Genomic DNA, 52,331 nt, shown 5'->3' on the forward strand with positions numbered 1-52,331 from the left:
CCCCCCCCCCCCCCCCCCCCCCCCCCCCCCCCCCCCCCCCCCCCCCCCCCCCCCCCCCCCCCCCCCCCCCCCCACAACGTAGTGCGGCGTCTAGTCCAACGCTTTCCAGATTTCGGTGGCGTATTCGCGGATGGTCCGGTCGGAACTGAACCAGCCCATCCGCGCCGTATTGAGCACCGCCGAGCGCCACCACGCCTTGGAATCGTGCCAATGCGCTTCGACCCGCGCCTGGGCGTCCCAGTAGGAATCGAAGTCGGCACACACCAGGAAACGGTCGTAGTCGATCAACCCGTCGATCAGGCCCACATAACGCCCCGGATCATCCGGCGAGAACACCCCGCCGCGGATCGCTTGCAGCACATCGTTGAGGCGATGGGAGGCGGCAACATCGGGGCCGGCATTGAACTCCCCGGCATGTTTGCGCGCTTCCACCTGCTGCGCACTGAGGCCGAAGATGAACATGTGTTCGGCGCCGACGCGTTCGTGCATTTCCACGTTGGCGCCGTCCATGGTGCCGATAGTCAGCGCGCCGTTGAGGCCGAACTTCATGTTGCTGGTGCCCGAGGCCTCGAAGCCGGCGGTGGAGATTTGCTCCGACAAGTCCGCCGCCGGAATGATGCTTTCGGCCAGGCTGACGTTGTAGTTGGGCAGGAACACCACCTTGAGCAGCCCGCGCACGGTGGGGTCGTTGTTGACCGTGCGGGCGATGTCGTTGGTCAGCTTGATGATCAGCTTGGCCTGGTGATAACTGGCCGCCGCCTTGCCCGAGAAAATCTTCACCCGCGGCACCCAGTCGGTGCCCGGCTCGGCGCGGATCGCCTGGTACAGCGCCACGGTGTGCAGCAGGTTGAGCAGTTGGCGCTTGTACTCGTGGATGCGCTTGACCTGTACATCGAACATTGCCGCCGGGTTGACCGAAATGCCCAGGCGCTCGTGGATGATTTGCGCCAGCGCCCGCTTACTGTGCAAGCGCTGCTCGGCGAAGGCTTTGCGGAACGTCTGCTTTTCGGCAAAGGTTTCCAATTCGCCCAGGCGGGTTTCCATGTTGTCGAGAATGTCCGGGCCCAATGCCTCCACCAACATTTCGGTGAGCTTGGGGTTGGCCTGGTACAGCCAGCGGCGGAAGGTGATGCCGTTGGTTTTGTTGTTGATGCGTTCGGGGTAGAGCTTGTGCAGCTCTGAGAACACCGTGCTGCGCATCAATTGGGTATGTAAACCAGACACGCCGTTGACGCTGTGGGAGCCGAGGAACGCCAGGTTACCCATGCGCACGCGGCGGCCGTTGTCTTCTTCGATCAGCGATACGGCGCGCAGTACGTCGAAGTCGTGGATGCCCTTGGCGCGCAGCGAATCGATGTGCTGGGCGTTGATCAGGTAGATGATCTGCATGTGCCGGGGCAGCATGCGCTCCATCAAACCCACAGGCCAGGTTTCCAGTGCCTCGGGCAGCAGGGTGTGGTTGGTGTAGGAAAGGGTTTCAACCGTCACATCCCACGCGGCGTCCCACGGAATGTCATGCAGGTCGACCAGTTGGCGCATCAACTCGGCCACGGCGATGGACGGGTGGGTGTCGTTGAGCTGGATCGCGGCGTGTTCGCCCAGGCTGAGCACCGAGCCGTGCATGTTCTTGTGGCGGCGCAACAGGTCTTGCAGGGACGCGGCGACGAAGAAATATTCCTGGCGCAAGCGCAGTTCCTGCCCCGCTTCGGTGCTGTCGGCCGGGTAAAGCACCCGGGAGATGCTTTCGGCACGGGCGACCTCGGCGACGGCGCCAAGGTGATCACCGGCGTTGAAGCGCTCCAGGTGCAGGTCTTCCACCGCACGGGCACGCCACAGACGCAGGGTGTTGACGCTGGCGCCGCGCCAGCCGACAACCGGGGTGTCGTAGGCAATGGCGCGGACGGTTTCGTTGGGGGTCCAGATCTGGATCGACTTGCCCGCGCCGTCTACCGTGGTTTCGACGCTGCCGCCAAAGCCGATCGGGTAAACCACCTCAGGGCGCTCGAACTCCCAGGGGTTGCCGAAATCCAGCCAGTGTTCGGTCTGTTCCTGCTGCCAGCCATCGACAATCGCCTGGCGGAACAGGCCGTGTTCATAACGGATGCCATAACCATGGCCGGCAATGCCGAGAGTCGACATGCTTTCCATGAAGCACGCGGCCAGACGGCCCAGGCCGCCGTTGCCAAGCGCCGCGTCGGGCTCCAGCAGACGGATGCGCTCAAGGTCCACGCCCAACTCGGCCAGGGCTTCGCGGGCAATCTCCAGCACGCCGAGGTTGCTCAGGCTGTCGTAGAGCAAACGGCCGATGAGGAACTCCAGGGAAAGGTAATACACGCGTTTCTGACCTTTGCGGTAAATGCGCCGCGTGTGGTCCATCCAGTGGTCGACCATCTGGTCGCGGGCGGCCAGGGCAATGGCTTCGAACCAGTCATGGTCGAAGGCGTGATCCGGGTCCTTGCCCACCGCGTAAGTGAGTTTGGTCAAGACAGCATCGCGAAATGCGGCTACCTCTGCTTCTCGTGCAAGTGGTTCCTGAGACATCAGATGCGACCTCGGGCGAGATAGAAGGAGTTGCTAGAGCCTAGACGGTCTGACAGACGGTGACCGCTCTGGTTCGGCACTTTTTTAACGCATTTACCTTTGGCGGTTTTTGATGCATTGGCCGTGCCTGCTTTGGCCCAGACACGCCTTCCGGCCGAAACCGGCAAAATATTGTTCAAAAAACCACCAATCCCGGTATGATCGCGCGCCCGGATACCGCCCCACCTTTTGGAACCCTGATGAAGCCTCAACTGATCGCCGCCGCGGAACTCGACCGTCTTGAAACATGGCAGAAATACTCCGCACACATGTGCGGTGGCTGCGTGTCCAGCTGCTGTACGCTGCCGGTCGAAGTGAAGGTCAAGGACCTGATCCGCATTGGTCTGGTCGATGAGTTCGAGCTGGGCGACCCGGCGAAGAACATCGCCAAGCGCTTGCAGAAGGAAGGCATCGTCGAGCGCTTCAATTCCAAGTCCGAGATTTTTACCCTGCAGCGCATGAGCAACAACGACTGCCTGTTCCTGGATCGTAAGACGCGCTTCTGCACTATTTATGACAAGCGCCCGGATACTTGCCGCAACCACCCTAAGATCGGGCCGCGGCCGGGGTATTGCGCGTACAAGCCCAAGGAAGTGGTGCGCGAGACCAAGTTCAAGACGCTCGATAAGTTCTGATCCGCATTTTGTATTGCTTGGGCTACCGCTTTCGCGAGCAAGCCCGCTCCCACATTTGACCGAGTTCCAACTTTGGAATGCATTCAAATGTGGGAGCGGGCTTGCTCGCGAAGGGGCCGACACAGTCATCACATATTTTGCAGGCACAAAAAAACGCCCCCGGCCTTTCGACCGGGGGCGTTTTTCATTCAGCCTGAGTTAACTCAGTTCTTGGCTTTCTTGGCAGCGCGGGTACGCTCGCCTTCGTCCAGGATCTTCTTACGCAGGCGGATCGACTTAGGCGTGACTTCGCACAGCTCGTCGTCCTGGATGAATTCCAGGGCCTGTTCCAGGGTGAAGCGAACAGGTGGAACCAGAGCGATGGTTTCGTCTTTGCCCGAAGCACGCATGTTGTCGAGCTTCTTGCCTTTGGTTGGGTTGACGCCCATGTCGTTGTCACGGCTGTTCAGACCAACGATCTGACCGTTGTAGATCTCTTGACCGTGTTCAACGAACAGCTTGCCACGTGCCTGGAGGGTTTCCAGGGAGTAGGTCAGCGCCTTGCCGGTTTCAACCGATACCAGAACACCGTTCTGACGGCCGGACATGTCGCCGGACTTCATGGTGTCGTAGCGATCAAAGATCGAGGTCAGGATGCCAGCACCGTTGGTCAGGGTCAGGAACTGGTTACGGAAACCGATCAGACCACGAGCAGGGATGTTGTATTCCAGACGCACACGGCCTTTGCCATCCGGCACCATGTTGGTCAGGTCGCCTTTACGCAGACCCATCTCTTCCATCACCTTGCCCTGGGATTCTTCCGGGGTGTCGATGGTGACGTTTTCGAACGGTTCCTGCTTCACGCCGTCAACCTGACGGATGATCACTTCCGGACGACCAACGCCCATTTCGAAGCCTTCGCGACGCATGGTTTCGATCAGTACCGAGAGGTGCAGCTCACCACGGCCGGAAACCTTGAACTTGTCAGCCGAGTCGCCTTCTTCAACACGCAGTGCAACGTTGTACAGCAGCTCTTTGTCCAGACGTTCCTTGATGTTACGGGAAGTCACGAACTTGCCTTCTTTACCGCAGAAAGGCGAGTCGTTTACCTGGAAGGTCATGGAAACGGTTGGCTCGTCAACGGTCAGAGGCTTCATCGCCTCAACGTTGTCCGGCTGACACAGGGTGTCGGAGATGAACAGGGAGTCCATACCGCTCACGCATACGATGTCGCCTGCGAAAGCTTCTTCAACGTCGATACGGTGCAGACCGTGGTGACCCATCAGCTTCAGGATACGACCGTTACGCTTCTTGCCGTCAGCGCCGATAGCAACAACCGGGGTGTTCGGCTTGACGCTACCACGAGCGATACGGCCAACGCCGATAACACCCAGGAAGCTGTTGTAGTCCAGTGCCGAGATTTGCATCTGGAACGGGCCGTCACGGTCAACTTTTGGCGCCGGTACGTTGTCGACGATCGACTGGTACAGCGGGGTCATGTCTTCAGCCATGTCGTTGTGGTCCAGACCGGCAATGCCGTTCAGGGCCGAGGCGTAGACGACTTTGAAGTCCAGCTGTTCTTCGGTGGCACCCAGGTTGTCGAACAGGTCGAAGATCTGGTCCAGAACCCAGTCCGGACGCGCGCCTGGACGGTCAACCTTGTTGATGCACACGATCGGACGCAGGCCGGCTTCGAAAGCCTTCTTGGTCACGAAACGGGTTTGCGGCATAGGGCCGTCCTGGGCATCAACCAGCAGCAGAACGGAGTCAACCATCGACATTACGCGTTCAACTTCGCCGCCGAAGTCGGCGTGGCCCGGGGTATCCACGATGTTGATGTGGTAGCCGTTCCAGTTGATGGCGGTGTTTTTCGCCAGGATGGTAATACCGCGCTCTTTTTCCTGGTCGTTGGAGTCCATCACGCGCTCGTCATTGAGCTCGTTGCGCTCCAGGGTGCCGGACTGACGCAGGAGTTTGTCTACCAGGGTGGTTTTACCATGGTCAACGTGAGCAATGATGGCGATGTTACGTAGATTTTCGATCACTTGTGTATCTCGATCAGAGGATTCGGTGTGCTGACAGGTCGTGGCAGCGATTAACAGTAGAGTCAGGCCTTGCCGTTACAGCTTGACGGCAGAGTCGGGGGGCCGGTGACGCAGGCCACAGGCAAACAGCCCCGGGCTCTTAGCTCGGTCGATAAACGCGCACATTGGCATGCCCCTCACTGAGCAAATGGTGGGCATGCAGGCGACTCATCACGCCTTTGTCGCAATACAGCAGGTACTGACGGCTGTTATCCAGTTCCTTGAAACGCGCGTTCAATGCATAAAACGGCAGCGTTTGTACGTCGATGCCAGGAATCTCCAGCGGCTCATCTTCAGCGGCATCCGGGTGACGGATGTCGATGACGATCTGGCCGGCCAGGGCTTCGCTGACTTCTTCGATCTTCACGTCCTGGCCCAGTTCGTCGATGACACGATCGATAGGGACCAGCTTGGCGTTCTCGAGCGCACGCTCCAGAACCGCCATGTCGAACTGTTGTTCTTCGTACTCCACGCGGTTGCGCTTGGCGTGGGTCTTGGGGTTCACCGAGATGACCCCGCAATATTCAGGCATGTGCTTGGCAAAATCCGCCGTGCCGATTTCTTCGGCCAGGTCGATGATGTCCTGCTTGTGACTGGCGATCAGCGGGCGCAAGACCAGCTTTTCGGTGACGCAATCGATCAGCGACAGGTTCGGCAGCGTTTGGCTGGACACCTGGGAGATTGCTTCACCCGTCACCAGGGCGTCGATCTGCAACTGATCGGCGATCCGGGACGCAGCGCGCAACATCATACGCTTCAATACCACGCCCATATGACTGTTATCGACTTTGCCGAGAATTTCGCCCAGCACTTCTTCGAACGGTACGCTTACAAATAGCACGCGTTGGGAGCTGCCGTACTTCTTCCAGATAAAGTGCGCAACTTCCATCACGCCCAATTCGTGTGCACGCCCGCCCAGGTTAAAGAAGCAGAAATGGCTCATAAGGCCGCGGCGCATGATCTGGTAGGCGGCAACCGTGGAATCGAAACCGCCGGACATCAGGACCAGGGTCTGTTCCAGGGCGCCCAGCGGGTAACCGCCGATGCTGTTGTGCTGGCTGTGGATGACAAACAACCGTTGGTCGCGAATTTCCATGCGCACTTCAATTTGCGGCGCTTTCAGGGAAATTCCGGCAGCGCCGCACTCGCGACGCAGCTTGCTGCCGACATATTTCTCGACATCCATGGAGCTGAAGGTGTGCTTGCCGGCGCGCTTGCAACGCACCGAAAAGATCTTGCCTTCAAGCTCGCTGCCGTAGTGCTGCTTGCACTTCTCGGTGATGTCGTCGAAGTCGCCCAGCGGGTACTCATCCACCTGCAGGAAATGCGCGATGCCCGGCATGCAGCTCAGGCGTTCGGTCATGTCCTTCAAGGCTTTGGCGTCGGTAATGCGGGTTTCCAGCTCGAGATTGTCCCACACGCCGTTCACCACCACAGCCGGGTCCAGGTCACGGAGCACGGCACGGATGTTCTTGGCCAATTGACGGATGAAACGCGTCCGTACCGGTCGGCTTTTGATGGTGATCTCGGGGAAGACTTTAACGATTAATTTCATGGAAACAGCGCGCGCCGGGCCTGCTGAAAAAGGGGGGCGCGGATTATAGCGGAAATCGCTCAAGGTTTAACCAGTTAATATGCATCGGACTGCAAGCGCACTAAAGCAGTGCATTTTCCAGTGCGTGCGCTACATTGCGGTGCGCCATTTTCGGGCTTTTGTCGCAATGCACCTTTATAGGGGCGTTTTTGGACCAGAAAACCCATGTTGGCGCACTGGCATGCAATTTGCTCTCTTGTGAGGCAGGTTGCCATGGCGGACTATCCGCGCCGGCATCACCCACATTCTAAGGGCTAACTCCACTACCCCAGCCCGAAGCCACCCGGAGGACACTATGTCGAAGTCGGTTCAACTCATCAAAGATCATGACGTTAAATGGATTGATCTGCGCTTCACGGACACCAAAGGCACTCAGCACCACGTGACCATGCCGGCTCGCGACGCGCTGGAAGACGACTTCTTCGAAGTTGGCAAGATGTTCGACGGTTCCTCCATCGCTGGCTGGAAAGGCATCGAAGCCTCCGACATGATCCTGCTGCCGGACGACGACTCTGCCGTACTGGACCCGTTCACCGAAGAGCCGACCCTGATCCTGGTCTGCGACATCATCGAACCTTCGACCATGCAAGGCTACGATCGCGACCCGCGCGCCATCGCCCACCGCGCCGAGGAATACCTGAAGACCACCGGTATCGGTGACACCGTCTTCTGCGGTCCTGAGCCTGAGTTCTTCATCTTCGACGAAGTGAAGTTCAAGTCCGACATCTCCGGCTCCATGTTCAAAATCTTCTCCGAGCAAGGCTCGTGGATGTCCGACCAAGACATCGAAGGCGGCAACAAAGGCCACCGTCCAGGTATCAAAGGCGGCTACTTCCCGGTTCCTCCGTTCGACCACGACCACGAAATCCGTACCTCCATGTGCAACGCACTGGAAGAAATGGGCCAGGTCGTTGAAGTTCACCACCACGAAGTGGCAACTGCCGGCCAGAACGAAATCGGCGTCAAGTTCAACACCCTGGTGAAGAAAGCTGACGAAGTTCAAACCCTGAAATACGTTGTACACAACGTTGCCGATGCATACGGCCGCACCGCGACCTTCATGCCTAAGCCTCTGTACGGCGATAACGGTTCGGGTATGCACGTTCACATGTCCATCGCTAAAGATGGCAAGAACACCTTCGCTGGCGAAGGTTATGCCGGCCTGTCGGAAATTGCCCTGTTCTTCATCGGCGGTATCATCAAGCACGGTAAGGCCCTGAACGGCTTCACCAACCCGGCGACCAACTCCTACAAGCGTCTGGTTCCAGGCTTCGAAGCACCGGTAATGCTGGCCTACTCGGCGCGCAACCGTTCCGCTTCGATCCGTATTCCTTACGTCAACAGCCCACGCGGCCGTCGTATCGAAGCACGTTTCCCGGACCCGGCTGCCAACCCATACCTGGCTTTCGCAGCCCTGCTGATGGCTGGCCTGGACGGTATCCAGAACAAGATCCACCCTGGCGACGCCGCCGACAAAAACTTGTACGACCTGCCGCCTGAAGAGGCCAAAGAGATCCCACAAGTGTGCGGTAGCCTGAAAGAAGCCCTGGAAGAGCTGGACAAGGGCCGTGCGTTCCTGACCAAAGGCGGCGTGTTCAGCGACGACTTTATCGATGCCTACATCGCCCTGAAAAGCGAAGAAGAAATCAAGGTTCGCACCTTCGTACACCCACTGGAATACGAGCTGTACTACAGCTGCTGATCCGGTAGCGCTGCTTAAAGTAGCGTGATGAAAAAGACCTCCTTCGGGAGGTCTTTTTTTGCCCCGGATTCAGTCGCCCGGGGTATCGCGGCCGAGCATCTGCACGCCCGGCGCACTCGGTTGGTGGATGCCCGGACGGCATCGTGAGCCTTGCCTTCCGTCGCTTCAGATACGCTGAACAAAAGGGTGCTGACAATTGTGTACGCGGCCTACTTGATTTGAAGCACCGTCCTGCATCTTCACTTGGATAAGTCGCCATAGCCTGACCGTTCACTTACAGAACAGGATGGACCATGGACACTCTCAAGCTCTTGATTGCAGCAGCGTCGGGCTTATCGTTGCTGGGATGCAACAGCCAGCCAAAGGGCGCCGTACAGATCGAAAAGGAGGTGCTGCTTGAGCGCAGCGAGTCGTGGGACGGCGAGCCTTACAGAGTCTACCCCTCCGGGCCGCCGCAGCTCACGCTGATAAGGCTCAGGATTCCTGCGCACACGCAATTGCCATGGCACACCCACCCAATGCCTAACGCCGCCTATATCGTCTCCGGAGAATTGACCGTTGAAACCCGCCAGAGCGGGGTTACTCGCACATTGAGACAAGGGCAAACCCTCGCCGAGATGGTGGGCACCGAACATCGTGGAGTCACCGGCGACACCCCCGTCGAACTTCTGGTCTTTTACGCCGGCACCGCGGGCATGCCGCTTTCCGAGCAACGTTGACCCACCGGCTATCGAGGATCGTTTTCACCACACACAGAAAGCGATCCGCCCACCACTTCCTGAACAACAGGCACAAAACCGCACTATATTGGTGCAACTGGCTGCACCCGTCACACCTGCCAGCCCATTTTGGTTCGAAACTACCCGAGCAAGCTGGCAGAACGCCACAGATTCGCGCCTTAAACCCCTATTCCAGGGCATTTACGCTTCTTTTCGGAGCCTTGGTTTGGTTTTTGCATTTTCCTTGTATCAGCGTGTGCCTCAAGCCCGCGCCTTGCTCCAAAAGAGGTCCTGATGACCATCAGTGATGCACTGCACCGTTTGTTACTCGACAACCTGACCACCGCGACCATCCTGCTCAATGACGACCTGCGCCTTGAGTACATGAACCCGGCGGCGGAGATGCTCCTGGCCATCAGTGGTCAGCGCAGCCATGGGCAGTTCATCAGCGAATTGTTCACCGAGTCGGCCGAAGCCTTGAGCTCGCTGCGCCAGGCGGTGGAGCAGGCACACCCGTTCACCAAGCGCGAGGCGATGCTCACCGCACTCACCGGCCAGACGCTGACCGTCGACTACGCCGTAACCCCGATCCTCAGCAATGGCGCCACCCTGCTGCTGCTCGAAGTTCACCCCCGCGACCGCCTGCTGCGTATCACCAAGGAAGAAGCGCAACTGTCCAAGCAGGAGACCAGCAAGATGCTGGTGCGCGGCCTGGCCCACGAGATCAAGAACCCCCTGGGTGGCATCCGTGGCGCCGCGCAATTGCTCGCCCGCGAATTGCCGGACGACAACCTCAAGGACTACACCAACGTCATCATCGAGGAAGCCGACCGCTTGCGTAACCTGGTGGACCGCATGCTCGGCTCCAACAAGCTGCCCTCCCTGGCGATGACCAACGTGCACGAGGTCCTGGAGCGCGTTTGCCAGCTGGTCGAGGCCGAAAGCCAGGGCTGCATCACCTTGGTGCGCGACTACGACCCAAGCATTCCCGACGTATTGATCGACCGCGAACAGATGATCCAGGCGGTGCTCAATATCGTGCGCAACGCCATGCAGGCCATCAGCAGCCAGAACGAGCTGCGCCTGGGCCGCATCAGCCTGCGCACCCGCGCCCTGCGCCAGTTCACCATCGGCCACGTGCGCCATCGCCTGGTGACCAAGGTCGAGATCATCGACAACGGCCCCGGCATTCCTGCGGAACTCCAGGAAACCATCTTCTTTCCCATGGTCAGCGGCCGCCCGGACGGTACCGGGCTGGGCCTGGCCATTACCCAGAACATCATCAGCCAGCACCAGGGTCTGATCGAATGTGAGAGCCATCCTGGCCACACCACGTTCTCGATCTTTCTGCCTCTGGAACAAGGAGCCCCATCGACATGAGCCGTAGTGAAACTGTCTGGATCGTCGATGACGACCGTTCTATCCGCTGGGTCCTCGAGAAAGCCTTGCAACAGGAAGGCATGACCACCCAGAGCTTCGACAGCGCCGACGGCGTGATGAGCCGCCTGGCACGCCAGCAGCCCGACGTGATTATCTCCGACATCCGCATGCCCGGCGCCAGTGGCCTGGACCTGCTGGCGCGCATCCGTGAGCAACACCCGCGCCTGCCGGTGATCATCATGACCGCGCACTCGGACCTGGACAGCGCTGTGGCGTCCTACCAGGGCGGCGCCTTTGAATACCTGCCCAAACCGTTCGACGTGGACGAGGCGGTGGCGCTGGTCAAGCGCGCCAACCAGCACGCCCAGGAACAGCAAAGCCAGGAAGCCCCACCCGCCCTGGCCCGCACCCCGGAAATCATCGGCGAAGCGCCGGCGATGCAGGAAGTGTTTCGCGCCATCGGGCGCTTGAGCCACTCCAACATCACCGTGCTGATCAACGGTGAGTCGGGCACTGGTAAAGAGTTGGTGGCCCACGCCCTGCACCGTCACAGCCCACGGGCGGCCTCGCCGTTCATCGCGCTGAACATGGCGGCGATTCCCAAGGACCTGATGGAGTCCGAGCTGTTCGGCCACGAAAAAGGCGCGTTCACCGGCGCAGCCAACCTGCGCCGCGGGCGTTTTGAACAGGCCGACGGCGGCACGTTGTTCCTCGATGAAATCGGCGACATGCCGGCCGACACCCAGACACGCTTGCTGCGCGTACTGGCCGATGGCGAGTTTTATCGCGTGGGCGGGCACACGCCGGTCAAGGTCGACGTGCGCATCATCGCGGCGACGCACCAGAACCTGGAAACCCTGGTGCATGCGGGCAAATTCCGTGAGGACCTGTTCCACCGTCTCAACGTGATCCGTATCCACATCCCGCGCATGTCGGACCGTCGGGAAGACATCCCGACCCTGGCCCGCCACTTCCTCAGCCGCGCCGCCCAGGAACTGGCCGTCGAGCCGAAGCTGCTGAAAAGCGAGACCGAGGAATACCTGAAGAACCTGCCGTGGCCCGGCAACGTGCGCCAACTGGAAAACACCTGCCGCTGGATCACCGTAATGGCGTCCGGCCGCGAAGTGCACATCAGCGACCTGCCGCCGGAGCTGTTGAGCCTGCCGCAGGACTCGGCGCCGGTGACCAACTGGGAGCAGGCATTGCGCCAATGGGCCGACCAGGCCCTGGCACGCGGCCAGTCGAACCTGCTGGACAGCGCCGTGCCGGCGTTCGAGCGCATCATGATCGAAACCGCCTTGAAGCACACCGCCGGTCGCCGTCGCGATGCCGCGGTGTTGCTGGGTTGGGGGCGTAATACCCTGACGCGCAAGATCAAGGAATTGGGAATGAAGGTTGACGGTGGAGATGATGACGAGGGCGATGACGCCTGATTCTCAGCTCCACTGAAAATCCAATTTGCTAGCGGGCTTGCGTGGGAGCGGGCTTGCTCGCGAATACGGTGTAACAGGCACACATGTTCTGTCTGACCCACCGCTTTCGCGAGCAAGCCCGCTCCCACATTTGGATCGCCATCAACTTCGGGGATGTGCACCGCTTGAATGCACCATGAACCGGCATCGGGCACAGGTTTAGCGCTTCAAATCCTGGCCGCGCTGAAAAAAACAGCAGCCAGAAACCACCAAAGCCCCGTATTCCGGGGCTTTGCGCTTTCTGTAGTAATTTTTTGGCACAACTCGGCCACTCTGGCACGCACCCTGCAATAACCCCTGTACAACCCGGTTTCGGGGACCTTGGTACAGGCAGGCCGAGAATCCCCTCTTTACACCCTGGGGTGCTTGATGCGAACCGCGTCGCGCCCCGCACCCGTTTCGGGAACCTCGGTACAGGCAGGCCGGGGCTTCCCTCTTTAACACCGAAGTCGTTGCGGCTTCAGCCCGTTTTGGGAGCCCTGGTACAGGCAGGCCGGGAACTCCCTCTTTTATTGCTCCTGGAGATGGATCTCCAACCGCCAACGGCCGTCGGCCTTCTCGCCCTTCCACTCCCCGCGCAACGGCCGAGCCGCCACCAGGTTCAGCAGCAAGCCGCCATCGGTCTTGCGCACGCGCCAGTTCACATCCTTGTCATTGACCTTGAGTTGCCCGCCGGCGGCCTTGCCCTTGGCGTCGAACAGCAGCGCCACGGTGCCATCGATCAGCTCGCCATGCAGCTTGGGTTCGCTGTTGAACCACACCACCACACCGTCCGCGGCGGTCTCGACCTGTTGCAGTTCAACCGGGTCCGGCGTGGTCAGGCGGCCAATCATCAGCCCGACCATCATGCCGACAATCGCCAAAGAGCCCATGACCCTCGGCATTAGCTTCGGCCTTGGGTCGTCTTCGGGGGTAGAATGCAGCGCATCTTTACCTTCGGAGCCGTGCATGTTTCACGTCATCCTTTTTCAACCAGAAATTCCGCCGAATACCGGCAACGTTATCAGGCTGTGCGCCAACAGCGGCTGCCACCTGCATTTGATCGAGCCCCTGGGCTTCGACATGGACGATAAACGCCTGCGCCGTGCCGGGCTGGACTACCACGAGTACGCCACGCTCAAGCGCCACGCCGACCTGGCCAGCTGCCTGGAAAGCCTGGGCCACCCACGGTTGTTCGCGTTCACCACCAAGGGCTCGCGGCCGTTCCATGATGCCAGCTTTGCCGAAGGCGACGCCTTCCTGTTCGGCCCGGAAAGCCGTGGCCTGCCGGCCGAGGTGCTGGATGCCTTGCCTGACGGGCATCGCTTGCGTTTGCCGATGCGTGAAGGGTGCCGCAGCCTGAACCTGTCCAACACCGTGGCCGTCGCTGTTTACGAAGGCTGGCGCCAGCTGGGCTTTAGATAGCACCGCATAACAAATGTGGGAGCGGGCTTGCTCGCGAAAGCGGTGTGTCAGTCACTGAAAATATCGACTGATGGACCGCATTCGCGAGCAAGCCCGCTCCCACATTTAGTTCTGCGTCAGGTTCAGGATTACTGAACCGTCGAAGAACCTTCCTGTTGCATGCGCTGCAGCTCTTGCGCGTACAGGGCATCGAAGTTCACCGGAGCCAGCATCAGCGCCGGGAACGAGCCACGGGTGACCAGGCTGTCCAGGGTCTCACGGGCATACGGGAACAGGATGTTCGGGCAGAACGCGCCCAGGGTGTGGCTCATGGAGGCTTCGTCCAGGCCCTGGATCAGGAAGATACCGGCCTGTTGCACTTCAGCGATGAAGGCAACTTCTTCGCCGTTCTTGACGGTGACCGACAGGGTCAGCACGACTTCGTGGAAGTCGCCTTCCAGTGCCTTTTGACGGGTGTTCAGGTCCAGCGCGACGCTTGGGGTCCATTCCTGACGGAAGATGGCCGGGCTTTTCGGCGCTTCGAACGACAGGTCACGCACGTAGATGCGCTGCAGCGAGAACTGTGGGCTTTGGTCTTGCGCAGCTTCGGTGTTCTGTTGGTCAGTCATCGCAGATCCTTGTGATCTTGGGGTCTTTTAGGGGTTAGGCGAGCAGCGCATCAAGCTTGCCGGCGCGCTCCAGGGCAAACAGGTCGTCGCAACCACCGATATGCCGGGTGCCGATCCAGATCTGCGGCACGGATGTGCGCCCCGCTTTCTGGGCCATCTCGGCACGCACCTGGGGTTTGCCGTCGACCTTGATCTCTTCGAAGGCAACGCCCTTCTGCTCCAGCAAGGCCTTGGCCCGCATGCAGTAAGGGCACCAATCGCTGGAATATACGACAACCTGGCTCATATCACTTCACCAGCGGAAGGTTGTCGGCTTTCCAGCTGCCGATACCGCCGGACAGTTTGGCGGCAGTGAAACCGGCCTTGAGCATTTCGCGGGCGTGGGTGCCGGCGTGTTGGCCCTGGGCGTCGACCAGGATAATGGTCTTGGCCTTGTGCTTTTCCAGCTCGGCCATGCGCGCGACCAGCTTGTCCTGTGGAATGTTCAGGGCACCGACGATATGGCCGGCGGCAAATTCCTTGACCGGGCGGATGTCCACGACAACGGCCTCATCCTTGTTGACCAGCGCGGTCAGCTCCGATGTGCTCAGGCTGCGGCCACCACGGCTCATCTCGTGAGCGATCAGCAGCGCCAGCAGGATGACGAAGGCACCCACGAGCAGATAATGGGCAGTGGCAAATGCAATCAGGTGATCAACCATCAAGGAGGTTCCAGGGCGTTAAAATGGCGGTAAGTATACACAGCCGTCAGGGGGGGCCAACCCCCGTAAAGCGGTGACGCGGTTGGAACTTCGCTTTAAACTGCCACTCCCTTTTCAATCGCCTTCCTTTATTACCGCCACGAGAGGATCTATGACTACTACGCCTAAACCTTTGGTCCTGATAATTCTCGATGGCTTCGGACACAGCGAAAGCCACCACGACAACGCGGTGTACGCGGCCGACAAGCCGGTCCTCGACCGCTTGACCGCCAGCATGCCCAACGGCCTGATCTCGGGTTCCGGCATGGATGTCGGCCTGCCGGACGGCCAGATGGGCAACTCGGAAGTCGGCCACATGAATCTCGGCGCCGGACGAGTGGTCTATCAGGACTTCACCCGCGTCACCAAAGCGATCCGCGACGGCGAGTTCTTCGAGAACCCAACCCTCTGCGCCGCCGTCGATAAAGCTGTCGCTGCCGGCAAGGCCGTGCACTTCATGGGCCTGCTGTCCGATGGCGGCGTGCACAGCCACCAGGACCACCTGGTCGCCATGGCCGAGCTGGCCTTCAAGCGCGGTGCCGACAAGATCTACCTGCACGCCTTCCTCGACGGCCGCGACACCCCGCCGAAAAGCGCGCAATCGTCCATCGAACTGCTCGACGCCGCTTTCGCCGCCCTGGGCAAGGGCCGCATCGCCAGCCTCATCGGCCGCTACTTCGCCATGGACCGCGACAACCGCTGGGACCGCGTGTCCCAGGCCTACAACCTGATCGTCGACGGCCAGGCCGAGTTCAACGCCGCCACCGCCCAGCAAGGCCTGGAAGCCGCCTACGCCCGTGGCGAAAGCGACGAGTTCGTCAAAGCCACCACCATCGGTGAGCCGGTCAAAGTCGAAGACGGCGACGCCGTGGTGTTCATGAACTTCCGCGCCGACCGTGCCCGCGAACTGAGCCGCGTGTTTGTCGAGGATGACTTCAAAGAGTTCGCGCGCGCGCGCCAGCCGAAAGTGCACTACGTCGGCCTGACCCAATACGCCGCCAGCATCCCGGCCCCCGCCGCGTTTGCACCGGGCAGCCTGGAAAACGTGCTGGGCGACTACCTGGCGAAAAACGGCAAGACCCAGCTGCGCATTGCCGAAACCGAAAAATACGCCCACGTGACCTTCTTCTTCTCCGGCGGCCGTGAAGAACCGTTCCCGGGCGAAGAGCGCATCCTGATCCCGTCGCCAAAAGTCGCCACCTACGACCTGCAGCCGGAAATGAGCGCACCGGAAGTCACAGACAAGATCGTCGACGCCATCGACAACCAGCGTTACGACGTGATCGTGGTCAACTACGCCAACGGTGACATGGTCGGCCACAGCGGCAACCTCGCCGCCGCGATCAAGGCCGTGGAATGCCTGGACACCTGCGTCGGCCGTATCGTCGAGGCTCTGGAGAAAGTCGGTGGCGAAGCGCTGATCACCGCCGACCATGGCAACTGCGAGCAGATGTCCGACGAATCCACCGGCCAGGCCCACACCGCCCACACCACCGAGCCGGTGCCGTTCATCTATGTGGGCAAGCGCGACCTGAAAGTGCGCGAAGGCGGCGTGCTGGCGGATGTGGCGCCGACCATGCTGAAGCTGATGGGGCTGGAGAAGCCGGTTGAAATGACCGGCACTTCGATTCTGGTCTGATCCACAGCACACCACCAACCCCTTGTGGAAGCGGGCTTGCCCGCGAATGCGTTCGTTCAGTCGACAGCTTCAGTGACTGACACACCGTATTCGCGGGCAAGCCCGCTCCCACATTGGTTTTGCGTCGCTTGGAAGATGTCCTTTTGCCATCTCCCCACCGCTCGGCACCTATCTTGCCCACCAGCCCGAATTGGGCGTTTTTTTTGCAGCGCTTGCCGGGCATACTAGGCCGTCCATTTCCCTGGTGTCGCCCGCCTCTATGCTTCGCGCCCTGATTACCCTTGCCCTTGCCTGCCTGCTCCAACCGGCGTTTGCCGATGAGCGCGCACAAACCCAACAACAGTTGGACGCCACGCGTCAGGACATTACCGAGCTGAAAAAGCTGCTCGGCAAGCTCCAGGAAGAAAAATCCGGGGTGCAGAAAGACCTGCGCGGCACAGAGACCGAGATGGGCAAGCTGGAGAAGCAAGTCCAGGAGCTGCAAAAAGAACTAAAGAAGAGCGAGTCGGAACTGGAGCGACTCGACGCTGAGAAAAAAAAACTCCAGGGCGCCCGCGTTGAACAGCAACGCCTGATCGCGATCCAGGCCCGTGCCGCCTACCAAAGCGGCCGCCAGGAATACCTCAAGCTGCTGCTCAACCAGCAGAATCCGGAAAAATTTGCGCGCACCCTCACCTATTACGACTACCTGAGCCAGGCGCGCCTCGCGCAATTGAAGGGTTTCAACGAAACCCTGCGCCAACTGGCCAACGTCGAACAGGAAATTGCCGACCAGCAATCGCAGCTGCTTGACCAGAAAACCGCCCTGGACACCCAGCGCGACCAACTGGAGCAGGTGCGCAAGGAACGCCAGCTGGCCTTGGCCAAGCTCAATGACGACGTAAAAGCCCGCGACGCCAAGCTGCAGGCCCGCGAGCAGGACCAGGCCGACCTGGCCAAAGTGCTCAAGACCATTGAAGAAACCCTAGCGCGCCAGGCACGCGAGGCTGAAGAAGCGCGGCAAAAAGCGCTGATCGCCCAGCAGGAAGCCGAAAAAAAGCGCCAGCGTGAGGCCGAGCTGGCCGCCAGCTCGGACGCCCCAGCGCCGCGTAAACCGGCGCATGCAGCCCCTGGCCCACTGGTTTCCAGCGCCGGCGAGAACTTCGGCGGTCCTTTTGCTTCAGCCCGCGGCAAACTTCCATGGCCTGTTGATGGTCGATTACTGGCACGCTTTGGGGAAACCCGTGGTGATGACACCCGTGCCAAGTGGGACGGCGTGATGATCAGCGCCTCCGCCGGTAGCCAGGTGCATGCCGTTCACGGTGGGCGCGTGGTGTTTGCCGATTGGCTGCGGGGCGCCGGTTTGTTGGTGATTTTGGATCACGGTAATGGCTATTTGAGCCTTTATGGCCACAATCAGACATTACTCAAGTCGGCAGGTGATGTTGTAAAAGCCGGTGAATCCATCTCCACTGTCGGTAACAGTGGTGGCCAGGACACCCCGGCGCTGTACTTCGCTATTCGTCAGCAGGGTCGCCCGAGCGATCCTGCACAATGGTGCCGTTCCCAAGGATAGGGCCGCACCTACATTAGGAGTTCGTTCGACATGCTGCATTTGTCCCGCCTCACTTCGCTGGCTCTGACGATCGCCCTGGTGATCGGCGCGCCTCTGGCTTTCGCCGACCAGGCCGCACCGGCTGCACCTGCCGCCTCGGCCGCGACCACCAAGGCGCCGTTGCCGCTGGACGAGCTGCGCACCTTCGCCGAGGTCATGGACCGGATCAAGGCAGCCTATGTCGACCCCGTAGACGACAAGACCCTGCTGGAGAATGCCATCAAGGGCATGCTCAGCAACCTCGACCCGCACTCCGCCTACCTGGGCCCGGAAGATTTCGCCGAGCTGCAGGAAAGCACCAGCGGTGAATTCGGCGGCCTGGGCATCGAAGTCGGCGCCGAAGACGGCAACGTCAAGGTCGTCTCGCCCATCGATGACACCCCGGCGTCCAAGGCCGGCATCCAGGCCGGCGACTTCATCGTCAAGATCAATGGCCAGCCTACCCGCGGCCAGACCATGACCGAAGCCGTCGACAAGATGCGCGGCAAGATCGGCCAGAAAATCACCCTGACCCTGGTGCGCGACGGCGGTGCGCCATTCGACGTGACGCTGACCCGCGCGACCATCACGGTCAAGAGCGTGAAGAGCCAGTTGCTGGAGTCGGGCTACGGCTACATCCGCATCACGCAGTTCCAGGTCAAGACCGGCGACGAAGTGGCCAAGGCCCTGGCCAAGCTGCGCAAGGACAACGGCAAGAAGCTCAACGGCATCGTGCTCGACCTGCGCAACAACCCCGGTGGCGTGTTGCAGGCGGCGGTGGAAGTGGTCGACCACTTCATCACCAAGGGCCTGATTGTGTACACCAAGGGCCGTATCGCCAACTCCGAGCTGCGTTTCTCGGCCACGGGCAACGACCTCAGCGAAGGCGTGCCCTTGGCCGTGCTGATCAACGGCGGCAGCGCCTCGGCCTCGGAAATCGTCGCCGGCGCCCTGCAAGACCAGAAGCGCGGCGTGCTGATGGGCACCACCAGCTTCGGCAAGGGCTCGGTGCAAACCGTGTTGCCGCTGAACAACGACCGCGCCCTGAAGATCACCACCGCGCTGTACTACACGCCGAACGGTCGCTCGATCCAGGCCCAGGGCATCGTGCCGGACATCGAAGTACGCAAGGCCAAGATCACCAACGAGGCCGACGGCGAGTACTACAAGGAGGCCGACCTGCAAGGTCACCTGGGCAATGGCAACGGCGGTGCCGACAAGCCTAGTGGCAGCGGCGTCAAAGCCAAGCCGATGCCGCAGGACGATGACTACCAACTGGCCCAGGCGCTGAGCCTGCTCAAGGGCTTGAGCATCACCCGCAGCCGTTGATATGCGTTTTGCCCTGATCATCGCTGTGCTGTGCAGCCTGGCAGGCGTCGCGCAAGCGGCCCCTGCCGGCGCGCCGCCCAAAGCCTACCTGACCCTCATCATCGACGACCTCGGGCAAAACCTGCCCAGGGATCGCCGTGTATTGGCCCTGCCCGGCCCGGTAACCACCGCGATCATGCCCGACACGCCCCACGCCGCCGAATTCGCCCGCGAGGCGCACAAGGCCGGCAAGATCGTGATCCTGCACATGCCCATGGACCCGGCCACCGGCCCGTTCGCCTGGCACCCCGAGCTGCCCATCGAAGAGCTTGGCAAGCGCCTGGACGCCGCGTTCAAGGCCGTACCCTACACCGCCGGCATCAACAACCACATGGGTAGCCGCATGACCGCGCAACCGGCAGCCATGGCCTGGTTGATGGATGAGCTGCAACGGCGCAACAAGTTCTTTGTCGACAGCCGTACCAGCGCGCAGACGGTGGCCGCCGCCCAAGCGCAGAAGATCGGCCTGGCCAGCGTTTCCCGCGACGTGTTCCTGGATGACGAACGCACCGAAGCGGCGATCACCGCGCAACTGCAGACCGCAATCAAGCTGGCCCACAAACAAGGCTCGGCAGTGATGATCGGCCACCCGTACCCGCAGACCCTGGCGGTACTCGAGCGTGAATTGCCCAAGCTCAAGGCCCAGGGCGTGGACTGGATCGACATCAAGCTGATGATCAGCCTACGCAGCAACCAGGCGATGGCCGGGCATGGCAAGGACGGCACCTACCGTCCCGCAGCTAGGTAAGTACCACCCACCCCCAACCCCGGTCCTGAATAGTGCGCCTTTAGGTTCACGCTTACAGGACACTTCATGAACATCACCCACCTCACACTCTGCGCCCTGCTGCTCGGCAGCCTCACCGGATCACTCACAGCTGCACCGCGGGATTTCGGCGAAGGCCTGCCAAACAGCAGCCCCGCACGCATGCTCAGCAACGCGCGCCATGAACACGACCACTGGAATGGCGTCGGCCGTATTCGCAACGAAGCCCAGACCCTGTGTACGGCTACGTTGCTGGACACCCGCGACGCCGCCGGAAAATCCGGCCCGGCCTACGTACTCACCAGCAGCCATTGCCTGCACCGCCTCAACGGCGCAGTGCAAAAGGACCTGCCGATCAAAGGCAGCATCAGCTTCAACTACTTCGACGACACCCTGGAGTCGATCAAGACCTATTCGCTCAAGACCCTGAAATGGGGCAGTAGCCAAGGCATGGACCTGGCCATTATCGAATTGCAGACTTCACTGGCGGCCTTGCTCAAGGCCGGAATCAACCCACTCAAACTCGCCGAAGAAGTCCCTGCCGATGGCAATGACATCCTTGCCCTGACCGCTCCGGAATGGGACACCCTGCACCTCGGCGCATGCGTCCAGCAAAGCTCCCAAGAGCTGGTGGAGCAACCGTTCGTATGGCGCGTCACCCTGAAAAACCAATGCCCGGGCATCATGCGCGGCAGCTTTGGCGGGCCTCTGCTCGACCGTGCAACCAACACCGTGTTCGGCATTCTCAGCACCAGCACCAGCGGCCAACCCGAGGAGCGCAAATGCCAGCGGGACGCGCCGTGCGAAGTCAACCAAGGCCAAGCCTCCTGGCACGCCGAGACCAACTATGGCAGCCCGGTGACGTTCCTCAACCGCTGCTTCGCGGCCGGGGTATTGAAACCCGACAGCGAGTACTGCGACCTCTTCCCGACAACCACGATCACCTTCAAAAATCCGGAGCCGATCCAGCAGTACTTCATCAAGCAGCCTGGCACCAAAGGCAAGGACATCGTGCCGCGCTGGAACCTGGCCTTCACCACCAACACCCCGTTCTACCGCTACAAGACCACACGCCGTGCGATTGACTGCGAAAACCCGGTGCACTACAGCTCGCCCATCAACGCCGAAAACGCCCACATCAACGATGCCATCGGCCCACAGACCGGCATGCAGATGCTGTGCATCGTCGGCGTAGCTTCCGCCGAACAACCTGTGACCAACGGCATGATGCGCAACGCGTTGACCCTGGCCGTCGAACTCGCCGAACCCGGGCCGGCGCGCACGCCCAACCTGACGATCAGCCTCGACAAACATGGCCTGGGGGCCTACACCGTGATCTGGAACCTGGCCTCGCCATTCATGCATCGCTACACCTACAAATATGGCCCGGCCGCGACCACCGATTGCCTGCGTCCTGCCGCCTACTTGCCAATCCCACCCCCGCCATTGCTCACCGAAGTGGACGAGGACGAGCCCATTGACCTGGTGCGGCCCCTCAATGACTTCCCTGGGATGCAGACGGAAAAGTTCGCCCAACTGATCAGCGTCAGAAACACGCCAATCAAGATTTGCACGTATGCATTCGACCAGGCCGACCAACCTTCAACCCTGCGGGTCGATCTGCTCAAGCCGCGCTGAATGCACCCTACATAGCTACCGCTGGACGCCGCCGGGATTGACCGATAGTGCCCCCTCCAATCAACTGGAGAGATTCCCCATGAATCCGCTGCAATTCAACGACCTGCTCATCAGCTTTACCTGCGAGTTCCTGCCGCTGTGGAACGACAAGGGGTCAGGCGCCCACCGCGCCATCGGCCTGTGGCGGCCCAGCACGACATCCGACGCCCTCAGTCAGTTTTTCCCACTGGGTGACATCGCCACCGGCAGCTATCGCAACATCAATCAACGCAAGATCGTCGCCGTGGTCAGCGATGCCAACAAGGTCAATGGCACCGCACTGCGCCCGCCGGCAGACTATGAGCAAGTGTGGAAGGATGCAGGCTCGGGTGCACGAAACGATTTTTCCATCTGGCGGCCGCTGCCACCTGAAGGCTATGTAGCTATGGGCCTGGTGTGCGGCGTAGGTTATGAAAAACCTTCGAGCAATGCCGTACGCTGCGTGCGCGCCGACCTGGTGACGAGCGCCCAGCCCGGCGATTTGATCTGGAGCGACGAAGGCAGTGGCGCCTCTCGGGACTTCAGCGCCTGGTCGATCAGAGTGCCGGACGCAGCGCCCGGCGAGATCAACCTGGCGCCCGGGACGTTCGTCGCCAACGCACGCTACACCCGGCCCACCGAGCCGACCTACGCACTGCGCTTGCCCCTCAGCGCGCCACTGCGCGAAACCACGCCACCGCCGGTCCTCACCAGTTACGCCGGCCCCGACGAGGCCGCAACCACGCCCACGACCCATGTGTGCCTGCTGCCGTGGTTCAGCGTCAAAGACCCGGAGTTGAATGCCATCGAACAACTGCTGTCCTCACCGACCTACCGCCTGGAACGCACCGACCGCCATCTGTTCGCCGGCTTCGGCCACAACACCACCGACACCAGCCAACCGTTCATGTGGACCGCCAACAAGGGCGAAACAGGCAACCATTCCAGGGCCCTGGCCGCGACAACCTGCGTCGACCTGTGCAGCGAATGGCCACCCAAATACCGTGTATTCGAATTGAATTTCTCGGCGCATCTGGAACAGGACTTCACCCACACCCAACGTTCGGCCAAGGGCTGGAATCAAGCCTCGTCGCTGGACATCATCACCTACGTTCCCGCCAACAAGGCGGTCGCCGCTTACCTGATCCAGAGCGAATACCGCTTGCTGCGCCAGGACGGCAGCCAGGTGTCGACCACCGTCAGCTACACCAGCGGCGATCAAATCTATATGAGTGAATTTCCCCGCGAAGAATCGCCGCCGGCGGTGACGCAAGCCGCGCTAGAGGTAGCGAGCCATGATCTCGTCGATGAGACCGTCGCGCCGTAGCTGATCGAGCGTCGCCTGCAGCTTGAGCACCACCTCGTCCGGCACTTGCTTGTTGAGCGCCAGGTACAACTGCGCACTGTTGAAGCGCAGCACGGTCTTGAGGCCGGTGACGCCCACCTGGCGGGCGAGGTAGCGCCCGGCGGGATCGCCGGTGGCCCACAGGTCGATCTGACCATCCAGCAGCTTTTGCGCATTGTCCTGGTCGCGCAATACCACTACCGGGTTGAGGCCCTGCTTCTCCAGGGTCTGGGCAATGGCATCGCCCTTGTATGCGCCGATCCTGTAACGGCGCGCATGTTCGAGGTCAGTCAGTTGGATCGTGCTGTCGGCCTTGGCCAGCAGCACCCAATCGTCCGGGCCGATGGGGCCGACCCATTTGAACAGGGACTCGCGGTCCGGCAGGCGAGCCATCACGAATACGCCGTAGCCGGGTTTTTCCAGGGCGAGCTTGTAGATGCGCTCCCAAGGAAAACGCAGGGTCAGGTTGTAGGAAATGCCGGCACGCTTGAAGGTCTCGCGGACGATGTCCACGGCAATGCCTTCGATGTTCTCTTCCTTGGCGAAGTTCTTGCCGTTCTTCGCCATGTTGTACGGCGGGAAGTTTTCCGTCAGCAGCACCAGGGAGGTGTCGGACGGCTCCTCGGCGTGGACAGAACCCGCCAAAAGAATGGAGGTACTGGCGAGGACGAGCAGAAGATCTTTGAACATGAAGGTTACCGGAATCCATGGCAAGCGCAGAGAGTGCCCCGCGCCTGCCATGGTGTCCAGCAGCGTTTAGCGAACGACGATACCGCGCGCCGCCATGTAGGCCTTGGCCTCGGGAACGGTGTATTCGCCAAAGTGGAAAATACTCGCCGCCAGTACCGCACTGGCATGGCCTTCGATGACACCGTCGGCCAGATGTTGCAGGTTGCCGACACCGCCGGAGGCGATCACCGGGATACCCAACGCATCGCTGATGGCGCGGGTTACGCCCAGGTCGAAGCCGTTTTTCATGCCGTCCTGGTCCATGCTGGTCAGCAGGATTTCACCGGCGCCCAGGCCTTCCATTTTCATCGCCCACTCCACCGCGTCCAGGCCGGTCGGCTTGCGACCGCCGTGGGTGAAGATCTCCCAGCGCGGGGTTTCGCCCGGGCCGGAGACTTTCTTGGCGTCGATGGCCACCACGATGCATTGCGAGCCGAAGTGCTGCGCGGCTTCGCCGACGAACTCCGGGTTGAACACGGCGGCGGTGTTGATCGAAACCTTGTCCGCACCAGCATTGAGCAGGTTGCGGATGTCTTGCACGGTACGCACGCCACCGCCCACGGTCAGCGGGATGAACACCTGGCTGGCCATGCGCTCGACGGTATGCAACGTGGTGTCGCGACCGTCGACGCTGGCGGTGATGTCGAGAAAGGTAATCTCGTCGGCACCTTGCTCATCGTAGCGACGGGCGATTTCCACCGGGTCGCCGGCGTCACGGATGTTTTCGAACTTGACGCCCTTGACCACGCGACCGTTGTCGACGTCCAGGCAAGGGATGATGCGTTTGGCCAGCGCCATGGTCAGTCCTCAGCCGTTATAGGCGTCGCAGTAAGCCTGGGCTTCGGCGACGTCCAGGGTACCCTCGTAGATCGCGCGGCCGGTGATGGCGCCGATGATGCCGGGCGCCTTGGCGTCCAGCAGCGACTTGATGTCACCCAGGTTGTGAATGCCGCCCGAAGCGATCACCGGGATTCTGGTCGCCGCAGCCAGCGCCGCAGTGAACGGCACGTTGCAGCCCTGCATCATGCCGTCTTTGGCGATGTCGGTATAAACGATGGCAGAAACGCCGTCGGCTTCGAACTGCTTGGCCAGGTCGATCACCTGCACCGTGCTGATTTCAGCCCAGCCGTCGGTGGCGACGAAACCGTCCTTGGCGTCCAGGCCCACGATCACTTTGCCCGGGAACGCGCGGCAGGCTTCGGCGACGAAGGCCGGGTCTTTGACGGCCTTGGTGCCGATGATCACGTAGCTCACGCCGGCCTTGACGTAGTGCTCGATGGTTTCCAGGGAACGGATACCGCCACCGATCTGGATCGGCAGGTTCGGGTAGCGCTTGGCGATCGCCGTGACCACTTCACCGTTCACCGGCTGGCCTTCAAAGGCGCCGTTCAGGTCCACCAGATGCAGACGACGGCAGCCCCCTTCCACCCATTTGGCAGCCATGCTCACCGGATCATCGGAGAACACGGTGGAGTCTTCCATACGGCCTTGGCGCAGACGTACGCAGGCGCCGTCCTTGAGATCGATAGCGGGGATAATCAGCATCTGGCAAACCTTATTCGATATTCAGCAATGCTTGGGAAATCAGGGTTTCTCAAGCGACCACAGGTCGCTTTCGATGCTTTCGAAGCGCTCTTTGAGCAGCGTCTGTGCGTCGAAAATCGCCCTGTTGTAATAGTGCGGAGCAACTTCGGTGGTGAACAGTTCGAGGATCTCGGCGACCTCGAACGAACCCAGCTTCAGCTCGAAGCGATCTTCCATGAACCGCTTGATCTTGAGGGTAGCCTCACTCTCCTGTTCGAGCGTGAGGTTCAAGAGCGGCAACTTCGGCTTCTTGGCCATTTACCAGCTTCCGTTCCAGGTGGCGAAGTTCTGCAGCAATTGCAGGCCATGGGTATGGCTCTTCTCCGGGTGGAACTGCACGGCAAAGCGCGAACCTTCGGCCAGCGCGGCGGCGAAGTCGACGCCGTAGTGCCCGCCACCCACCACCTGGCCCGGGTTACCGGCGGCGATGTAGTAGCTGTGCACGAAGTAGAAACGCGCCAGGTCCGGGATGTCGTGCCACAGCGGGTGGTCGACGGTCTGGCTGACCTCGTTCCAGCCCATGTGCGGCACTTTGAGGTGTGCGCCGTCTTCATGCAGGTCCTTGCCGAAGAACTTCACCTGGCCCGGGAACAGCCCGATGCAGTCGACGCCATCGTTCTCTTCACTGCGATCGAGCAAGGCTTGCATGCCCACACAGATGCCGAGGAACGGACGGTCCTGGCTGACTTCACGCACCAGGCTGTCGAAGCCCAGGCGGCGGATCTCGGCCATGCAATCGCGAATCGCGCCAACGCCGGGGAATACCACCCGGTCGGCTTCGCGAATCACGTCTGCATCGCTGGTGATCAGCACCTTGCCGGCACCTACGTGTTCGAGGGCCTTGGCCACCGAGTGCAGGTTACCCATGCCGTAATCGATAACCGCGACCGTCTGCATTACAGGACGCCCTTGGTCGAGGGCATTTGCCCGGCCATGCGATCATCCAGCTCCACGGCCATGCGCAGGGCGCGGCCGAAAGCCTTGAACACGGTTTCGATCTGGTGGTGGGTGTTGGTGCCGCGCAGGTTGTCGATGTGCAGGCTGACAAGTGCGTGGTTGACGAAACCCTGGAAGAATTCCTGGAACAGGTCGACGTCAAAACCGCCCACGGTGGCGCGGGTGTAGGGCACGTGCATCTGCAGGCCTGGGCGGCCGGAGAAGTCGATGACCACACGCGACAGCGCTTCGTCCAGCGGGACATAGGCGTGGCCGTAGCGACGGATGCCTTTCTTGTCGCCGATGGCCTTGGCAAATGCCTGGCCGAGGGTGATGCCAACGTCTTCCACCGTGTGGTGGTCGTCGATGTGCAGGTCGCCCTTACTGACGATATCCAGGTCGATCAGCCCGTGACGGGCGATCTGGTCCAGCATGTGCTCAAGAAAAGGTACACCGATATCAAATCGGGCCTTTCCGGTGCCATCCAGGTTGATCGAGGCTTTGATCTGGGTTTCCAGAGTGTCGCGCTCGACGGACGCCTTACGTTCGGCCATCACCAGCTCCGCAAAATCATTGGGCGAAAAAGGCAGCCATTATAGGGGCGCGGGCGCCAAACAGAAACATCGGAGGGGATAAGACTGATGGAGTGTCGAGGATAGACATGTGCATACAACTGTGGGAGCTGGCTTGCCTGCGATGCGGGCACCTCAGTCACTCAGACAGACCGAGGTGATGCTATCGCGGGCGAGCCAGCTCCCACAGGGTTTTTGCGGTATTAGTGGAACAGTACCGCCGTCTTCTGCAGGGTCACCCACACACCCCACGCCAACGGAATACCGACCACCAGCCACGCGGCAATCGCCAATGGCACGGTGCCGGGCGCCGCTTTCCATTCCAGGGAAGTGGTGGCGTCCGCGCCTTTGTCATGCCCCAGCGCCTGCTCGGCCGCCAGTTCGGCATCGGTCATGAAGTACTTGTCCGCCACCGGGCGGACCAGCATGTTGCAGACAAACCCCAGCACCAGCAGGCCGGCGAGGATATACAAGGTGATGTCGTAGGCCGCGGCACGTTCAACGCCGATGCTCAGTTGATATTCACGCAGGTAGTTCACCAGCACCGGGCCCAATACGCCCGCCGCAGCCCATGCGGTCAGCAGGCGACCGTGGATCGCGCCGACCATCTGCGTACCGAACAAGTCGGCTAGGTAAGCCGGAACCGTCGCAAAGCCACCGCCGTACATCGACAGGATGATGCAGAACGCCGCCACAAACAGCGCCACGTTGCCCAGGTGCCCCAGGTTCGGGATCAGCGCGTACAGGGCAAAGCCCAGGGCGAAAAACACGAAGTAGGTATTTTTACGGCCCAGGTAGTCGGAGAACGACGCCCAGAAGAACCGGCCACCGATGTTGAACAAGCTCAACAGCCCGGTGAAGCCCGCCGCGATGGCGGCGATGGACGCCAGTTGACCCGCATCCAGCTGGCCGAACGGCACATCCACGCCCAGCAATTTGCCGCCGAACACTTCCTGCAGCAGTGGCGAAGCCATGCCAAGGATACCGATACCGGCAGACACGTTCAGGCACAGCACCAGCCACACCAGACGGAATTGCGGGGTCTTCCACGCCACATTCACGTGCACGTGACGGTGGGTGATCATCGCATTGCTGGCTTTTTTCGCCGGCGCGGTCCAGCCCTCAGGCTTCCAGCCGGTCGGCGGTACGCGGTAGGACAAGGCACCGCCGATCATGAACACGAAATAGATCGCGGCCATCACCAGGAAGCTCTGCCATACCCCCACGCTGTCGGGCGTGGCGAAGTGGCCCATCAAGGCTGCCGCCAACGGGGCGCCCACCATCGCGCCGCCGCCGAAACCCATGATCGCCATGCCGGTCGCCATGCCGCGCTTGTCCGGGAACCACTTGATCAGGGTCGACACGGGCGAGATGTAGCCCAGGCCCAGGCCAATGCCGCCAATCACGCCGGAACCGATCCACATCAGCCAGATCTGGTGGGTGTAGATACCCAACGCCGAGATCAGCAGGCCGCCACACCAGCACAGCGCCGATACGACACCGGCCTTGCGAGGCCCGGCATGTTCCAGCCAGCCGCCCCAGATCGCTGCCGAGCAGCCCAGGAAAATGAAGAACAGGGTGTAGATCCAGCCCAGCATGGAAATGGGCCAGTCGCATTGGGACGAGAAGACTTGTGCGATAAAGCTCATGTCCGGCGCGCAGGCCAACGGCTTGGTGATCCCCAGCGCCTTCGACAACGGCAGCCAGAACACCGAAAAACCGTAGGCCATGCCGATGCACAGGTGGATAGCCAGCGCGGCCGGCGGGACCAGCCAGCGGTTGAAGCCCGGCTTGGCGATGATGCGCTCCTTGGACAGGAACGCAGGCTGTGCGGCAGTTAAAGCTGCCGCAGTGCTTGTGCTCATTGGTGTTTCCCCCAGTTGTTAGTATGTGTTCGTCAGGCGCTCTCTCCCTCGGCCTTGCACGCAAAGCGTTGGCCGTTGTTTTGAGTCAAGCTCCATTTGATGCGCGACGTTGTGTCGCAGAAGGCAGACGAACCCGCGCAGATTAGCACCTGTGAATGCCAGAAAAACCAAACTGACATCACCTTTTTCGGGTTATCTGTTTTATTTGACGCCAAAATCCCGTTTTGCTGGGCGTGGATACAATGTAACGATCGGCGAACTGACGTACGGTTACCGGCGGTATACTCTTCGGCTAAATTTTAATCTCGACATACAAGGACTCGCCCATGAAAGCGTTCGGCAAAATCCTGGGTCTGGTACTTCTCGGGCTGTTGCTGATCATTGTGGCGCTGGGCTTTGCCCTGACCCACCTCTTCGATCCCAACGACTATAAAGACGAGATCCGCCAGATTGCCCGCGACAAGGCCCACATCGAGCTGACGCTCAATGGCGACATCGGCTGGAGCCTGTTCCCCTGGCTCGGCCTTGAGCTGCACGAAGCCAGCGTGGCGACCCTGACCACTCCGACACAACCGTTCGCCGACCTGCAAATGCTCGGCCTGTCGGTGCGCGTGCTGCCGCTGCTGCGCCGCGAAGTGCAGATGAGCGATGTGCGCGTCGAAGGCCTGAACCTGCGCCTCAACCGCGACAAGCAGGGCCACGGCAACTGGGAAGACATCGGCAAGACCGTACCGGTCGCCAGCACCGAAGCGCCTGCCACTGCGCCCGCGCCTGCCGAGCCGGCTGCCGAGGCCAAGCCGGAGAAGCCGCCGCAGCCGATCCGCCTGGACATCGACAGCCTGACCATCAACAACGCCCGCGTGGAATACAACGACGAGCAGACCGGCAAGCAATTCAGTGCTGAAAGTATCCAGCTGAGCGCCGGTGCGATTCACGATGGCGCGAGCATTCCGGTGAAGCTCACCGCATTCTTCGGCAGCAACCAGCCAGTGATGCGCGTCAAGACCGAGCTCAATGGCAACCTGCGCATCCAACGTGCGCTCAAGCGCTACCAGTTCGAAGACATGCGCCTGAGCGGCGAGGCCACCGGCGAGCCGCTGCAAGGCAAGACCGTGACGTTCTCCACCCAAGGGCAGATTTTGGTGGACTTGGCGGCGAACATCGCCGAATGGACCAACTTGAAACTGTCGGCCAACCAATTGCGCGCCCTGGGCGAGCTGAAGGTCAACGACCTGGACAAGACAGCCCAACTGAACGGCGCCCTGTCCATCGCCCAATTTGACCTGGCCAAGTTTCTCGACAGCGTGGGCAACCCATTGCCAGCGATGGCCGAGGGCAGCCTGAGCAAGGTCGAGCTGGTCAGCCGCCTGGCGGGTACGCCCACCAGCGTGGTCCTCGACGACCTGAACCTGAAGGTCGATGGCAGCACCTTCACCGGGCGCATTGCCGTGGAAGACTTCGCCAAGCAATCGCTGCGGGTCCAGCTCAAGGGCGATACGTTCAACGTCGACAATTACCTGCCGGCCAAGTCCGAAGCCGCCAAAGGCGCAACCGCCGCACGCCAGGCCGAAGTGCAGGACAGCGAAGCCGGGGCCATGGCCGCCGGTGGTACCACACCGCTGCCGGACGCACCCACCAAAGGCGCCTGGAGTACCGACAAGCTGCTGCCCGTGGCACGCCTGCGCGCGCTGGACGTGAATGCCGACCTGGCCTTCGGCCAATTGACCTTGAGCAAGCTGCCGATCCAGAACGCGGTGCTCAAAGCCACCGGCATCGACGGCCAACTCAAGCTCAGCACCCTGAGCGGCAGCCTCTACAACGGCTCCTTCCAGGCAACCGGCAACCTTGACGTGCGCCAGGATATTCCTGTGTTGGCGCTGCAAAGCCAGATCAGGCAAGTGCCGGTCGAGCGCATCCTGCAAGCCCAGGGGCAAACGCCGCCGGTGAAGGGCCAGGTCACCCTCGACAGCAACCTCAGCGGCCGCGGCAACAGCCAGAAAGCCCTGATCGACAGCCTCAACGGCACCGCCAGCTTTGTGATCAACAACGGCGTGCTGCTCAACGCCAACCTCGAACAACAGCTGTGCACCGGCATCGCCCTGCTCAACCGCAAGACCCTGAGCAGCGCACCGCAAGGCAAGGACACGCCGTTCCAGGAACTGCGTGGCAACCTGACCTTGCGCAACGGCGTCGCCAGTAACCCGGACCTGAAAGTGCGCATCCCGGGCCTGACGGTCAACGGCAACGGTGACATCGACCTGCGCGTGCTGGGCATGGACTACCGCGTGGGCATCCTCGTCGAAGGCGACCAGCGCGAAGTACCGGACCCGGCCTGCCAGGTGGGCGCCAACTTCCAGGGGATCGAAGTGCCGCTGCGCTGCCGTGGCCCGCTGGAACTCGGCGCCAAGGCTTGCCGCCTGGACAAGGACGGCCTCGGCCAGGTCGCTATCAAGGCCGCCGGCAACAAGCTCAGCGACAAACTTGAAGAGAAGCTCGACAAGGTCAACCCGCAGCTCAAAGACGCGCTCAAAGGTCTGTTCAAACGATGAGAAACGAGCAGTTTTCAACGGCGGTGCTGGATTGGTACGACCGCCACGGTCGCCACGACCTGCCCTGGCAACAGGGCATCACGCCTTATCGGGTGTGGGTCTCGGAGATCATGCTGCAACAGACCCAGGTCAGCACCGTGCTGAATTATTTCGACCGTTTCATGGCCTCGCTGCCGACGGTCGAAGCCCTGGCCGCCGCACCGGAAGACGAGGTGCTGCATTTGTGGACCGGCCTGGGCTACTACACCCGCGCACGCAACCTGCAAAAGACCGCGAAGATTGTGGTGGCCGACTATGGCGGCGAGTTTCCCCGGGACGTGGAAAAACTCACTGAGCTGCCGGGCATCGGCCTGTCTACCGCCGGCGCAATCGCGAGCCTGAGCATGGGCCTGCGCGCACCGATCCTCGACGGCAACGTCAAGCGCGTGCTGGCACGCTTTACCGCGCAAGAGGGCTACCCGGGCGAACCCAAGGTCGCCAAGCAGCTGTGGGCCACGGCAGAGCGCTTCACACCCCATGATCGCGTCAACGCCTACACCCAGGCGATGATGGACATGGGCGCCACCCTCTGCACCCGCAGCAAACCCAGCTGCCTGCTGTGCCCGCTGGAAAAAGGCTGCGAAGCCCACATGCTCGGCCTGGAGACCCGCTACCCGATCCCCAAGCCGCGCAAGACCATCCCGCAGAAGCGCACGCTGATGCCGATGCTGGCGAACGCCGAGGGCGCGATCCTGCTTTACCGCCGCCCATCGACAGGGCTCTGGGGTGGGCTGTGGAGCTTGCCGGAACTGGACGACCTGCAAGACCTGGAACACCTCGCCCACCAGCACGCGCTCGAACTGGGCAAGCAACAGGAACTGCCGGGGCTGGTCCACACCTTCAGCCATTTCCAGCTGGCCATCGAACCCTGGCTGGTACGGGTCGAGGAATCCGCCCATCACGTGGCCGAGGCCGACTGGCTCTGGTATAACCTCGCCACCCCGCCGCGCCTGGGCCTTGCCGCCCCGGTCAAGAAACTGCTGAAGCGCGCGGCCGATGTTTTGAATGCAGGAGTGTCGTCATGACCCGCACCGTAATGTGCCGCAAGTACAAAGAAGAACTGCCAGGCCTGGAACGCCCTCCGTACCCAGGTGCCAAGGGCCAGGACATTTACGAGCATGTCTCTGCCAACGCCTGGGGCGACTGGTTGAAACACCAGACCCTGCTGATCAACGAAAAACGCCTGAACATGATGAACGCCGAAGACCGCAAGTACCTGGCAGGCGAGATGGACAAGTTCTTTTCCGGCGAGGATTACGCCAAGGCCGACGGCTACGTGCCACCTGCTCAATAATTGATCAAAAACCGGGGTCGGCACGTAAGCGACGGTAATAATTAAATATTTTTTGAAAACTTGCTTGACGACCCCCTGAAAAACCCGTTTAATGCGCCCCGTTGCCCAGATAGCTCAGTCGGTAGAGCAGGGGATTGAAAATCCCCGTGTCGGCGGTTCGATTCCGTCTCTGGGCACCACTAATTAGTTTTAGGTGGTGCGAACATCATCTGAAACACACAAGAAACCCGCCTAGTGCGGGTTTTTTGTTGCCCGGGATTTATTGAGCTGCATCGGAGCAACCTCTGTCGCCCCGAAGCCCGTCATCTCAATCACTCAAGCAAAAACACCATCAACGGATTGTCATTCAACCGCCCGCTGTACACCGGCGCCTGATGTTCCAGCGGCGTCCCCGCCAGCAGCTTGGTTTCCTTGCGCGCCACGATCACCCATGCCGGCTTTGGCAACGTAGCCAACCGCTCGACCTCGCTCCCCGCGACAAACAACGGCTGCTCATCATGATCCAGGTTCATCATGTAGCGCACCGCCCAGGTATCCCGGCCGAGATTGACAAACACCAACGGCCCCGGCTGCTTCACCCGTAGCGCTTCCACCTCGCCAACAAAGGTGCGGGTGTCGAATTGCAGATCCTTGGCCGGACCGATCACGGCCACCAGCAACAGCCATTGCGCCGCCAATGCGATCGCGCTGAGCCCCACCAGACGACGCCAGGCGATCACTGCCGCCACTTGCAGGACCAGCAGCGCGCCTATCAGCAGCGGCAACGAAACGTCCGGCCAATAACCGTGCTTCTGCCACCCATGCCGACAGACAAAGACTACAACCACGCACAACGCCGGTAGCGCCACGACAAGCCATTCGTAACACCTGCGCACGCCAACGAGCCAGCCTTGCGCCTGGAGCAGCCCATAGGCGGCGACAGCGGCAAACATCGGCACCATGGGCAGGATGTAATAAGCGCGCTTGAAGTGCGGCACCGATAGCCCGAGCAGGATCATCAAGCCGCAGGCGCCCAGGCGCACCACCCTCTGCACGTCGTCATTCACAAACCGTTCAGACCAGCGATGGCGCAGCGCGATCAACGTTGCCAGCGCCAGCGGCACCACCGGGAAGTAGCGGTACACACTCAACTGGAAGTAGAAGTAGAACGGCTCGCCACTTTCATCGAGGCGCCCGCCGACCTGCATCTTGAACACTTCGTCGGCAAAGGCATCGCCACCGCTGATCCGCGCCAGCTTCACCAACAGCCACCAGCACGCCGCCAACAGCAGCACGCCAACCACACCATGGATCAGCACCTGCCTGACCCGCTGCCCGGGGCGGCTCAACGCCCAGTACACGCACACCACGCCACAGACTTCGATCAACCCCAGCGGCCCGCGAATCGCAAAGCCGAGGACGAACAGCGGGAACACGGCGAGTTGGCGCCAGCGCGATCCCAAGCGCTCACCCGTGTGCAACAGGTAGAAACTGCCGACACAGAGCAGCGACACCATCTGATCCAGGCACACCGAACGCGACTTATCGAGCAACTGCGCAGTGAGCAACGTCAGCAGCACCGTGAGCAGCGCCCATTGCCGGCTCGAAGGCACCAGCAGGCGATAGATCAGGGCAACGGTGCCGGCAGACGCGAGGGCGGTGGGCAGGATATTTGCCAGGTGGTTGGGCGCACCAAACAGCCGGGCAAACACAAAACTGAAGAAGGTCGCGGTGCCGGGATAGTCCGCGTAGGGCTGACCGTAGGTGGTCGGGAAAAAACTCGCGCCGTGGCGAAACATTTCCTGCAGGAACAACGCCCAGCGCCCGTCAAAACCCTGAGGCTGCTGATCCCAGATCCCCAGGGTAAACAGCAGAGAGGCGAGCAAGAAAATGCCCAGGGACTCCAGGCGAAAACGGTTGTGGTGATCCATCGGTTGACCCGTCAGGTAAAGAGTGCCGACTTATGGTGCCGGCCACCCTGCTGAATAGCGCCTGAACAGACTCACATTTACCGACGCACGGGCCATACCAACGCCGGGATCAGACGCACATAGATCAATTCACCGACCAACTCGATCAGGGTTTGCAGGATCACCGCCGTCGCCGCCAACCCGCGTACACCCTCGGGCAGGGCCAGCGCCAAGGGCAACACCACCAACGAGTTGCGTGTCGATGCGCTGAACGTCACCGCACGCGCCGTCAACGCCGGCAACGCACAGACACGCGCCGCCAAAGCGCCCATCAGCGGCGCCAGCAACAGGAAGCCCAGGTAGACCGGAATCACCGGCAGCAACAGGCTGAAATCACGCACCACCGCAGTGATCTGCGAGGCGATCACCACAAACAACACCAGCGCCATGGCCGGCACCGGCAACCAGGCCCAGGCGTTGTTCCACGCATTGATAACGGTCGAGCTGCGCGCCAGCGCCGTGGTGCCCACCGCCAACACCATCGGCACCACAATCAACATCAGGAACGCCTCGACGAAAGGCCCCGCCTCGACCACCACCCCAGACTGCGGCCCCAGCATCAACCCCAGGTACACCGGCAACAGCGCCAACTGCACCAGCAACAACACCGGCGTCGCCGCGAGCATCAGCCGCGAGTCGCCCTTACCCATATGGGTAAACACCACCACGTAATCGATGCACGGCGTCAGCAACACCAGCAACGCACCCAGCAATAGCGCCGGGTGCGCGACCAAGCCACGGGTCAACGCCCACACCAGCAACGGCACCAGGATGAAATTGACCAGCAGCAAAGCCGACAGGAAGCGTTTGTTGCCCCAGCCCTGGCGCAGCTTCAGAAACGGGATTTGCAGGAACATCGCGTACATCAGCACGGCGATCGCAGGTGTGACCAGTGCGCCAAGGCCATTGGCCGATGAGGGCGCGAGCAGGCCGAAGGTGGCTGCCAGGAGGACCGTGATGAAGTAGAGGGGGATCTGATGGTGTTCGAGGGTGTCGCGGGTCATGAAAGCGCCCTGGCTGATCGCAAAGGCAACAAGCCTATGGATCTATTGGCAAAACGGTCGTAGCTGGCAGCCGGCTCTTCTGTTTCAAACTCTGAAACGATGGGAGAAAGTGGGATGCTCATAGAGACCTCCAAAGTGGGTGCCTGCCAGTCTGATCGGACCATGATCGGGTGTCGTTCCTCTAGGATATATGGCTCTATCAGTGAGCGCCGAGATTAGTGGGGCCGCCGAATGGCACACACGTACTGGCAAGCTGGCCAACTGTTGCTAAAAAAATAAAAACCGACATAGGCAGAAAACCAATGAACTTGAATGACGCCTCTTCGCGAATACCACTCGCAACACGCAACCCAGGGCAAAGCACGCCCTTCAAGGAACCCGCTGCCGACAACCACCTCATCGGCGGCTTCACCTGGCGCCATCTGCGCACCGACTTCGGCCGCCCCGTCGTCATCATCAACGCCGCCACGTCCCTGCGCTGCCGCTATTACTCGCGTTTCGCCGACTACCTGTTTGCCAACGGCCTCGACGTCATCACCTACGACTACCGTGGCATCGGCGAATCCCGCCACGGCTCGCTAAAGGGCTTCAAAGCCTCGTGGTCGGACTGGGGCGTGCTGGATTTCGAAGCGATCTTGCAGCGCGCGCAACGGGAGTTTCCAGGCCAGCCGATCGACGTCGTCGGCCACAGCTTCGGCGGCTGTGCGGCGGGGCTGGGAGCCTCAGGCGCGGCGATCCGCCGGATTGTTACCGTGGGCGCCCAATTTGCGTACTGGCGCGACTATGCAGCGAGTGAACGCTGGAAGATGTTTGCCAAATGGCATGTGGCAATGCCGCTGATGACCGCGCTGTGCGGATATTTCCCCGGCAAACGCCTGGGCTGGATGGAGGACACGCCGGCAGGCGTGGTACGCGACTGGAGCACCCCCACACCCCGCTACGAAACACGCCCCAGCGGGCGCGGCTTGCGTGAGTTGCCCTTCAGCCAGGTGCAAGCGCAGATACTGGCCATCAGCATCACCGATGACCCATTCGGGACCGTAGCAGCCATCGAGCGGTTACTGGGTTACTTCGACAACAGCGAACGCACCCATCTGCGGATAGCGCCTGAGGACATCGGCGAGAAACAGGTCGGGCATTTCGCATTTTTCCGTAGTGAGTATCAGGACCGCTTGTGGCCGATTGCACTGGCTTGGCTGCAAAACGGCCAATTAGCAGCGGATACCCTTGGGATTTCCCGCAACCTGCGCTTCAATAGCCCACTCTGAACCCTAGGACGTCACACCCATGGCCTCGCCAAACAAGCAGCAAAAACGCGCCCACCGGGCAAAGGCCAAGGCCAAGCAGAACCGCACCCAACGCGCCGTTGCGAGCAAGCCGGACGCCTTTGCCGGCGATGACAGCCGCATTGACCTTGAGTCGGTGGATTTGACCGAGCTGTTCGTAGAGATGCGCACCGCGGGAGAAAGCAACCAGCAGGCATTGTGCGCCGCGTTCCTGTCGCACCCGCTGCTGGCGGTCGTGCTGGAACAGGAAGGCGAAGAAGAAGCCACCGACTTTATCCTCGCGGCACTGATCGAATATCGCCAATGGGCCACAGATAGCGATGATGAAGCGGCCGCCTTGGCGTGGATCGAATCGCCGCAGTTCCAGGCGGATTACGTGGCGGCGTCCCAGGCACTGGCCAACTCAGCAGACTGACGCAGAACCAAATGTGGGAGCGGGCTTGCTCGCGAATACGGTGTATCAGCCAACTGATTCAGTGACTGACACTCCGTATTCGCGAGCAAGCCCGCTCCCACATTTTTGAACGCATTCCGTCAGCTAGTGACTGCTGCGCCTACTCTCTGCGCCTTGCGACGACTGGCCACCAACAGCCCCGCCGCCACCACCAGCAAGCTCAGCACGCCAGTCGCAATGATCTCGACCCGGTGTGCTTCCTGGAACAGCATGATGGTCAACGTACCGACGATGAACACCATCACCGCGTAGGTCAGGCCCGGGAACAACCACATCTTGAAGACAATCTTCTCACCCGCCGCCGTACGCTTCTGGCGCATGCGCAATTGCGACACCGCGATCACCAGGTACACCAGCAGCGCGATCGCGCCGGAGCTGGCCAGCAGGAATTCGAACACCGCCGCCGGAGCGACATAGTTGGCAAACACCGCCAGGAACGCAGCGCCGGTAGACAGCATCACCGCCCAGTAAGGCGTGCCGCTGCTGTTGGTGCGCTTGGCCACGGCCGGTGCATCACCGCGACGACCCAGGGAGAACAGCATGCGCGACGCGGTATACAGGGCCGAGTTCAGGCAGCTGGTCACGGCAACCAGGACCACGATGTCAACGATCATCTTGGCGTTCGGGATGCCCATGCGTTCCAGCACGGTCTGGTAGGAACCTACGGCTGCCAGGGTCGGATCGTTCCATGGCACCAGGGACACCACGATGAAGATCGACAGCAGGTAGAACAAACCAATCCGCCAGATCACCGAGTTGGTAGCCTTGGTTATTTGCTGGCCAGGGTTCTTCGATTCAGCGGCAGCGATGGTAACGATCTCGGTACCCATGAAGGAGAACATGGTGGTCAGGATCGCGGCCAATACCGCGCCCATGCCGTTAGGCATGAAGCCTTGGGTGTCGAACAGGTGCGAAACACCGCTGACCTGACTGGTCGGCAGGAAGCCAAAAATTGCCGCCAGGCCGAGGATCACGAAGCCCACGATCGCGACCACCTTGATCAGCGCAAACCAGAACTCGAACTCGCCGTAGTTCTTCACGCTGAACAGGTTGGTCGCCGTCAGCAGCAAGGTGATGACCAAGGTAAAGGCCCAGATCGCAATGTCCGGGAACCAGGCATGCAGGATGGTCGCGGCGGCGTTGGCTTCCAGTGGAATCACCAGCACCCAGAACCACCAGTACAGCCAACCGATGGTGAAACCGGCCCAGTGACCGATGGCGCGGTCGGCGTAAGTCGAGAACGAACCGGTGTCCGGTGACGCCACGGCCATTTCGGCCAGCATGCGCATCACCAATACCACCAGCGTACCGGCGGCGGCATAAGCCAGCAGCACAGCAGGGCCGGCGGCAGCAATCGCGTGGCCGGAGCCAACAAACAAACCGGCACCAATAACGCCGGCAATCGACAGCATGGTGACGTGACGCGGTTTGAGCCCCTGTTCGAGGTCATTGGAGCTTTGCGTACTACTCATTGACACACCTTTGCGAGGAATTGCGAAAACGGTCCGCCCGGCCTGAGCTCTTTCTCGTGAAAAGAAACCAACAGGGCGTTCTTTATTTTTTACGCAATATTTGCGCCAAAATGTTACAAACCCTCAATTGACGCGGGCTGTAGGACAATTCAACAGCCGTCGCAACTCATTGAGAACACTGAGATTCCGCTATAGCGTTACCGTGCGACTCACTTTTAAACGAACGCGCGCACCAAAAACACACACAAAAAGTACGTGACGCTCCATAACAGGGCTGATAAGCACCGTTTGCCCGATTGACCCTTCCAACACCCGGCCAAAGCTGGCACCATCGCGCCCTTTTTTACGCGAAGCCTGCGGGTTTTCCGGTTCAAACGGCTGTTCGGTTGTAGATGGCGCGACACGCCGCTGTGCCGATGCGACACCCTGCCGCACACAGCCCGTCAACCGTCCGCAGCGTTGTTGGCTGCCATCCAGACGCTATGCTAGCTTGGCGCCTCGCCAGGAAGGCGGCCCAACAGCAAGCACGCAACGAACACAATGAGGACCGCACATGGCCGAGGCCACGCCCGCGCTTGAAATCCGCAACTTGCATAAACGCTATGGTGAGCTGGAGGTACTCAAAGGTATCTCGCTGACCGCTCGCGACGGCGACGTGATCTCGATCCTGGGTTCCTCCGGTTCCGGCAAGTCCACCTTCCTGCGCTGCATCAACCTGCTGGAAAACCCGCACCAGGGCCAGATCCTGGTGGCCGGCGAAGAGCTCAAGCTCAAGGCCGCAAAAAACGGCGAGCTGATGGCCGCCGACGGCAAGCAGATCAACCGCCTGCGCAGCGAAATCGGTTTTGTGTTTCAAAACTTTAACCTGTGGCCGCACATGAGCATCCTCGACAACATCATCGAGGCCCCGCGCCGTGTGCTCGGCCAGAGCAAAGCCGAAGCCATCGAAGTGGCCGAAGCGCTGCTGGCCAAGGTCGGCATCGCCGACAAACGCCACGCCTACCCTGCGCAACTGTCCGGCGGCCAGCAACAACGGGCGGCCATCGCGCGCACCCTGGCGATGCAGCCTAAAGTCATCCTGTTCGACGAGCCCACATCCGCCCTTGACCCGGAAATGGTCCAGGAAGTACTTAATGTGATCCGCGCGCTGGCCGAGGAAGGCCGCACCATGCTGCTGGTCACCCATGAAATGGGCTTCGCCCGCCAGGTGTCCAGTGAAGTGGTGTTCCTGCACCAGGGCCTGGTCGAGGAGCAAGGATCGCCACAGCAGGTGTTTGAAAACCCGCTTTCGGCGCGCTGCAAACAATTCATGTCCAGCAACCGCTAACGGAGCAACATGCATGCAGAACTATAAAAAATTCCTTCTGGCCGCCGCCGTCTCGATGGCGTTCAGCGCCACGGCCATGGCAGAAACCTTGAAGATGGGGATCGAAGCGGCTTACCCGCCCTTCAACAATAAAGACGCCAGCGGCAACGTCGTGGGCTTCGACAAAGACATCGGCGACGCCCTGTGCGCCAAGATGAAAATCGAGAAGTGTGAAGTGTACGTGTCCGACTGGGACGGCATCATCCCGGCCCTGAACGCCAAGAAGTTCGACTTCCTGGTGTCCTCGCTGTCCATCACCGATGAACGCAAGCAGGCCGTCGACTTCACCGACCCGTACTACTCCAACAAGCTGCAGTTCATCGCACCGAAAGCCACCAAAGACTTCAAGACCGACGCCGGCTACCTGAAGGGCAAGATCATCGGCGCACAACGCGCGACCCTGGCCGGTACGTACCTGGAAGACGAGCTGCCGGACACCACCTCCAAGCTCTACGACACCCAGGAAAACGCCTACCTCGACCTGATCTCGGGCCGCCTCGACGGCATCCTCGCCGACAAGTACGTGCAGTACGAATGGCTCAAGAGCAAAGACGGTTCCGCCTATGAGTTCAAAGGCGACCCGGTTGTGGAAAGCGACAAGATCGGCATCGCCGTCCGCAAGGGCGACCCACTGCGCGAGCGCCTGAACAAAGCCCTGGCAGAGATCAAGGCCGACGGCACCTACAAGAAGATCAACGACAAGTACTTCCCTTTCAGCATCGAATGATCTGAACGGTATGCCCGACGCGCTCACTAGAGCGCGTCGGCTTTTAGCAATGCCTTGCGATATGAAAACACCATGAATTTCGATCTCTACGGATTCGGCCCCGCGCTTGCCGCCGGCGCGCTGATGACCGTCAAACTGGCGCTCACGGCCCTGTGCCTGGGGCTGGTGCTCGGCCTGGCCGGCGCCTTGGCCAAGACGTCCCCGTACAAGCCGCTGCAGTGGCTTGGCGGCGCTTACTCGACCCTCGTGCGCGGCATTCCCGAACTGTTGTGGGTGCTGCTGATCTATTTCGGCACGGTCAACCTGATGCGTGCCCTGGGCGAGTTCTTCGGCAACCCCGACCTGTCCCTCAGCGCCTTTGCCGCCGGGGTGATCGCCCTGGGCCTGTGCTTTGGCGCCTACGCCACCGAAGTGTTCCGTGGCGCAATCCTCGCCATTCCCAAGGGCCACCGCGAAGCCGGCGTGGCACTGGGCCTGTCGAAGTTTCGGATCTTCACCCGCCTGATCATGCCGCAGATGTGGCGTATTGCCCTGCCGGGGCTGGGCAACCTGTTCATGATCCTGATGAAGGACACCGCGCTGGTCTCGGTGATCGGCCTTGAAGAAATCATGCGCCACGCGCAGATCGGCGTGACCGTCACCAAGCAGCCCTTCACCTTCTTCATGGTCGCGGCCTTCATGTACCTGGGCCTCACCGTCCTGGCGATGACCGCCATGCACTTCCTGGAAAAACGCGCCGCCCGCGGCTTTGCAAGGAGCACCCAATGAGCGGCGACTACAGCTGGCTGGCGCATTTCGACCTGGGCCTGAACTGGGCCGTGATCATCAAATGGCTGCCCAAACTGGCCCAGGGCGCAACCCTGACCCTGGAACTGGTGGCCATCGCCGTGATCGCCGGCCTGCTGCTGGCGATCCCGCTGGGCATCGCCCGCTCCTCGCGACGCTGGTACGTCAGCGCCCTGCCCTACGCCTACATTTTCTTCTTCCGTGGCACACCGCTTCTGGTGCAGCTGTTCCTGGTCTACTACGGCCTGGCGCAGTTCGATGCGGTACGCGAGAGCTTCATGTGGCCGTACCTGCGCGATCCGTTCTGGTGTGCCACGGCCACCATGACCCTGCACACCGCCGCCTATATCGCCGAGATCCTGCGCGGTGCGATCCAGGCGATCCCGCCGGGTGAGATCGAAGCGGCACGCGCCCTGGGCATGTCCAAGCCCAAGACGCTGTTCTACATCATCCTGCCGCGCGCCTCGCGCATCGGCCTGCCGGCGTACAGCAACGAAGTAATCCTGATGCTCAAGGCCAGCGCCCTGGCCAGTACCGTAACCTTGCTGGAACTGACCGGCATGGCGCGCACGATCATCGCCCGCACCTACTTGCCGGTAGAGATCTTCTTCGCCGCCGGGCTGTTCTACCTGTTAATGGCCTACATCCTGGTGCGCGGCTTCAAACTGCTGGAACGCTGGCTGCGCGTCGATGCGTGCCAAGGACGTTGAAGCGCGCTTCGCGGCGCTCGATGCATTCCTGATCGAACACCAAGGGCTGTGGCGACCACGGCCCTTCACCCACCGGCAATTACCCTGGGAAGCCGAACACCCCGCGCTCTCCCAGTGGCTGCGCCAACGTTCGCTGGCTGACGCCGAAACCGCCCACAACCAGCCCCACGACCTGCCCGCCCCGGCCCCTTTTCCACAGCTTGCCGCCCAGGCTCTCGCGCTCAGCGCTGTGGATAACTTGCCGAAGGTGCCCCTTGACCCGGCTCACCCGCGCCTGCATGTCGACGTGCCCGGGCGCAAGTGGCAACAGATCGAAGCCTTCGGCGCGGCCCTGTCATTTGCGGCAACGCCAACGCACTGGCTGGACTGGTGCGCCGGCAAGGGCCACCTCGGCCGCCGCCTGCTGCACACCGGGCAACAATTGACCTGCCTGGAATATGACCCGGCCTTGATCGCCGCCGGCCAAGCCTTGAGCGATCACCACGGCTTGCCCGTGACCCATCGCCTGCAAGACGTGATGGCCGACGTGCCGCTCAGCGCCGAACACACCCCCGTCGCCCTGCACGCTTGCGGTGACCTGCACGTACGCTTGCTGCAAGCCGCCAGCGCGGCTGGCTGCAAGCAACTGGCACTGGCGCCATGCTGCTACAACCGCATCAGCGCAGACCGCTATCAAGCCCTGTCGGGCCTGGGCCGCGCTTCGGCGTTGCAGCTGTCGATCGACGACCTTGGCCTGCCCCTCAGCGAAACCGTGACCGCCGGCGCCCGCGTGCGCCGCCAGCGCGACAGCTCCATGGCGCGGCGCCTGGGCTTCGACCGACTGCAACGTGAACTGCGCGGCTGCGACGACTACCTGCCCACGCCGTCATTGCCCAGCGCCTGGCTGGACAAACCCTTCGCCGACTATTGCCGGGAGCTGGCGACCCTCAAAGGGTTATCCACAGGCGCACAGGATTGGGCGGCACTGGAAGCCCACGGCTGGCAGCGCCTGGCCGAGGTCAGGAACCTGGAATTGCTGCGTGGTCTGTTTCGGCGCCCGCTGGAGCTGTGGCTGGTGCTGGATCGGGCACTGTTTCTCAGCGAAAACCGCTACCGGGTTGAAGTAGGCAGTTTCTGCGAACCGGCACTGACGCCGCGCAACTTGATGGTGCTTGCCGAGCGCGATTAAAGGGCAAAATTGTCGCAGCCCAGCCTGTGGATAACTCTGTTGATGAATTCTTTTCAGCGCCTGTCGCGGCCTACGCTGAAGGCAAAAAGCCACGCTGGTCATTTTTTGTGCACAGAATAAAAAGCACGCAAAACAGGCAGTTGCGGCGTGTTGAGAACAGCTCCACAAAATCGTTGTTTACCCTCGACCGCAACCTACCGATTGTGCATAAGCATCTGGCGCCATGCGTCTAACAAGCGGTTCAGGGCGTGGTTTTCGGGCGGATCAGCAACTGACAAAGTTCATTGAGATCGTCGCTCGCCAGGCTCTGGCCCAGGTTATCCAGCGGGTCCGAACCAAAGGCCAGGGCTTCGCTGATGGACGGATCGCGGTGCACGACCTCCAACAGGCTGTCACCCAGACGCAGCTTGAAGGCTTCGAGCATGTCCAGGCTGAACGCCGAATGCTCGTCCAACTGGTTGATCACGAAGTGACAACGCGGCGGGAAATTGCGCGCCAGATAGGGCGCCAGCAACGCATCCATCTGATCCAAAGTGCCCAGGCACGCGGCGTCCGGCTGGACCACGACCAGCACAATGTCGGCCACGTTCAACGCTTGATGCAGGTACACATTATTGCCGGCCGGGGTATCGACGATCACCGTGTGGCGCTCGCTCAAGCCCAGCACCGACAGGCGCTGCGCCAGCCACTTGGGTTCACGTGTGAGCCAGTGCTGCAGGTTGTCCTGCTGCTGGGGGTCGGTGTCACCAAAGGGCATCACCTCGCAACCGGCGAACCCGGTGTGCAGCACGTTCTGCCAGGGTCCGTTGACCAGGCTGGTGCGGCCGATGCCGGGCAATTCATGATCCACACCGAAGTGCTGGCGCAAGGCGTTCTGCGGGTCGAGGTCGAGTGCCACCACCGACTCCCCCAAACGCTGCAGGCCGCTGCTCAAGGCCGTGACCAGGGTACTGCGGCCGACGCCGCCGTTGACGGACACCACAGCGACCACGTTCGGGCGCGGTGCGGTTTCGTCAAAGGCCAGGGGTTGTTCGTGAGCATATGGCGTGTTGGGGCTGAAACGTGAACCGTCTTTCATGTTCACGCGAGTGCCATCATCGAACGGAACGGTGCCGAAAAAGTGCAGCCGAGCATTGCGCCCTTTCGGGTCGCGGGACACGCTCTTGCCGAACAGGGCAAGCAGATCATCAGTGCGGCTCATGGCCGGAGCTCCTTCACGGCGCGAATAAAGACGTGGGAGGTCGGCAAGAAAACAAGGGGGCTTACCGCAGTCTTTTTGTAGGCGCTTTCGTTGAGACATTTTGTGACAGCGCTCGGCAAGTGTCATTATTTTGATGATATTCGCGCAAGCCTTTCAGACGAGCGGAAAATAGTCACTTTAATGACGCCTAGTTCGCGTAAATTCAGCCCCGTGATTCCACCGTGCCATTGTTTTTTACCCGCCAGCACCGCACCATTGCCGCACCTTCAATGCTGCAAGCTTGGATATTCGCAGTGGCGATACGCTTTAAATTCCCTCGGTTTCTCTACGGCCTTGCCATCACCCTGCTGCTGGGTGGCGGCCTGCTGGGCAATTTGCTTGCCGATTGGGATTTCAGCCAGATCAGCCGCCGCGCCGAGTCGCTTTACGGCCCATTGGGTGCCGGGCGTCAACGCATCGATGCCTGGCAACAATTACTCTCGACGCAAAAGCAGATCGGCGAGCTTGAGCAACTCAAAGTGGTCAACTTGTTCTTCAACCGCCAGTTGCACTACGAGGAAGACATCGACCTGTGGCACGAGATTGATTACTGGGCGACGCCCATTCAATCCCTGTGGAAAGGTGCAGGTGACTGTGAAGACTATGCCATCGCCAAATACTTCAGCCTGCGTAACCTCGGTATCCCCGCGCAAAAGCTGCGGATCACCTACGTTAAGGCCTTGCGCCAGAACCGCGCGCACATGGTGCTGACCTACTATGCCAGCCCCAACGCGATGCCACTGGTACTGGACAGCCTGATGGACCCGATCCTGCCCGCCAGCCAGCGTACGGACTTGTTGCCCGTCTACGCGTTCAACGGTGAAGGGCTGTGGCTGACGGGTGCTGCGGGCAACAAAAAAGTCGGTGACACCAAGCGCCTCTCGCGTTGGCAGGATGTCTTGAAGAAAATGACCGCCGAAGGGTTTCCGGCCAGTTCGGATAATTAACAGGAGCTACGATGTCACTGTTCAAACAATTGCTGATCGCTATCTGTGTGTTTCTCGTGGTCGCCTTCAGCGGTAGCTTCGTGGTCAGCCTGGAAAGCTCGCGCTCGCAGTACGTCAACCAGTTGCGCTCCCACGCCCAGGACGCGGCCACCGCGCTGGCGCTGTCGCTGACGCCAAACATCGATGACCCGGCGATGACCGAGCTGATGGTCAGCTCGATCTTTGACAGTGGCTACTACGCCAGCATCCGTGTGATCGACCTGAGCAACGACCAGGTACTGGTGGAACGCGCCGCCGAGCCCGACGCCAGTGGTGTACCCGCCTGGTTTGTGAAGATGATCGGCCTTGCGCCAGCCGGCGGTGATGCCATCGTCAGCCGCGGCTGGCAGCAGGCGGCGCGCGTGGAGGTGGTCAGCCACCCGATGTTCGCCCTCGCCAAACTGTGGCAGAGCGCCTTGGGCAGCCTGGGTTGGCTGCTGCTCTGTGGTGCGGCGAGCGCGATCCTCGGCGCATTGCTGCTGCGTCGCCAACTCAAGCCGTTGGACTACATGGTCGAACAATCCCACGCCATCGCCCGACGCGAGTTCCTCAGCCTGCCCGACCTGCCGCGCACCCCGGAACTGCGCCGTGTGGTGCAAGCGATGAACCAGATGGTGGAGAAGCTCAAGGCACTGTTCCACGAACAGACCGAGCGCAGCGAGAAGCTGCGGGTGGAGTCCTACCAGGACAGCCTGACCGGGCTGGCCAACCGACGCTATTTCGAGATGCAACTCAACTCCCGGGTCAGCAACCTGGAGGAGCACAGCTCGGGCTACCTGCTGATCCTGCGGGTCAACGACCTCGCCGGCCTCAACCAGCGCTTCGGCGGGCAACGCACCGACCAACTGCTGCAAGCCGTCAGCCAGCTACTGGTGCGCACCTGCGCCAAGTACCCGGAGACCCACAACCTGATCACCCGCAGCCGTGGCGGTGAGTTCGCGGTACTCGCACCGGGCCTGGTGCGTGACGAAGCCCTGCAACTGGCCCAGGAACTGGAAGCCACCCTGCAAAGCCTGCACGAAACCGGCGCCACCGACATGCAGACCGTGGCCTACATCGGCCTGGCCCCCTACAACGCCGGCGACGCCTCGGCCGACCTGTTGATGCTGGCCGACCAGGCCCTCACTCAAGCCGAAGCCAACAGCGGCCAGAGCTGGGTCTGCCTCGAACACCACACCGCCGGCACCGTCAGCGATGACCCGCACAGCTGGCATACCCTGCTTGACGATGCCCTCAAGCAAGGACGTTTCCGCCTGTTCTTCCAGCCAGTGGTGAGCAGCGCCGATACCCAGCGGGTGCTGCACTACAAGGTGTTGTCGCGTTTGCTGGACAACCAGGACCAGACCATCGCCGCCGGCCACTTCCTGCCGTGGCTGGAGCGCTTTGGCTGGACCGCGCGCCTGGACCAAGTGATGCTCGACCTGGTGATCAAGCAACTGGCCCAGCATAACCAGTCGGTGGCCCTGAACCTCTCGGCCGCGACCCTGAACGACCCGCAGGCCCTGGAACGCATCTTCGAACGCCTGGCCCAGCACCCGACCCTGGGGCCGCGCCTGATCCTGGAGATCGGCGAAGAACAAGTGCCCGAGCAAACCCAGCTGGAGTTGATGATCCGGCGCATGCGCAACCTCGGCTACAGCCTTGGCCTGCAGCGTTTCGGCGGGCGCTTCAGCATGATCGGCAACCTGGCGCACCTGGGCCTGGCCTACCTGAAAATCGACGGCAGCTACATCCGCGCCATTGATCAGGAGAGCCACAAACGGATCTTTATCGAAGCGATCCAGCGGGCCGCCCACAGCATTGATTTGCCGTTGATTGCCGAGCGCGTGGAAACCGAGGGTGAATTGCGGGTGATCCGCGAGATGGGCGTGGAAGGGGTGCAAGGCCAACTGGTCGGTGAACCGGCGCCCTGGAAGTAAAACGTTGAAGCCTCATGCCTCCTTGACGCTGATGCCGTGAAGGAGGTGTGCCCGGTTCAGATCAAACCGGTTTCATCATCATTGATCAGCTCGCTCAAACCGCCCAGCGCCGCCCGTGCCTGGGTCCGTTCCAGGAACTTGGCCTGTGCCGCCGGTGGCAAGTCAGTGATGCGAATCACGCCTTTGGACGTCAGCACCTGAATCAAGTCATCCAGCACTCGAATCATCTCAAGGTCACTGCTCTTGAGCTGCTTGAGGCTGTTTTCGATCTCGTCCCCGGCAAACCACGCCTGGATATCATGGTGATCCGCCGGTAGCGTCTCGGTGGCTTCCGCGTAGGCCTGCGCCTCGACGCGCACCAAAGCGTTGTTTTGATCGCGTTGCACGTAGAACATCAGCGTTCTCCCAATAAAAAATCCCTGCAGGCGCCGCGTACGACGCCCACAGAGATTACACACTTTTTCCCGCAGCCGATGCCAAGGGGGCGCCAATCCCGAAAGATTGACGCCCCCGTGGTGATCAGTCGTGGTGCTTGACGGTCAGGTCGCCACCGGCGATCAGGTTGTTGATCGCGGTGCTGCCACTGCCCCAGTTCGCGCCATCGACCTTGATCGTCACATCGGCCGTGCCGCCGCTGGCGGTGAACGAACCGGTGCTGCTCACGCTCAGCGTCGAGTTGCCCGCCGAGTCGGTGGTCAACTTCAGGTAGTTCGCCAAGTTGGTGTCGTTGTTGCCTTGCAGCAAGTCGGACAGGTCCAGCTTGTCGCCTTCGCTGTGCTTGAAGTCCTTGATCTGATCAAAGCCGCCGTTGGTGTTGGTGTCGCCTTTGAGCCAGACGAAGGTATCGGCACCCGCGCCGCCGGTGAGGATGTCGTTACCCTTGCCGCCGACCAGGATGTCGTTGCCTGCGCCGCCATTCAAGGTGTCGTTGCCGCCTTGGCCGAACAGGATGTCGTTGCCGGCATTACCGATCAGGCTGTCGTTGCCATCATTGGTGTTGTAGATGTTCGACGCGTTGGCCAACGCCCCCACGTCCTGCACGTGCTCAGTGATGTACTGGTGCAGGGTGCGGTCATCGATCTGGTCGACGGTAGTGGACAGCTTCTCGGCGGCGAACGCCTTGAGTGCCGCACTGCCTTCCTGGCCTTTGTAGCTGATCAGGTCGCCGAACAGGATGTCGTTGCCCGAACCACCGGAAATGCTGTCGGAACCCGCATCGGCGGTGTGGCCGGTGATGGCATCCGCCAGCTTCGCGGTATCAATGTTGGCAACCACTTTGTCGGTATCGAACTGCTTGAGCACGGTGCTATCGATGTCCGAACCCAGGCCGATCGCCTCGACCACTACTTTGCCGGTGACCGCGTTGACCAAGTCGTTGTAGGCGGTCTTGGCGTTCGCCAGTGCGGTGCTGGAGCTCTGGTAGACCGACGCAACGTCGAAGCCGCCATTGCTGTTGGCCACGACCGTGCCCTCGAAGTAGCGGCTGCCACGGCTGTCGTAGGAGTAAACGTTACCGCTACCGTCGACGATCATCTGCGACTTGCCATTGATCGTCGTATAGAGCGCGTTGCTCTGGCCCAGGACGTAATTGGAGTTATTCACAACGCTGTCAAAGTAGACGGTCGAACCCCAGAAGCTGGTCGTGCCCAGGTTCGGGTTGCCCTGCACGTCGGTGTACACGTTCGGCGAACCGTCGGTGATGAAGTACGTGAGGTTTTTCGCGCCGGTGTTGCTGGTCGCGTCGCTGCTCTTGAACCAATCGGAGGCCGCTTTGAACGCGTCCTGGTAGTTGGTCATGTCGCTGGAATTGGACACCATCTGGTTCAACACAGCCTGCAAGGCAGCCTTGGCAGCCGTCTTGTCGGCCAGGTTGACCGAGACCTGCGACTCGACACGGGTGTCGAAGTCGACCAGCAGCACTTTCACCACGCCCGAGTCTTTATTGCCGGCATTGGCAATCAAGGTATCGAAGATGCCCGAGAGTTGGTCCTTGATCGACTTCATGGCCGAGGAGCCGATACTGCCCGAGGTGTCGACCAGGAACGCGATGTTGTAGTTGGTGCCCGCAGTGGTGATACCACCCTTGTCGCCGACCACAACGTTATTCGCCGAGCTCGAACCCAGGTCGATGGTGTCGGCAGCAGCGCCGCCTTCGGTGACCGGGGTGTAGACCTGCGGCTGAACGGTAATGGTGCTGGTAGCGACCAACGAACTCAGGCTGTTGCCGCCTTCGTTGTCCGTCACCGAGATCTCGACCGTACGATCGCCCAGGGTCGGGTACTTGCTGGTGCTGGAATATTGGAACGACTCCAGCAGTGCCTTGTAAGTCGCCGAATCCGCGGTGCCCGAGAGGGTCAGCACGATTTTGCCGCTGACGTCGGTGCCGACGCTGGTCAGGGTGATGCCTTTGTACGTACCGCCCACCGAAACCAGGCTCGAGCTGAGCTGATCGCCGGCACTCGCGTTTTTCAGGGTGATGGTCGCGTTTTGCATCTGGGTACTGTCGACGTCGCCGATAGCGACGACGCCAGTGATCGCCACACCCGCGGCGGCACGTTCGGTGTACGCCGTGTTGTAGCCGGTGGCGACAGCACCGTCCGCAGTGCTGAGGTCCAGGGTCGGCGCGTCGTTGACCGCGGTGATCACGATGCTCACTTTGCCGGTCGTTACCGCTTCAACCCCAGTGCTCAACTCTTTGGCGGTCGCTTTCACGGTCAGGTCGAAGCTGGCGGTCGAATCCTTGAACGGAGTGACCGTCAGGGTTTTCAGGTTCCAGGTGCTGACGTCGTACAGCGTGGTACTGCCGGTCGAGGTGATGCTGTTGCCAGTGGTGCCATCGGTGATCACGGTGCCTTTGGGCAGACCGCTGATTTCCACCTTGTGGGATTCCGAGCCGTCATTGTCGACAAACGTCGTGGTGATCGGGCTGACCTTGATCGCGGTGTCTTCCAGGCCACGGTTGTAGACGTAGCCGGTGTAATAGCCTTCGCCATTGACCACGTGGCTGTCGCCGAGCACCGCACCGGCGGCTTTCAACGCATCCACGCTGGTGTAGGTCTGCACGCCGCTGTTGCCCAGGGACATCGACGGGCCGTTGTTGATCGACACGTTGACGTCGTAGTTGCCCCCGCCGGCCTGGTTGTAGTGGTAGATGTCGAGGGTGTAGTAGCCCGACTCGGTCGGCGTGTAAGCCGTGCCGGTAATCGCGCTGCCCTTGCTCCAGGTCTCGGTCGCAACCAACTTGCCGCCCACGGTGATAGCCAGGCTGTCATCGGCTGTACCCGTGAAGGTATAGCTCTTGCCGGCTTCCAGGTAGATCAGGCCAGAGACCTTGGTCGCGGTGCCTTCCACTACGTTGCTGTTGCTCACGTTGCTGGTCACGCCAGTGGACGCGGCGCTGGCAGCGGTTTTGGCGTCGATGACCTTGATCAGGTCGTCGGCTTTGGCCACGCCATTACCGTTGGTGCCCAATGCGCTCGGCAGGTTGCCGCCGGTCCAGGTCTGGATGACCAAGCCGGTTGGTACCGCGTTGAACGCATTGATCGTGACGACAGGCACGTCCGTCACCGGGTGGATGTCCACGGTGATGGTTTTGGTGTCGCTGTAAGTGTTGCCGTCGGTGGCCTGGAACTTCAGCTCGGTGTAATCACCTTGCTTGTTACCCACGCCGGTGCCGCCGAAGCTGTTGTCACCCGACTCGTTGGCCGCCGGGCTGTAACGCACGTTGTGGTTGTCGAAGTCAGCCTGGCTGAACGACTTGCCGGCCGAGGTATCGGTCTTGAGGTCAGCGGTGGTGAGCGCAACCCACACGCCGTTGACTTTGTACTCGATGGAACCGGCAGGCAGGCTGGTGAACACCACTTTCGGGCTCGCCGAGTCTTCATCCTTGACGCCAAAGGTCGCCCAGGTCAGTTCGACCGGGGTGTCTTCGTCGCTCTGGATGTAGCCGTTGGTAGCGGTTGGCGTGTCGTCGACCAGGGTGACCGTCGGCTGGCCAGTGCTGTGGGAGCTGGCGTTGTCGGCGTCGGTCACGGTCAGGTCGATCTTCGGCAATTGGTTGCCGGCGTTGACCCAATCGGCGCCCTTCTGCGTCAGCACGACGTTGCTACCGGACAGGCTGTAGTAGCCGTCGGTGTTGGTGCCAGTGGTGAAGGTGATCTTCAGCTGGGCAACAGGAGTTTCTTCGTCGCTCGCGGAGAACGTACCGGCCACGGTGCCGACTTTAGCGGTGTCTTCAACGATGGTGGTCGCCGTGATGGCGATCACTGGCACGTCGTTGTGCAGGTTGACCACTGGCTGCGCGTTGTTGCTGGAGTGCAGGCCTTCTGGATCGGTGACGGTCAGGTCGATCTTCGGCAGCTGGTTGCCAGCGTTAACGAAGTCCGCGCCTTTCTGGGTCAGCACAACGTTGTTGCCGGAGATGCTGTAGTAGCCATCGGCGTTGCTGGTGCC

At 61.1% G+C, this 52,331-nt stretch carries 44 protein-coding genes and 1 tRNA gene; 25 read left to right on the plus strand and 20 right to left on the minus strand.

The window, feature by feature from the left end:
• Positions 1 to 90 precede the first annotated feature (90 nt).
• Entirely contained in the window at positions 91 to 2,541 is a 2,451-nt protein-coding gene (locus OPU96_RS25460; RefSeq protein WP_498559922.1) for a glycogen/starch/alpha-glucan phosphorylase, read from the minus strand.
• Between the two features lie 239 nt (positions 2,542 to 2,780).
• On the opposite strand from OPU96_RS25460, the gene OPU96_RS25465 reads away from it, so the two are divergent.
• Positions 2,781 to 3,215 (plus strand): YkgJ family cysteine cluster protein, encoded by a 435-nt coding sequence (locus tag OPU96_RS25465; RefSeq protein ID WP_017734855.1) that lies wholly within the window; start codon positions 2,781 to 2,783, stop codon positions 3,213 to 3,215.
• Positions 3,216 to 3,418: 203 nt separating this feature from the next.
• Here the strand turns inward: OPU96_RS25465 and typA are convergent, their stop codons facing one another.
• Together typA and thiI are read right to left on the minus strand one after the other, a co-directional pair.
• Positions 3,419 to 5,239, minus strand: a complete 1,821-nt coding sequence (typA, locus tag OPU96_RS25470; RefSeq protein ID WP_181080294.1) for a translational GTPase TypA — start codon at positions 5,237 to 5,239, stop codon at positions 3,419 to 3,421.
• A 139-nt stretch (positions 5,240 to 5,378) separates the two neighbouring features.
• Entirely contained in the window at positions 5,379 to 6,833 is a 1,455-nt protein-coding gene (gene thiI, locus OPU96_RS25475) for a tRNA uracil 4-sulfurtransferase ThiI (protein WP_192298395.1), read from the minus strand.
• 334 nt (positions 6,834 to 7,167) lie between these two features.
• Here thiI and glnA point away from each other — a divergent pair, with 334 nt between their 5' ends.
• The 4 genes from glnA (at position 7,168) to ntrC (ending at position 12,106) form a co-directional block, all read left to right on the plus strand.
• The gene (glnA, locus tag OPU96_RS25480; protein WP_498559923.1) at positions 7,168 to 8,574 is read left to right on the plus strand and encodes a type I glutamate--ammonia ligase; all 1,407 of its coding nucleotides are present in this window, start codon (positions 7,168 to 7,170) and stop codon (positions 8,572 to 8,574) included.
• A gap of 293 nt (positions 8,575 to 8,867) precedes the next feature.
• Entirely contained in the window at positions 8,868 to 9,293 is a 426-nt protein-coding gene (locus tag OPU96_RS25485) for a cupin domain-containing protein (protein ID WP_305391900.1), read from the plus strand.
• Positions 9,294 to 9,587: 294 nt separating this feature from the next.
• On the plus strand, positions 9,588 to 10,673 hold the full coding sequence (gene glnL / locus OPU96_RS25490; protein ID WP_010213871.1) for a nitrogen regulation protein NR(II): 1,086 nt from the start codon (positions 9,588 to 9,590) through the stop codon (positions 10,671 to 10,673).
• The gene (gene ntrC, locus OPU96_RS25495) at positions 10,670 to 12,106 is read left to right on the plus strand and encodes a nitrogen regulation protein NR(I) (protein ID WP_192298398.1); all 1,437 of its coding nucleotides are present in this window, start codon (positions 10,670 to 10,672) and stop codon (positions 12,104 to 12,106) included. The genes glnL and ntrC overlap by 4 nt, the downstream gene beginning before the upstream one ends.
• Positions 12,107 to 12,654: 548 nt before the next feature.
• Here the strand turns inward: ntrC and OPU96_RS25500 are convergent.
• On the minus strand, positions 12,655 to 13,095 hold the full coding sequence (locus OPU96_RS25500) for a hypothetical protein (RefSeq protein ID WP_192298399.1): 441 nt from the start codon (positions 13,093 to 13,095) through the stop codon (positions 12,655 to 12,657).
• Between OPU96_RS25500 and OPU96_RS25505 the strand changes: the two genes are divergently transcribed.
• Entirely contained in the window at positions 13,094 to 13,549 is a 456-nt protein-coding gene (locus OPU96_RS25505; protein ID WP_226457630.1) for a tRNA (cytidine(34)-2'-O)-methyltransferase, read from the plus strand. The genes OPU96_RS25500 and OPU96_RS25505 overlap by 2 nt on opposite strands.
• A gap of 128 nt (positions 13,550 to 13,677) precedes the next feature.
• Here OPU96_RS25505 and secB read toward each other — a convergent pair whose 3' ends face one another.
• Genes secB through OPU96_RS25520 form a run of 3 tightly spaced genes read right to left on the minus strand, consistent with a single transcriptional unit; the run spans position 13,678 to position 14,858 of the window.
• Positions 13,678 to 14,157 (minus strand): protein-export chaperone SecB, encoded by a 480-nt coding sequence (gene secB / locus OPU96_RS25510; RefSeq protein WP_226457629.1) that lies wholly within the window; start codon positions 14,155 to 14,157, stop codon positions 13,678 to 13,680.
• A 34-nt stretch (positions 14,158 to 14,191) separates the two neighbouring features.
• On the minus strand, positions 14,192 to 14,443 hold the full coding sequence (gene grxC / locus OPU96_RS25515) for a glutaredoxin 3 (RefSeq protein ID WP_192298402.1): 252 nt from the start codon (positions 14,441 to 14,443) through the stop codon (positions 14,192 to 14,194).
• A gap of 1 nt (position 14,444) precedes the next feature.
• On the minus strand, positions 14,445 to 14,858 hold the full coding sequence (locus tag OPU96_RS25520; protein WP_192298403.1) for a rhodanese-like domain-containing protein: 414 nt from the start codon (positions 14,856 to 14,858) through the stop codon (positions 14,445 to 14,447).
• Between the two features lie 151 nt (positions 14,859 to 15,009).
• Between OPU96_RS25520 and gpmI the strand changes: the two genes are divergently transcribed.
• The 6 genes from gpmI to OPU96_RS25550 all read left to right on the plus strand — a co-directional run bounded on the left by gpmI (position 15,010) and on the right by OPU96_RS25550 (position 23,226).
• Positions 15,010 to 16,536: a 2,3-bisphosphoglycerate-independent phosphoglycerate mutase gene (gpmI, locus tag OPU96_RS25525; protein WP_226457628.1), complete on the plus strand. Its 1,527-nt coding sequence runs from the start codon at positions 15,010 to 15,012 to the stop codon at positions 16,534 to 16,536.
• 259 nt (positions 16,537 to 16,795) lie between these two features.
• Complete coding sequence (locus OPU96_RS25530) at positions 16,796 to 18,091, plus strand: murein hydrolase activator EnvC family protein (protein WP_192298405.1); 1,296 nt, start codon at positions 16,796 to 16,798, stop codon at positions 18,089 to 18,091.
• A 30-nt stretch (positions 18,092 to 18,121) separates the two neighbouring features.
• Positions 18,122 to 19,438: a S41 family peptidase gene (locus OPU96_RS25535; protein ID WP_192298406.1), complete on the plus strand. Its 1,317-nt coding sequence runs from the start codon at positions 18,122 to 18,124 to the stop codon at positions 19,436 to 19,438.
• Position 19,439: 1 nt separating this feature from the next.
• Positions 19,440 to 20,225: a divergent polysaccharide deacetylase family protein gene (locus OPU96_RS25540; protein ID WP_498559924.1), complete on the plus strand. Its 786-nt coding sequence runs from the start codon at positions 19,440 to 19,442 to the stop codon at positions 20,223 to 20,225.
• A 66-nt stretch (positions 20,226 to 20,291) separates the two neighbouring features.
• A complete protein-coding gene (locus OPU96_RS25545) occupies positions 20,292 to 21,881 on the plus strand; it encodes a trypsin-like serine peptidase (RefSeq protein ID WP_498559925.1) in 1,590 nt (529 codons plus the stop codon).
• Between the two features lie 79 nt (positions 21,882 to 21,960).
• On the plus strand, positions 21,961 to 23,226 hold the full coding sequence (locus tag OPU96_RS25550; RefSeq protein WP_498559926.1) for a Vps62-related protein: 1,266 nt from the start codon (positions 21,961 to 21,963) through the stop codon (positions 23,224 to 23,226).
• Here the strand turns inward: OPU96_RS25550 and OPU96_RS25555 are convergent.
• The 7 genes from OPU96_RS25555 to OPU96_RS25585 all read right to left on the minus strand — a co-directional run bounded on the left by OPU96_RS25555 (position 23,179) and on the right by OPU96_RS25585 (position 28,930).
• Positions 23,179 to 23,934 (minus strand): substrate-binding periplasmic protein, encoded by a 756-nt coding sequence (locus tag OPU96_RS25555; protein ID WP_226457624.1) that lies wholly within the window; start codon positions 23,932 to 23,934, stop codon positions 23,179 to 23,181. The two genes, OPU96_RS25550 and OPU96_RS25555, sit on opposite strands and share 48 nt — an antisense overlap.
• Before the next feature lie 66 nt (positions 23,935 to 24,000).
• Positions 24,001 to 24,771 (minus strand): imidazole glycerol phosphate synthase subunit HisF, encoded by a 771-nt coding sequence (hisF, locus tag OPU96_RS25560; RefSeq protein ID WP_003171107.1) that lies wholly within the window; start codon positions 24,769 to 24,771, stop codon positions 24,001 to 24,003.
• Positions 24,772 to 24,780: 9 nt separating this feature from the next.
• A complete protein-coding gene (hisA, locus tag OPU96_RS25565) occupies positions 24,781 to 25,518 on the minus strand; it encodes a 1-(5-phosphoribosyl)-5-[(5-phosphoribosylamino)methylideneamino]imidazole-4-carboxamide isomerase (protein WP_008435688.1) in 738 nt (245 codons plus the stop codon).
• A 39-nt stretch (positions 25,519 to 25,557) separates the two neighbouring features.
• The gene (locus tag OPU96_RS25570) at positions 25,558 to 25,815 is read right to left on the minus strand and encodes a DUF2164 domain-containing protein (protein WP_498559927.1); all 258 of its coding nucleotides are present in this window, start codon (positions 25,813 to 25,815) and stop codon (positions 25,558 to 25,560) included.
• Positions 25,816 to 26,454, minus strand: a complete 639-nt coding sequence (hisH, locus tag OPU96_RS25575; protein WP_226457623.1) for an imidazole glycerol phosphate synthase subunit HisH — start codon at positions 26,452 to 26,454, stop codon at positions 25,816 to 25,818.
• Positions 26,454 to 27,047: an imidazoleglycerol-phosphate dehydratase HisB gene (gene hisB / locus OPU96_RS25580; protein ID WP_003218037.1), complete on the minus strand. Its 594-nt coding sequence runs from the start codon at positions 27,045 to 27,047 to the stop codon at positions 26,454 to 26,456. The genes hisH and hisB overlap by 1 nt, the downstream gene beginning before the upstream one ends.
• A gap of 221 nt (positions 27,048 to 27,268) precedes the next feature.
• Entirely contained in the window at positions 27,269 to 28,930 is a 1,662-nt protein-coding gene (locus tag OPU96_RS25585; RefSeq protein WP_226457622.1) for an OFA family MFS transporter, read from the minus strand.
• A 326-nt stretch (positions 28,931 to 29,256) separates the two neighbouring features.
• On the opposite strand from OPU96_RS25585, the gene OPU96_RS25590 reads away from it, so the two are divergent.
• The 4 genes from OPU96_RS25590 (at position 29,257) to OPU96_RS25605 (ending at position 32,991) form a co-directional block, all read left to right on the plus strand.
• Complete coding sequence (locus tag OPU96_RS25590; protein WP_498559928.1) at positions 29,257 to 31,479, plus strand: AsmA family protein; 2,223 nt, start codon at positions 29,257 to 29,259, stop codon at positions 31,477 to 31,479.
• On the plus strand, positions 31,476 to 32,543 hold the full coding sequence (gene mutY, locus OPU96_RS25595; protein ID WP_192298416.1) for an A/G-specific adenine glycosylase: 1,068 nt from the start codon (positions 31,476 to 31,478) through the stop codon (positions 32,541 to 32,543). The genes OPU96_RS25590 and mutY overlap by 4 nt, the downstream gene beginning before the upstream one ends.
• Positions 32,540 to 32,812 carry an oxidative damage protection protein gene (locus OPU96_RS25600; protein ID WP_192298417.1) on the plus strand — a complete coding sequence of 91 codons (273 nt, stop codon included), beginning with the start codon at positions 32,540 to 32,542 and terminating at the stop codon, positions 32,810 to 32,812. Before mutY ends, OPU96_RS25600 begins: the two co-directional genes overlap by 4 nt.
• A gap of 103 nt (positions 32,813 to 32,915) precedes the next feature.
• Positions 32,916 to 32,991: transfer RNA gene (locus OPU96_RS25605), tRNA-Phe, on the plus strand.
• Between the two features lie 132 nt (positions 32,992 to 33,123).
• On the opposite strand, the gene OPU96_RS25610 is transcribed toward OPU96_RS25605, so the two are convergent.
• Both OPU96_RS25610 and OPU96_RS25615 read right to left on the minus strand, forming a co-directional pair.
• Positions 33,124 to 34,722, minus strand: a complete 1,599-nt coding sequence (locus OPU96_RS25610) for an ArnT family glycosyltransferase (protein ID WP_498559929.1) — start codon at positions 34,720 to 34,722, stop codon at positions 33,124 to 33,126.
• A gap of 77 nt (positions 34,723 to 34,799) precedes the next feature.
• Entirely contained in the window at positions 34,800 to 35,765 is a 966-nt protein-coding gene (locus tag OPU96_RS25615; RefSeq protein ID WP_305391898.1) for an arsenic resistance protein, read from the minus strand.
• 302 nt (positions 35,766 to 36,067) lie between these two features.
• On the opposite strand from OPU96_RS25615, the gene OPU96_RS25620 reads away from it, so the two are divergent.
• Positions 36,068 to 37,033 (plus strand): alpha/beta hydrolase family protein, encoded by a 966-nt coding sequence (locus OPU96_RS25620; protein ID WP_305391897.1) that lies wholly within the window; start codon positions 36,068 to 36,070, stop codon positions 37,031 to 37,033.
• A gap of 19 nt (positions 37,034 to 37,052) precedes the next feature.
• Positions 37,053 to 37,466 (plus strand): hypothetical protein, encoded by a 414-nt coding sequence (locus tag OPU96_RS25625; RefSeq protein ID WP_498559930.1) that lies wholly within the window; start codon positions 37,053 to 37,055, stop codon positions 37,464 to 37,466.
• Positions 37,467 to 37,585: 119 nt separating this feature from the next.
• Here the strand turns inward: OPU96_RS25625 and gabP are convergent, their stop codons facing one another.
• The gene (gene gabP, locus OPU96_RS25630) at positions 37,586 to 38,977 is read right to left on the minus strand and encodes a GABA permease (protein ID WP_226457616.1); all 1,392 of its coding nucleotides are present in this window, start codon (positions 38,975 to 38,977) and stop codon (positions 37,586 to 37,588) included.
• A gap of 553 nt (positions 38,978 to 39,530) precedes the next feature.
• On the opposite strand from gabP, the gene OPU96_RS25635 reads away from it, so the two are divergent.
• The 5 genes from OPU96_RS25635 (at position 39,531) to OPU96_RS25655 (ending at position 43,734) form a co-directional block, all read left to right on the plus strand.
• On the plus strand, positions 39,531 to 40,304 hold the full coding sequence (locus OPU96_RS25635; RefSeq protein WP_010213906.1) for an ABC transporter ATP-binding protein: 774 nt from the start codon (positions 39,531 to 39,533) through the stop codon (positions 40,302 to 40,304).
• Positions 40,305 to 40,317: 13 nt separating this feature from the next.
• Complete coding sequence (locus OPU96_RS25640) at positions 40,318 to 41,070, plus strand: ABC transporter substrate-binding protein (protein ID WP_226457615.1); 753 nt, start codon at positions 40,318 to 40,320, stop codon at positions 41,068 to 41,070.
• Between the two features lie 72 nt (positions 41,071 to 41,142).
• On the plus strand, positions 41,143 to 41,838 hold the full coding sequence (locus OPU96_RS25645; protein ID WP_017738340.1) for an ABC transporter permease: 696 nt from the start codon (positions 41,143 to 41,145) through the stop codon (positions 41,836 to 41,838).
• Positions 41,839 to 41,876: 38 nt separating this feature from the next.
• Positions 41,877 to 42,566: an ABC transporter permease gene (locus OPU96_RS25650; protein WP_026013808.1), complete on the plus strand. Its 690-nt coding sequence runs from the start codon at positions 41,877 to 41,879 to the stop codon at positions 42,564 to 42,566.
• Positions 42,547 to 43,734, plus strand: a complete 1,188-nt coding sequence (locus OPU96_RS25655; protein WP_498559931.1) for a methyltransferase — start codon at positions 42,547 to 42,549, stop codon at positions 43,732 to 43,734. The genes OPU96_RS25650 and OPU96_RS25655 overlap by 20 nt, the downstream gene beginning before the upstream one ends.
• A gap of 241 nt (positions 43,735 to 43,975) precedes the next feature.
• Here the strand turns inward: OPU96_RS25655 and bcsQ are convergent, their stop codons facing one another.
• Positions 43,976 to 44,935, minus strand: a complete 960-nt coding sequence (gene bcsQ / locus OPU96_RS25660; RefSeq protein WP_498559932.1) for a cellulose biosynthesis protein BcsQ — start codon at positions 44,933 to 44,935, stop codon at positions 43,976 to 43,978.
• A 269-nt stretch (positions 44,936 to 45,204) separates the two neighbouring features.
• Here bcsQ and lapG point away from each other — a divergent pair, with 269 nt between their 5' ends.
• Positions 45,205 to 45,921, plus strand: coding sequence for a cysteine protease LapG (gene lapG, locus OPU96_RS25665; RefSeq protein WP_305392746.1), 717 nt, complete (start codon positions 45,205 to 45,207; stop codon positions 45,919 to 45,921).
• A gap of 11 nt (positions 45,922 to 45,932) precedes the next feature.
• The gene (lapD, locus tag OPU96_RS25670; protein ID WP_498559933.1) at positions 45,933 to 47,879 is read left to right on the plus strand and encodes a cyclic di-GMP receptor LapD; all 1,947 of its coding nucleotides are present in this window, start codon (positions 45,933 to 45,935) and stop codon (positions 47,877 to 47,879) included.
• 56 nt (positions 47,880 to 47,935) lie between these two features.
• Here the strand turns inward: lapD and OPU96_RS25675 are convergent, their stop codons facing one another.
• The gene (locus OPU96_RS25675) at positions 47,936 to 48,274 is read right to left on the minus strand and encodes a tryptophan synthase subunit beta (RefSeq protein WP_226457611.1); all 339 of its coding nucleotides are present in this window, start codon (positions 48,272 to 48,274) and stop codon (positions 47,936 to 47,938) included.
• A gap of 124 nt (positions 48,275 to 48,398) precedes the next feature.
• The coding region (locus OPU96_RS25680) for a type I secretion C-terminal target domain-containing protein (RefSeq protein ID WP_498559934.1) at positions 48,399 to 52,331 on the minus strand (3,933 nt) is incomplete at its 5' end.

This window comes from Pseudomonas sp. RP-B7, assembly GCF_059803535.1.

Bases quoted from the DNA above. Each gene is read 5' to 3' on its own strand.
- glnL (WP_010213871.1), top strand. From the start codon at position 9,588: ATGACCATCAGTGATGCACTGCACCGTTTGTTACTCGACAACCTGACC.
- OPU96_RS25600 (WP_192298417.1), top strand. From the start codon at position 32,540: ATGACCCGCACCGTAATGTGCCGCAAGTACAAAGAAGAACTGCCAGGC.
- OPU96_RS25585 (WP_226457622.1), bottom strand. From the start codon at position 28,930: ATGAGCACAAGCACTGCGGCAGCTTTAACTGCCGCACAGCCTGCGTTC.
- glnA (WP_498559923.1), top strand. From the start codon at position 7,168: ATGTCGAAGTCGGTTCAACTCATCAAAGATCATGACGTTAAATGGATT.
- OPU96_RS25615 (WP_305391898.1), bottom strand. From the start codon at position 35,765: ATGACCCGCGACACCCTCGAACACCATCAGATCCCCCTCTACTTCATC.
- OPU96_RS25570 (WP_498559927.1), bottom strand. From the start codon at position 25,815: ATGGCCAAGAAGCCGAAGTTGCCGCTCTTGAACCTCACGCTCGAACAG.
- thiI (WP_192298395.1), bottom strand. From the start codon at position 6,833: ATGAAATTAATCGTTAAAGTCTTCCCCGAGATCACCATCAAAAGCCGA.
- OPU96_RS25500 (WP_192298399.1), bottom strand. From the start codon at position 13,095: ATGCACGGCTCCGAAGGTAAAGATGCGCTGCATTCTACCCCCGAAGAC.
- OPU96_RS25550 (WP_498559926.1), top strand. From the start codon at position 21,961: ATGAATCCGCTGCAATTCAACGACCTGCTCATCAGCTTTACCTGCGAG.
- lapD (WP_498559933.1), top strand. From the start codon at position 45,933: ATGTCACTGTTCAAACAATTGCTGATCGCTATCTGTGTGTTTCTCGTG.
- OPU96_RS25620 (WP_305391897.1), top strand. From the start codon at position 36,068: ATGAACTTGAATGACGCCTCTTCGCGAATACCACTCGCAACACGCAAC.
- mutY (WP_192298416.1), top strand. From the start codon at position 31,476: ATGAGAAACGAGCAGTTTTCAACGGCGGTGCTGGATTGGTACGACCGC.
- OPU96_RS25655 (WP_498559931.1), top strand. From the start codon at position 42,547: ATGCGTGCCAAGGACGTTGAAGCGCGCTTCGCGGCGCTCGATGCATTC.
- OPU96_RS25460 (WP_498559922.1), bottom strand. From the start codon at position 2,541: ATGTCTCAGGAACCACTTGCACGAGAAGCAGAGGTAGCCGCATTTCGC.
- OPU96_RS25485 (WP_305391900.1), top strand. From the start codon at position 8,868: ATGGACACTCTCAAGCTCTTGATTGCAGCAGCGTCGGGCTTATCGTTG.
- gabP (WP_226457616.1), bottom strand. From the start codon at position 38,977: ATGAGTAGTACGCAAAGCTCCAATGACCTCGAACAGGGGCTCAAACCG.
- OPU96_RS25545 (WP_498559925.1), top strand. From the start codon at position 20,292: ATGAACATCACCCACCTCACACTCTGCGCCCTGCTGCTCGGCAGCCTC.
- OPU96_RS25520 (WP_192298403.1), bottom strand. From the start codon at position 14,858: ATGGTTGATCACCTGATTGCATTTGCCACTGCCCATTATCTGCTCGTG.
- OPU96_RS25675 (WP_226457611.1), bottom strand. From the start codon at position 48,274: ATGTTCTACGTGCAACGCGATCAAAACAACGCTTTGGTGCGCGTCGAG.
- lapG (WP_305392746.1), top strand. From the start codon at position 45,205: ATGCTGCAAGCTTGGATATTCGCAGTGGCGATACGCTTTAAATTCCCT.
- hisH (WP_226457623.1), bottom strand. From the start codon at position 26,454: ATGCAGACGGTCGCGGTTATCGATTACGGCATGGGTAACCTGCACTCG.
- OPU96_RS25610 (WP_498559929.1), bottom strand. From the start codon at position 34,722: ATGGATCACCACAACCGTTTTCGCCTGGAGTCCCTGGGCATTTTCTTG.
- gpmI (WP_226457628.1), top strand. From the start codon at position 15,010: ATGACTACTACGCCTAAACCTTTGGTCCTGATAATTCTCGATGGCTTC.
- OPU96_RS25530 (WP_192298405.1), top strand. From the start codon at position 16,796: ATGCTTCGCGCCCTGATTACCCTTGCCCTTGCCTGCCTGCTCCAACCG.
- hisB (WP_003218037.1), bottom strand. From the start codon at position 27,047: ATGGCCGAACGTAAGGCGTCCGTCGAGCGCGACACTCTGGAAACCCAG.
- OPU96_RS25535 (WP_192298406.1), top strand. From the start codon at position 18,122: ATGCTGCATTTGTCCCGCCTCACTTCGCTGGCTCTGACGATCGCCCTG.
- OPU96_RS25505 (WP_226457630.1), top strand. From the start codon at position 13,094: ATGTTTCACGTCATCCTTTTTCAACCAGAAATTCCGCCGAATACCGGC.
- ntrC (WP_192298398.1), top strand. From the start codon at position 10,670: ATGAGCCGTAGTGAAACTGTCTGGATCGTCGATGACGACCGTTCTATC.
- OPU96_RS25540 (WP_498559924.1), top strand. From the start codon at position 19,440: ATGCGTTTTGCCCTGATCATCGCTGTGCTGTGCAGCCTGGCAGGCGTC.
- OPU96_RS25640 (WP_226457615.1), top strand. From the start codon at position 40,318: ATGCAGAACTATAAAAAATTCCTTCTGGCCGCCGCCGTCTCGATGGCG.
- OPU96_RS25625 (WP_498559930.1), top strand. From the start codon at position 37,053: ATGGCCTCGCCAAACAAGCAGCAAAAACGCGCCCACCGGGCAAAGGCC.
- hisA (WP_008435688.1), bottom strand. From the start codon at position 25,518: ATGCTGATTATCCCCGCTATCGATCTCAAGGACGGCGCCTGCGTACGT.
- OPU96_RS25645 (WP_017738340.1), top strand. From the start codon at position 41,143: ATGAATTTCGATCTCTACGGATTCGGCCCCGCGCTTGCCGCCGGCGCG.
- OPU96_RS25555 (WP_226457624.1), bottom strand. From the start codon at position 23,934: ATGTTCAAAGATCTTCTGCTCGTCCTCGCCAGTACCTCCATTCTTTTG.
- bcsQ (WP_498559932.1), bottom strand. From the start codon at position 44,935: ATGAGCCGCACTGATGATCTGCTTGCCCTGTTCGGCAAGAGCGTGTCC.
- OPU96_RS25590 (WP_498559928.1), top strand. From the start codon at position 29,257: ATGAAAGCGTTCGGCAAAATCCTGGGTCTGGTACTTCTCGGGCTGTTG.
- hisF (WP_003171107.1), bottom strand. From the start codon at position 24,771: ATGGCGCTGGCCAAACGCATCATCCCTTGCCTGGACGTCGACAACGGT.
- secB (WP_226457629.1), bottom strand. From the start codon at position 14,157: ATGACTGACCAACAGAACACCGAAGCTGCGCAAGACCAAAGCCCACAG.
- OPU96_RS25635 (WP_010213906.1), top strand. From the start codon at position 39,531: ATGGCCGAGGCCACGCCCGCGCTTGAAATCCGCAACTTGCATAAACGC.
- OPU96_RS25465 (WP_017734855.1), top strand. From the start codon at position 2,781: ATGAAGCCTCAACTGATCGCCGCCGCGGAACTCGACCGTCTTGAAACA.
- grxC (WP_192298402.1), bottom strand. From the start codon at position 14,443: ATGAGCCAGGTTGTCGTATATTCCAGCGATTGGTGCCCTTACTGCATG.